The 52,081-nt window shown below is 71.7% G+C and carries 50 protein-coding genes and 1 riboswitch; of the genes, 24 read left to right on the forward strand and 26 right to left on the reverse strand.

Annotation, left to right across the window (positions count from 1 at the left end; translation table 11 throughout):
* The first annotated feature begins 332 nt into the window (after nt 1-332).
* On the forward strand, nt 333-1,277 hold the full coding sequence (locus ACFYWY_RS18665; RefSeq protein WP_389187341.1) for an SCO1860 family LAETG-anchored protein: 945 nt from the start codon (nt 333-335) through the stop codon (nt 1,275-1,277).
* A 103-nt stretch (nt 1,278-1,380) separates the two neighbouring features.
* Here the strand turns inward: ACFYWY_RS18665 and cobC are convergent, their stop codons facing one another.
* The 4 genes from cobC to cobM form a co-directional block, all read right to left on the reverse strand.
* Complete coding sequence (gene cobC, locus ACFYWY_RS18670; RefSeq protein ID WP_389187344.1) at nt 1,381-2,436, reverse strand: Rv2231c family pyridoxal phosphate-dependent protein CobC; 1,056 nt, start codon at nt 2,434-2,436, stop codon at nt 1,381-1,383.
* Nucleotides 2,420-3,358, reverse strand: coding sequence for a sirohydrochlorin chelatase (locus tag ACFYWY_RS18675; protein WP_389187347.1), 939 nt, complete (start codon nt 3,356-3,358; stop codon nt 2,420-2,422). The genes cobC and ACFYWY_RS18675 overlap by 17 nt, the downstream gene beginning before the upstream one ends.
* A 170-nt stretch (nt 3,359-3,528) precedes the next feature.
* Entirely contained in the window at nt 3,529-5,223 is a 1,695-nt protein-coding gene (gene cobJ, locus ACFYWY_RS18680) for a precorrin-3B C(17)-methyltransferase (RefSeq protein WP_389187350.1), read from the reverse strand.
* Entirely contained in the window at nt 5,220-6,068 is an 849-nt protein-coding gene (cobM, locus tag ACFYWY_RS18685) for a precorrin-4 C(11)-methyltransferase (protein WP_389187353.1), read from the reverse strand. The genes cobJ and cobM overlap by 4 nt, the downstream gene beginning before the upstream one ends.
* 109 nt (nt 6,069-6,177) lie before the next feature.
* Between cobM and ACFYWY_RS18690 the strand changes: the two genes are divergently transcribed.
* Complete coding sequence (locus ACFYWY_RS18690) at nt 6,178-6,900, forward strand: ZIP family metal transporter (protein WP_389187356.1); 723 nt, start codon at nt 6,178-6,180, stop codon at nt 6,898-6,900.
* Between the two features lie 5 nt (nt 6,901-6,905).
* On the opposite strand, the gene cobI is transcribed toward ACFYWY_RS18690, so the two are convergent.
* From cobI to ACFYWY_RS18735, 9 genes are all read right to left on the reverse strand, one after another.
* Nucleotides 6,906-7,652, reverse strand: coding sequence for a precorrin-2 C(20)-methyltransferase (gene cobI, locus ACFYWY_RS18695; protein ID WP_389187359.1), 747 nt, complete (start codon nt 7,650-7,652; stop codon nt 6,906-6,908).
* On the reverse strand, nt 7,649-9,163 hold the full coding sequence (locus tag ACFYWY_RS18700) for a cobyrinate a,c-diamide synthase (RefSeq protein ID WP_389187362.1): 1,515 nt from the start codon (nt 9,161-9,163) through the stop codon (nt 7,649-7,651). The genes cobI and ACFYWY_RS18700 overlap by 4 nt, the downstream gene beginning before the upstream one ends.
* Nucleotides 9,157-9,756 carry a cob(I)yrinic acid a,c-diamide adenosyltransferase gene (cobO, locus tag ACFYWY_RS18705; RefSeq protein WP_389187364.1) on the reverse strand — a complete coding sequence of 200 codons (600 nt, stop codon included), beginning with the start codon at nt 9,754-9,756 and terminating at the stop codon, nt 9,157-9,159. The genes ACFYWY_RS18700 and cobO overlap by 7 nt, the downstream gene beginning before the upstream one ends.
* Nucleotides 9,756-11,759, reverse strand: coding sequence for a putative cobaltochelatase (locus tag ACFYWY_RS18710; protein ID WP_389187367.1), 2,004 nt, complete (start codon nt 11,757-11,759; stop codon nt 9,756-9,758). The genes cobO and ACFYWY_RS18710 overlap by 1 nt, the downstream gene beginning before the upstream one ends.
* 112 nt (nt 11,760-11,871) lie before the next feature.
* The gene (gene cobN / locus ACFYWY_RS18715) at nt 11,872-15,531 is read right to left on the reverse strand and encodes a cobaltochelatase subunit CobN (RefSeq protein WP_389187370.1); all 3,660 of its coding nucleotides are present in this window, start codon (nt 15,529-15,531) and stop codon (nt 11,872-11,874) included.
* Nucleotides 15,528-17,045, reverse strand: coding sequence for a cobyric acid synthase (locus tag ACFYWY_RS18720; RefSeq protein ID WP_389187373.1), 1,518 nt, complete (start codon nt 17,043-17,045; stop codon nt 15,528-15,530). The genes cobN and ACFYWY_RS18720 overlap by 4 nt, the downstream gene beginning before the upstream one ends.
* Nucleotides 17,042-18,007 (reverse strand): cobalamin biosynthesis protein, encoded by a 966-nt coding sequence (locus ACFYWY_RS18725; RefSeq protein ID WP_389187376.1) that lies wholly within the window; start codon nt 18,005-18,007, stop codon nt 17,042-17,044. Before ACFYWY_RS18725 ends, ACFYWY_RS18720 begins: the two co-directional genes overlap by 4 nt.
* A gap of 111 nt (nt 18,008-18,118) precedes the next feature.
* Nucleotides 18,119-18,262, reverse strand: a riboswitch (cobalamin riboswitch).
* A gap of 133 nt (nt 18,263-18,395) precedes the next feature.
* Nucleotides 18,396-18,620, reverse strand: a complete 225-nt coding sequence (locus ACFYWY_RS18730; RefSeq protein ID WP_389187378.1) for a hypothetical protein — start codon at nt 18,618-18,620, stop codon at nt 18,396-18,398.
* Between the two features lie 12 nt (nt 18,621-18,632).
* A complete protein-coding gene (locus tag ACFYWY_RS18735) occupies nt 18,633-19,889 on the reverse strand; it encodes an anion permease (protein ID WP_389187381.1) in 1,257 nt (418 codons plus the stop codon).
* 263 nt (nt 19,890-20,152) lie between these two features.
* On the opposite strand from ACFYWY_RS18735, the gene ACFYWY_RS18740 reads away from it, so the two are divergent.
* The 3 genes from ACFYWY_RS18740 (at nt 20,153) to ACFYWY_RS18750 (ending at nt 23,507) form a co-directional block, all read left to right on the forward strand.
* Nucleotides 20,153-20,815: a class II aldolase/adducin family protein gene (locus tag ACFYWY_RS18740; protein WP_389187383.1), complete on the forward strand. Its 663-nt coding sequence runs from the start codon at nt 20,153-20,155 to the stop codon at nt 20,813-20,815.
* A gap of 60 nt (nt 20,816-20,875) precedes the next feature.
* Nucleotides 20,876-22,000: an alpha/beta hydrolase gene (locus ACFYWY_RS18745; RefSeq protein WP_389187386.1), complete on the forward strand. Its 1,125-nt coding sequence runs from the start codon at nt 20,876-20,878 to the stop codon at nt 21,998-22,000.
* A 121-nt stretch (nt 22,001-22,121) separates the two neighbouring features.
* A complete protein-coding gene (locus tag ACFYWY_RS18750; RefSeq protein ID WP_389187389.1) occupies nt 22,122-23,507 on the forward strand; it encodes a hypothetical protein in 1,386 nt (461 codons plus the stop codon).
* A gap of 92 nt (nt 23,508-23,599) precedes the next feature.
* On the opposite strand, the gene ACFYWY_RS18755 is transcribed toward ACFYWY_RS18750, so the two are convergent.
* Both ACFYWY_RS18755 and ACFYWY_RS18760 read right to left on the reverse strand, forming a co-directional pair.
* Nucleotides 23,600-24,004 carry a VOC family protein gene (locus tag ACFYWY_RS18755; protein WP_389187392.1) on the reverse strand — a complete coding sequence of 135 codons (405 nt, stop codon included), beginning with the start codon at nt 24,002-24,004 and terminating at the stop codon, nt 23,600-23,602.
* 69 nt (nt 24,005-24,073) lie between these two features.
* Complete coding sequence (locus ACFYWY_RS18760) at nt 24,074-24,964, reverse strand: neutral zinc metallopeptidase (protein ID WP_389187395.1); 891 nt, start codon at nt 24,962-24,964, stop codon at nt 24,074-24,076.
* A gap of 274 nt (nt 24,965-25,238) precedes the next feature.
* Between ACFYWY_RS18760 and abc-f the strand changes: the two genes are divergently transcribed.
* The 3 genes from abc-f to ACFYWY_RS18775 all read left to right on the forward strand — a co-directional run bounded on the left by abc-f (nt 25,239) and on the right by ACFYWY_RS18775 (nt 28,339).
* Complete coding sequence (gene abc-f / locus ACFYWY_RS18765) at nt 25,239-26,837, forward strand: ribosomal protection-like ABC-F family protein (RefSeq protein WP_389187398.1); 1,599 nt, start codon at nt 25,239-25,241, stop codon at nt 26,835-26,837.
* 361 nt (nt 26,838-27,198) lie between these two features.
* On the forward strand, nt 27,199-27,420 hold the full coding sequence (locus tag ACFYWY_RS18770; RefSeq protein WP_006123601.1) for a helix-turn-helix domain-containing protein: 222 nt from the start codon (nt 27,199-27,201) through the stop codon (nt 27,418-27,420).
* Nucleotides 27,421-27,547: 127 nt separating this feature from the next.
* Nucleotides 27,548-28,339 (forward strand): enoyl-CoA hydratase/isomerase family protein, encoded by a 792-nt coding sequence (locus ACFYWY_RS18775; protein ID WP_389187401.1) that lies wholly within the window; start codon nt 27,548-27,550, stop codon nt 28,337-28,339.
* Nucleotides 28,340-28,401: 62 nt separating this feature from the next.
* Here the strand turns inward: ACFYWY_RS18775 and ACFYWY_RS18780 are convergent, their stop codons facing one another.
* Nucleotides 28,402-29,085: a hypothetical protein gene (locus ACFYWY_RS18780; protein WP_389187404.1), complete on the reverse strand. Its 684-nt coding sequence runs from the start codon at nt 29,083-29,085 to the stop codon at nt 28,402-28,404.
* A 141-nt stretch (nt 29,086-29,226) separates the two neighbouring features.
* Between ACFYWY_RS18780 and ACFYWY_RS18785 the strand changes: the two genes are divergently transcribed.
* From ACFYWY_RS18785 to amaP, 5 genes are read left to right on the forward strand one after another with little or no spacing between them, the layout of a single operon-like run.
* Nucleotides 29,227-29,730, forward strand: coding sequence for an Asp23/Gls24 family envelope stress response protein (locus ACFYWY_RS18785; protein ID WP_389187406.1), 504 nt, complete (start codon nt 29,227-29,229; stop codon nt 29,728-29,730).
* Between the two features lie 11 nt (nt 29,731-29,741).
* Nucleotides 29,742-29,933, forward strand: coding sequence for a hypothetical protein (locus ACFYWY_RS18790; protein ID WP_389187409.1), 192 nt, complete (start codon nt 29,742-29,744; stop codon nt 29,931-29,933).
* A gap of 6 nt (nt 29,934-29,939) precedes the next feature.
* Nucleotides 29,940-30,311 (forward strand): Asp23/Gls24 family envelope stress response protein, encoded by a 372-nt coding sequence (locus ACFYWY_RS18795; RefSeq protein WP_389187412.1) that lies wholly within the window; start codon nt 29,940-29,942, stop codon nt 30,309-30,311.
* Complete coding sequence (locus ACFYWY_RS18800) at nt 30,308-30,949, forward strand: DUF6286 domain-containing protein (RefSeq protein ID WP_389187416.1); 642 nt, start codon at nt 30,308-30,310, stop codon at nt 30,947-30,949. The genes ACFYWY_RS18795 and ACFYWY_RS18800 overlap by 4 nt, the downstream gene beginning before the upstream one ends.
* 6 nt (nt 30,950-30,955) lie before the next feature.
* Nucleotides 30,956-31,534, forward strand: coding sequence for an alkaline shock response membrane anchor protein AmaP (amaP, locus tag ACFYWY_RS18805; protein ID WP_389187419.1), 579 nt, complete (start codon nt 30,956-30,958; stop codon nt 31,532-31,534).
* A gap of 100 nt (nt 31,535-31,634) precedes the next feature.
* On the opposite strand, the gene ACFYWY_RS18810 is transcribed toward amaP, so the two are convergent.
* From ACFYWY_RS18810 to ACFYWY_RS18835, 6 genes are all read right to left on the reverse strand, one after another.
* Nucleotides 31,635-32,390 carry an SDR family oxidoreductase gene (locus tag ACFYWY_RS18810; RefSeq protein WP_389187422.1) on the reverse strand — a complete coding sequence of 252 codons (756 nt, stop codon included), beginning with the start codon at nt 32,388-32,390 and terminating at the stop codon, nt 31,635-31,637.
* Nucleotides 32,391-32,394: 4 nt separating this feature from the next.
* Nucleotides 32,395-34,182 carry a glycoside hydrolase family 15 protein gene (locus ACFYWY_RS18815; protein WP_389187425.1) on the reverse strand — a complete coding sequence of 596 codons (1,788 nt, stop codon included), beginning with the start codon at nt 34,180-34,182 and terminating at the stop codon, nt 32,395-32,397.
* Between the two features lie 63 nt (nt 34,183-34,245).
* Nucleotides 34,246-35,034 carry an SURF1 family protein gene (locus tag ACFYWY_RS18820; RefSeq protein ID WP_389187428.1) on the reverse strand — a complete coding sequence of 263 codons (789 nt, stop codon included), beginning with the start codon at nt 35,032-35,034 and terminating at the stop codon, nt 34,246-34,248.
* Between the two features lie 63 nt (nt 35,035-35,097).
* On the reverse strand, nt 35,098-35,331 hold the full coding sequence (locus ACFYWY_RS18825; RefSeq protein ID WP_124002417.1) for a hypothetical protein: 234 nt from the start codon (nt 35,329-35,331) through the stop codon (nt 35,098-35,100).
* A gap of 64 nt (nt 35,332-35,395) precedes the next feature.
* Nucleotides 35,396-36,433, reverse strand: a complete 1,038-nt coding sequence (locus ACFYWY_RS18830) for a DEDDh family exonuclease (RefSeq protein ID WP_389187432.1) — start codon at nt 36,431-36,433, stop codon at nt 35,396-35,398.
* A 69-nt stretch (nt 36,434-36,502) separates the two neighbouring features.
* Nucleotides 36,503-37,120: a TetR/AcrR family transcriptional regulator gene (locus ACFYWY_RS18835; RefSeq protein ID WP_389187435.1), complete on the reverse strand. Its 618-nt coding sequence runs from the start codon at nt 37,118-37,120 to the stop codon at nt 36,503-36,505.
* A gap of 105 nt (nt 37,121-37,225) precedes the next feature.
* Here ACFYWY_RS18835 and ACFYWY_RS18840 point away from each other — a divergent pair, with 105 nt between their 5' ends.
* The 7 genes from ACFYWY_RS18840 (at nt 37,226) to ACFYWY_RS18870 (ending at nt 44,187) form a co-directional block, all read left to right on the forward strand.
* Nucleotides 37,226-38,053: an acetoacetate decarboxylase family protein gene (locus tag ACFYWY_RS18840; protein ID WP_389187437.1), complete on the forward strand. Its 828-nt coding sequence runs from the start codon at nt 37,226-37,228 to the stop codon at nt 38,051-38,053.
* On the forward strand, nt 38,053-38,937 hold the full coding sequence (locus tag ACFYWY_RS18845; RefSeq protein ID WP_389187440.1) for an SDR family NAD(P)-dependent oxidoreductase: 885 nt from the start codon (nt 38,053-38,055) through the stop codon (nt 38,935-38,937). The genes ACFYWY_RS18840 and ACFYWY_RS18845 overlap by 1 nt, the downstream gene beginning before the upstream one ends.
* 10 nt (nt 38,938-38,947) lie before the next feature.
* The gene (locus ACFYWY_RS18850) at nt 38,948-40,258 is read left to right on the forward strand and encodes an amidohydrolase family protein (RefSeq protein ID WP_389187443.1); all 1,311 of its coding nucleotides are present in this window, start codon (nt 38,948-38,950) and stop codon (nt 40,256-40,258) included.
* Nucleotides 40,258-41,481 (forward strand): amidohydrolase family protein, encoded by a 1,224-nt coding sequence (locus tag ACFYWY_RS18855; RefSeq protein WP_389187446.1) that lies wholly within the window; start codon nt 40,258-40,260, stop codon nt 41,479-41,481. Before ACFYWY_RS18850 ends, ACFYWY_RS18855 begins: the two co-directional genes overlap by 1 nt.
* A 24-nt stretch (nt 41,482-41,505) precedes the next feature.
* A complete protein-coding gene (locus ACFYWY_RS18860) occupies nt 41,506-42,228 on the forward strand; it encodes a VIT family protein (RefSeq protein WP_389187449.1) in 723 nt (240 codons plus the stop codon).
* A gap of 121 nt (nt 42,229-42,349) precedes the next feature.
* Nucleotides 42,350-43,219 carry a sterol desaturase family protein gene (locus ACFYWY_RS18865; protein WP_389187451.1) on the forward strand — a complete coding sequence of 290 codons (870 nt, stop codon included), beginning with the start codon at nt 42,350-42,352 and terminating at the stop codon, nt 43,217-43,219.
* A gap of 275 nt (nt 43,220-43,494) precedes the next feature.
* Nucleotides 43,495-44,187 (forward strand): lysoplasmalogenase, encoded by a 693-nt coding sequence (locus ACFYWY_RS18870; RefSeq protein ID WP_389187492.1) that lies wholly within the window; start codon nt 43,495-43,497, stop codon nt 44,185-44,187.
* 28 nt (nt 44,188-44,215) lie between these two features.
* Here the strand turns inward: ACFYWY_RS18870 and ACFYWY_RS18875 are convergent, their stop codons facing one another.
* Both ACFYWY_RS18875 and ACFYWY_RS18880 read right to left on the reverse strand, forming a co-directional pair.
* Complete coding sequence (locus tag ACFYWY_RS18875) at nt 44,216-45,664, reverse strand: CoA transferase (protein WP_389187454.1); 1,449 nt, start codon at nt 45,662-45,664, stop codon at nt 44,216-44,218.
* Between the two features lie 80 nt (nt 45,665-45,744).
* Nucleotides 45,745-47,280: a S8 family serine peptidase gene (locus ACFYWY_RS18880; protein ID WP_389187457.1), complete on the reverse strand. Its 1,536-nt coding sequence runs from the start codon at nt 47,278-47,280 to the stop codon at nt 45,745-45,747.
* A 285-nt stretch (nt 47,281-47,565) separates the two neighbouring features.
* Here ACFYWY_RS18880 and ACFYWY_RS18885 point away from each other — a divergent pair, with 285 nt between their 5' ends.
* From ACFYWY_RS18885 to moaA, 3 genes are all read left to right on the forward strand, one after another.
* Nucleotides 47,566-47,931: a DUF485 domain-containing protein gene (locus tag ACFYWY_RS18885; protein WP_215098413.1), complete on the forward strand. Its 366-nt coding sequence runs from the start codon at nt 47,566-47,568 to the stop codon at nt 47,929-47,931.
* Nucleotides 47,928-49,568: a cation acetate symporter gene (locus ACFYWY_RS18890; protein ID WP_389187461.1), complete on the forward strand. Its 1,641-nt coding sequence runs from the start codon at nt 47,928-47,930 to the stop codon at nt 49,566-49,568. Before ACFYWY_RS18885 ends, ACFYWY_RS18890 begins: the two co-directional genes overlap by 4 nt.
* A gap of 152 nt (nt 49,569-49,720) precedes the next feature.
* On the forward strand, nt 49,721-50,710 hold the full coding sequence (gene moaA / locus ACFYWY_RS18895; protein WP_389187464.1) for a GTP 3',8-cyclase MoaA: 990 nt from the start codon (nt 49,721-49,723) through the stop codon (nt 50,708-50,710).
* Here the strand turns inward: moaA and ACFYWY_RS18900 are convergent.
* A complete protein-coding gene (locus ACFYWY_RS18900) occupies nt 50,693-50,914 on the reverse strand; it encodes a hypothetical protein (RefSeq protein WP_389187467.1) in 222 nt (73 codons plus the stop codon). The two genes, moaA and ACFYWY_RS18900, sit on opposite strands and share 18 nt — an antisense overlap.
* A 180-nt stretch (nt 50,915-51,094) precedes the next feature.
* A complete protein-coding gene (locus tag ACFYWY_RS18905; RefSeq protein WP_389187495.1) occupies nt 51,095-51,484 on the reverse strand; it encodes a DUF3099 domain-containing protein in 390 nt (129 codons plus the stop codon).
* A 217-nt stretch (nt 51,485-51,701) separates the two neighbouring features.
* Between ACFYWY_RS18905 and ACFYWY_RS18910 the strand changes: the two genes are divergently transcribed.
* A complete protein-coding gene (locus ACFYWY_RS18910) occupies nt 51,702-51,977 on the forward strand; it encodes a GlsB/YeaQ/YmgE family stress response membrane protein (RefSeq protein WP_389187470.1) in 276 nt (91 codons plus the stop codon).
* The last annotated feature ends 104 nt before the right edge of the window (nt 51,978-52,081 follow it).

Here is a 52,081-nt window from a genome sequence, read left to right on the forward strand (position 1 = left end):
CGCGCGCGGGCGGGCCCGCGGCGGGTGCTCCTGTACGGCAGGGGGCTCGGCTGACGGTCACCGCCGCCGGGGCGCCCGCCCCCCCCCCCCGCCCCCCCCCCGGGGGGCCCCCCCGCCCCACCACCCTGTCGCCGTGACACGCGCGGCCCAGGGGAACATCCGTACCTCGAGAATCGAATATGGGCACGGAAACCGCACTTTGGGGTGAACTCGCGCCAGGTGTCCGTCAGTTCACTCTCAGTGCGGAAGGATTCCGGTGTCTTGGTCGCCGCCGCCCACGCGTCCCCGTGGTGCGGCCGCGACGCCGTGTCTCTTGTGGGGGTTCCACCACCTTGAACAGCAACACCTTCCGCATGCCCGCCGCCCGCCGCTGCGCTGCCGTCACGGCTGCCGCCGCGCTGGTCGCCGGCCCCGTGGCTCTCGCCGCCCCGGCGCACGCCACCGGGGGCGGCGAGGGTCGGGCGAGTGCGGTCGTCCTCCGTACCGGTCTCGACGTCTCCTTGCTCAGCAAGACCGTCGACGTCCCGCTCAAGGCCACGCTCAACGAGGTGCAGGCCCCGGCGAGTGCCGAGAAGACCGCGCTGACCGTGCAGTTGGACGGGGTCGACCAGGGCAAGCCCTTCCAGGTGCTGCGCGCGGACGTGGCCACCGCGAAGGCGACCGTCGACAAGCGCAGGGCCGAGGGGTACACCAACCTCGTGCGCGCCCGGGTGCATGTGCCAGGGCTGCCGCTGCTCTCCCTGATCGAGGTCGAGAAGGTCACGTCGAAGGCCGTCTGCGAGGCGGGCGAGCAGCCGGTCGCCGAGTCGAATCTGCTCGGCCATGTGACCGTGCTCGGCAAGAAGGTCACGCTTTCCACCGCGGGCACCACCCGGGTCGAAGTGCCCGGCGTCGGCGAGGTGACGCTCGATCTGTCGAAGACGCACACCACGTCCCGGACGGCCGCCGCCACCGCGCTGGAGCTCAAGGTCTCGGTCAACCCTCTCAAGCTGAACGTCGCAGAGGTGACCGGAGTGGTCACCCTCGCCGAGGCGAAGTGCGAGGCGCCCGAGGCCGCCGCCACCGCCAGGCAGCAGCCGTCCACCACGCAGGAGCCGTCCGCCGGGCCGGGCGACGGCGTGCAGGCCCAGTCCGGTGAGAATCCCGCTCCCGCCGAGGAGAACCTCGCGGAGACCGGCGGCAGCGCCACCACGACGTACATCGCGGGCGGGGCGGCGATGCTGCTCGCGCTCGGGGGAGGCGCGCTGCTGCTGGTCCGCCTCCGCGCCCGGGACTGACCCGGGGCTGCGCCCCGGACCCCGCGTCGGGGCTCGGCCCCGGACCCCGGTCCTCGAACGCCGGACGGGCTGCTATGTCGGCCTGTCCGGCGTTCGACTGGCGCTAGTCGCCCACCATCATCAGCGCCTGGTCGAGCGCCTGCAGAAAGCGGTTGGTCGTCACCCGGTCGCGTACTGCCAGCCGCAGCCAGCCGGGACCGAGACCCGGGAACGTGTCGCCTCTGCGGGCCGCGAAGCCCAGACGGCGCAGCCGCTCCCGCACCTCGGCGCCGCGCCTCACGTGTACGAGAACGAACGCGGCCTCGGCCGCCGCAACCACCCGTACCTCCTCGAACTCCGCAAGACCCGCCAGCAGATGGGCCCGCTCCGTCGCCATCAGACGGGCCCCCTGCTCGGCCTCCTTGAGCGCGGCGGGCTGCATGCACGCCTCGGCCGCGGCCAGCGCGGGCGTCGACACCGGCCACAGCGGCTGGGCCCGCTCCAGTGCCTCGACGGTCTCCGGCTCGGCCAGCACATAGCCGATACGCAGGCCGGCCAGACCCCAGGTCTTGGTCAGGCTGCGTAGCACCACCAGGCCCGGCACATCGGTCCGGCCCGCCAGCGCCTCGGGCTCGTCCGGCACCGCGTCCATGAAAGCCTCGTCCACCACCAGCAGCCGCCCCGGGCGGGCCAGTCCGGCGATGTCGGCTGCCGGATGCAGTACGGACGTGGGGTTGGTCGGATTGCCGATCATCACCAGGTCCGCCGCGTCGGGTACGGCAGCCGGATCGAGCCGGAAGCCGTTCTGCTCCCGCAGCAGCAGCCGCGTCACCTCGTGCCCCGCGTCCCGTAGCGCCGCCTCCGGCTCGGTGAACTGCGGGTGCACCACCAGCGGGTGACGTATCGTCAGCGCGCGGGCGAGCAGCACGAACGCCTCCGCGGCCCCCGCCGTCAGCAGTACCCGCTCCACCGGCAGACCGTGCCGCTGCGCGACCGCCGCCCTCGCCGCCCGCCCGTCCGGATACGCGGCAAGGCCGGTCAGCGAGCCGGCTATGCGCTCCCGGAGCCAGGCCGGGGGAGTCCCGGTGCGGACATTGACCGCGAGGTCGGTGAGATCGGCGTCGCGCACCTCCGCGTCACCGTGGTGCCGCAGGTCGTGTGCGTCAGTGTGAGTGCGCATGGCTGCCGTGGTGGTGATGGGCGCTTCCGTGCCCGTGATCGTGGTGCTGCCCGTCGTCGTCCGGGTGGAAGTGCGGCTGCTGCGGAAGGCCCACCTTGTCCTCGAAGCCCGGCAGCGCGATCCGGTACACGCAGGTGTCGCAGTTCATCCGGATGTCGCCGGCGACGGCCTCGCGGTAGCGCTCCATCACCAGGTCGAGCAACTCCTCGGTCGGGCCGATCACATCGGCGGAAACGACCTCCACCTCGGGGTGCGCCTCAGACCAGCCCTGCGTCTGCTGAAGCACCCGGTCCGGCAGGATCCCGGTGAACAGGAAGTACGGCAGTACCACGATCCGGCGCGCCCCCAGCTTGACGCACCGGTCCAGTCCGCTCGGCACATCGGGGGCGGCGAGCGACACGAACGCCGTCTCCACGCCCGCGTAACCGCGCCCCTCCCACAGCAGCCTGGCCGCCTTGTGCACCTCGGCGTTGGCGTCCGGGTCGGTCGAACCGCGGCCCACCAGCAGCACGGTCACATCGGCCCGGTCCGCGGGCGTACGGGAGACGGAGCCCAGCGCTTCGTCGAGCCGTCGCTCCAGGACGCGCAGCAGCGCGGGATGCGGGCCGAGAGGACGGCCGTAGGTGTACGAGATCCCCGGGTGCCGCTCCCGTTCGCGCGCCAGCGCGGCCGGGATGTCGCCCTTGGCGTGCCCGGCGGACACCAGCATCAGCGGCACCGCGGCGAAGCGCTGCACGCCGCGCTCCACCAGCTCGGCGACGGCTTCGCCGAGGGGCGGCGGGGACAGTTCGATGAAGCCGCCCCCGACGGGGAGTTCGGGATGGCGCCGCCCCAGCTCCCGTACGAAGTCCCGGAAGGCCTCGGCCCCGGCTTCGTCACGGGTGCCGTGGCCGGCGATGAGCAGTGCGGGCGGGGTGGTCACGCGTTCTCCTTGAGGTGGGGGTGGTGCGGTTGAGCTTGCGGCGGGGATGCGGCGGGGCTGGGGGTGCTGCGCGGTGCGGCGGGGCTAGTGGTGCTGCGCGGTGCGTGGCTGGGGGTACGGCGTCGGTGCGGGACGCGGCGAGGTGCGCCCGCGTGGCCGGCGGGGCGGCGTCATGACTGCCACCGGTAGCCGCGCGGGGTCACCATGCGGCCCGCGATCTCGCGCGTGGCCGTGTTGCCGACCGTCACGACCGTCATCATGTCCACCGTCGCCGGATCCAGTCCGGCGAGTGTCGTCAGGCGGCTGGATTCGTCCGGCCGGGACGCGTTGCGTACGACGCCCACCGGCGTCCGCCGCTCCCGGTGTTCGGCGAGGATCGACAGCGCCTTCGGGAGCTGCCAGTCGCGGCCCCGGCTGCGCGGGTTGTAGAAGGTCACGATGATGTCCGCCTCCGCGGCGGCCCGCACCCGGCGCTCGATGACCTCCCACGGCGTGTGCAGATCGGACAGGCTGATCGAGACATGGTCGTGCCCGAGCGGCGCGCCCAGGATCGCGGCGGCGGCCAGCGCCGCGGTCACGCCCGGAACTCCCACCACGTCGATGTCGTCGGACGCCTCTGCGAGCGCGGGGGAGGCCATCGCGTACACGCCCGCGTCACCGCTGCCGATCAGCGCGACCGCATGTCCGGCGCGGGCCTCGGCGACAGCCGTACGGGCCCGCTCCTCCTCCGCGCCGAGGCCGGACTCGATGACCCGGGTGCCGGGCCTGAGCAGGTCGCGGATCTGGTCGACGTACTGATCGAGCCCGACCAGTACGGACGCGCGCCGCAGCTCCTCCGTCGCGCGAGGGGTGACCAGATCGCGGGCCCCGGGCCCGAGGCCGACCACGGCCAGCCGGCCGCGCGGCGCCTTGCGCACGACCGCGCAGGTCGCCATCGCGGCCCGCCCCTCGGGGCTCGACTTCCGCTTGGGGACCAGGAGTTCACCCCCGCCCGCGAGCGCGGAGGCCTCGGCGACGGACGGCGTGCCCACCGCGGCGAGCGGCGCGCCCGACGGGTTCGGCACGGCGATCTCGGCGAGCCGCTCGGCGGCATGCGTCACCAGGGGCACGCCGAGCCGCTGAGCGGCCCCGACGATGCCCGGCTCGTCCGCCTTCGCGTCCACGGTCGCCAGCTCCGCGACGCATCGCACCGACAACCCCGCCTCGCGCAGCGCCGCCTCGACCAGCGAGAGGATCTCGTCGACGGGAGCGCCCTTGGACGCACCGACCCCGACGACCAGCGACGGCGGCCGCAACACGGCGTCGTGCGGGCCGGTTTCGACGACCCGGTCCGTGACACGCAGAGCGGCGGCAGCGCCCTCGTTCCCCGCCGCCACATTCCCCGGCAGCGGCGGCAGCGGCCACACCGCGTCCGCCCGCAGCGCCACCGGGTCGCCGTCGAGCACCGCCCGCGTCACGGCCGCGACCGCGCCCTCGACCGGCCAGCCCAGCGTGTCCAGGCCCGGGATCCCGGCCGCGTCCGTCGCCGTCGTGACGACCGGCTCCGCGCCGAGAACGTCACCCACCGCCGCCGCGAGGGCATTCGCGCCGCCGCCGTGGCCGCCCAGCAGGGACACCGCGTACCGGTGCCCCTCGTCCACACACACCACGCCCGGGTCCGCGGACTTGCCCGCCAGCAGCGGGGCGACGATCCGTACGACCGCACCCGTCGCCAGGAAGCAGACCAGCTGCTCGCACTCCGCGAAGGCCCGCTCGACGCTCTCGCGCACCGGCCCTTCGTACACCTTCGTGCGGCCGGGCCACGCCGCCGCCAGCCGGTCACGGGCGGCCGCGCCCGCCGCCGTCGCTGAGATCAGGCCGATCACTTCTGCGTCGCTCCTTCGATTGCTCCTTCGTTCGCGCCCTGTGCGCGCAGCGCCTTGCGGGCGGCCGGGTCGGCCTTCCGGAAGCCGTGGAAGTGCCCTGGGTGGTAGAGGTGTGAACGCGTCCCGGAAGCCGCCAGCGCCGGCCCCACCAGGAACAGCGTGTGCTTCCAGAGCTTGTGCTCCTTGACGGTCTCCTCCAGAGTGCCGATCGTGCAGCGCAGGATCAGCTCCTCCGGCCAGGTCGCCTGGTACGCCACGACCACCGGCGTACTCGTCGGATAGCCGCCCTCCAGCAGCTCCTGCGTCAACTGGCCCGAGCGGGCCGCGGACAGGAACAGAGCCATCGTCGTGCCGTGCCGCGCGAACTCCCGCACCTCCTCGCCCGGCGGCATCGGCGTCTTGCCGCCGCCGAGCCGGGTCAGGATCACGGACTGCGCGACCTCCGGGATCGTCAGCTCGCGCTGCGCGATCGCCGCGACCGCCGAGAACGACGAGACGCCCGGCACGATCTCCACGGCCAGTCCCAACTCCACGCACCGGTCGAGCTGTTCCTGGGTGCCGCCCCACAGGGCGGGGTCGCCGGAGTGAATACGGGCCACCTTCAGGTCCTCGTCGTGTGCCCGCTCGTACACCGCGACGACGTCCTCGAGCGACATCGCCGCCGAGTCGAGGATCTCGGCGCCCTCGCGTGCGTGGTCGAGGACGTCCGCCTGCACCAGGCTCGCCGCCCAGATGACGATGTCGGCGTCGGCGATCGCCCGCGCGGCCCGGAACGTCAGCAGATCGGCGGCGCCCGGGCCGGCGCCGACGAAGGTCACCTTGCCGTGGGTGGCGGCATCGGCCATCAGCAGTGGTCCTCTCGGATGGTTCGTGGCTTACGTGTCGTTCGTGTCATTCGGGTGGATCTCGATCTTCGTTGTGCCGCGAGGCCGGTCAATCCGCTAGCAAAGGCGCATGGCGGTGTTCGTCGCGCTCGGCGCGTTCCTGATGACGCTGTTCGGCGGCTGGACGGCTGCGCGCGTCACTGACCGCCGCCACCTCGTGCTGGGCCTGGCCGGCGGGCTGATGCTCGGTGTGGTCGGCCTCGACCTGCTGCCCGAGGCACTTCGGGCGGCGGGCGACGAGGTGTTCGGAGTGCCGCAGGCACTGCTGCTGTTCGTCGGCGGATTCCTCGCCGCGCACATGGCCGAACGGCTGCTGGCCGTCAGGCGGGCCGCACACGGCGCGCACGAGAAGTCCGTTCCGCAGGTGGGTCTGACGGCGGCCGCGGCGATGGTCGGCCACAGCCTGATGGACGGCATCGCGATCGGCGCGGCCTTCCAGGTGGGCGCGGGCATGGGCGCGACCGTGGCGCTCGCCGTCATCGCCCACGACTTCGCCGACGGCTTCAACACGTACACGATCACCAGCCTGTACGGGAACTCCCGCGACAGGGCGATCGCGATGCTCGTCGCCGACGCGCTCGCTCCCGTCGTCGGCGCGGCGTCCACTCTGCTGTTCACACTGCCGGCCGGACTCCTCGGCGGCTATCTCGGGTTCTTCGGCGGCGCCCTGCTCTATCTCGCCGCGGCCGAGATCCTCCCCGAGGCGCATCATTCCCACCCCGCCCGCTCCACCCTGCTCTGCACGGCCGGGGGAGTGGGCTTCATCTGGCTGGTGGTGGGCCTCGCCGAGTGAGGAGCTCACAGCTTGCCCCCGCGGCCGCCGCCGCGCGGCGCGGGCGCGATCAGCGTCGACAGATACGGCAACGGGCCCTCGGCCAGCTCCGCCGCCGGCCGGATCGACTCCTCGGGCAGCCCGAGCGCCGACCCCCACACCGCGCCCTCGGTACGCCCCGTCTCCCGCAGCGCGGTCGCCACCTCCGCCGCGAGCCGCCCGAACTTGTAGGCGACGACCGTCCCGGGCCCCTCCAGAGCGTCCTTGAGCACGGCGGCCCCGGCGGTCACCGGCACCAGCGTCAGCGGCTCGGTGCCCTCGGTGAGGACCGCGCCGCTGCGGGCCGCGAGATCCTGCATCGCGGTGATGCCGGGCACGGTCTCGACGACGACGTCCGGCACGAGTCCCCCGATGGTCTCGGCGAGATAGGTGAACGTGGAATACACGTTGGGGTCGCCGATGGTCGCAAAGGCGACGGTGCCGCGGTCGCGCAGCAGCGCGGCGACGGACTCGCCGGCGGCGTCCCAGGCGGCCTCGCGCCGGGCGCGGTCGGTGCGCTCGTTGAGCGCGAAGACGACCCGTACGACCTTCTCGGCGCCGACGTAGTGCAGGACGGTCGCCTCGGCTCGTCCCGGCTCGCCGCCGTCTTCTCCGTCCGACGCGGCCATCACGGGCACGACGACGACATCGGCCTCCTGAAGGGCCCGTACGCCCTTCACGGTCACCAACTCCGGGTCACCGGGCCCCACTCCGACCCCGATCAACCTGCTCATCGCGTACACCTCTCAACGAATCGGCGGGCCGTGCCGGGCTCGGAAGCCCAATGCGTATGCAGATAGCTCGCATGCACGCCCTGCTGGACGAACCCCTCGACGCGGCGCTCGGGCCGGTGCATCCCCCAGGCGGGGGTGGCTCCCGCGGCCGGCTCGACGACGGTCCGGTGGAACTCGTGCCCGCGCATCCGTGCCCCGGCCGCGGCGAGCGCGCTGTCGCTCACCGCGACGGCCTCGCGGTAGCCGAGCGTCAGCCGGTCCGCCATCCGCGCCTCGGCGTCCAGCACCCCGCACATCGGCTGCCCGTCCAGCGACCGCGCGAGATAGAGCAGCCCGGCGCACTCGGCGGCGACGGGCGCGCCGGAGTGCGCCAGCTCGGCGACGGCCTTGCGCAGCGGCTCGTTGGCGGACAGCTCGGGGGCGTACACCTCGGGGAATCCGCCGCCGATGACCAGTCCCGTCGTCCCGTCGGGCAGTTGCTCGTCCCGGAGGGGGTCGAAGGTGACGACGTCGGCGCCGGCGGCGGCGAGGAGTTCGGCGTGCTCGGTGTACGAGAACGTGAACGCGGGCCCGCCGGCGACGGCGACGAGGGGCCGCTGCGCGGGGCTTGTTCCCCACCCTGCCCCTTCCCGAACCGGGGCTCCGCCCCGGACCCCGCTCCTCAAACGCCGGAGGGGCTGAACTTCAGCCCGTCCGGCGTTTGAGGACACGCGCGAAGCGCGTTCGGGGGTCTGGGGGCTTGCCCCCAGTTCGGGAAGGGGCGGGGTGGGGACTGGCTCGCCGCAGGCGGCCTCCGCGTCCCACGCCGCCCCATCCAGCCGCGGAGCCGACCGAGCCAACCCCAGCAACCCCTCCAAGTCACAGCCCCGCCGAACCTGTTCGGCCATCGCCGCCACCGCGTCCACCGCGTCCCCCCGCCGCTCGGCGACCGGCACCAGGCCCAGATGGCGCGACGGTGTCGAGACCGCGGGAGCACGCCGCAGCACCCCCAGCACCGGCACGCCGCCCTCCTCCAGCGCCTCCCGCAGCAGTTCCTCGTGCCGGTCCGACCCGACCTTGTTCAGGATCACGCCCCCGATCCGCACCTGCGGATCCCACGACGCGAACCCGTGCACCAGCGCCGCCACCGACCGCGACTGCGACGACGCGTCCACCACCAGCACGACCGGCGCCCGCAGCAGCTTCGCCACCTGTGCCGTGGACGCCAGTTCACCCGCCCCCGCCGCGCCGTCGTACAGCCCCATCACGCCCTCGACCACCGCCAGGTCGCACCCCGCCGCGCCGTGCGCGAACAGCGGTGCCATCAGCTCCGTACCGCACAGATACGCGTCCAGGTTCCGCCCCGGGCGGCCCGTCGCGAGACAGTGGTAGCCCGGGTCGATGTAGTCCGGGCCGACCTTGTGCGGGGACACGGAAAGTCCCGCCGCGACGAAGGCCGCCATCAGGCCCGTCGCGACGGTGGTCTTGCCGCTGCCGGACGACGGCGCGGCGATGACGAGACGTGCTACCACTCGATGCCCCGCTGCCCCTTCTGACCGGCGTCCATCGGGTGCTTCACCTTCGACATGTCGGTCACCAGATCGGCGAAGTCGACAAGCTCCGCCGGAGCGTTGCGGCCGGTGATGACCACATGCTGGGTGCCGGGCCGGCTGCGCAGTACGTCGATCACCTCGGCGGTGTCCACCCACCCCCAGTGCATGGGATACGCGAACTCGTCCAGCACATACAGCTGGTACGTCTGGGCCGCCAGGTCGCGCTTGACCTGCTCCCAGCCCTCGCGCGCCGCGTCCTCGTTGCTGAGCTGCCTGTCGCGCTGGACCCACGACCAGCCCTCGCCCATCTTGTGCCAGGCGACCGGGCCGCCCTCGCCGGAGGCGCCGAGGACCTTCAGTGCGTTTTCCTCGCCGACCTTCCACTTCGCGGACTTCACGAACTGGAACACCCCGATCGGCCACCCCTGGTTCCAGGCGCGCAGCGCGAGCCCGAAGGCGGCCGTCGACTTCCCTTTGCCGATGCCCGTATGCACGACGACGAGCGGGCGGTTACGGCGCTGACGCGTGGTGAGTCCGTCGTCCGGCACGACGGCCGGCTGTCCCTGTGGCATCAGGCTGCCCTCCTAGATCCTTGTACGTCGCGGACGAGCCCGGCGATGGAATCGGCCCGCAGCTCGTCGAGTGTGACGGCCGCGCCGCCGAGATCGCCCGCGAGCGTGCCGGCGAGACCGAGGCGAACCGGCCCGGACTCGCAGTCCACGACGATCGCGGCCGTGCCCTCCGCGGCGTGCAGCCGCGCGGCCCGCGCCGCCAGCGCGACCGGATCGACCCCGCCCGTCGCGCGGCCGTCCGTCACCACGACCAGCAGCGGCCGGCGGGACGGATCGCGCAGCCGCTCCACGCGCAGTACGTCGTGCGCCCGCAGCAGTCCGGCCGCCAGGGGCGTACGGCCACCGGTCGGCAGCGTCTCCAGACGCGCGGCGGCCGCGTCCACCGACGACGTCGGCGGCAGCGCCAACTCCGCGTCCTTCCCCCGGAAGGTGATCAGGCCGACCTTGTCGCGCCGCTGGTAGGCGTCGAGCAGCAGCGAAAGCACCGCGCCCTTGACCGCGCCCATCCGCTGCCTGGCCGCCATCGACCCCGACGCGTCGACGACGAACAGCACGAGGTTCCCCTCGCGCCCCTCCCGGGTCGCCTGCCGCAGATCGTCACGCCGCACCACCAGGCCCCGGCCGCTGCGCCCGCGTGCTCGTTGATGCGGGGCCGCGGCCTGCACGGTCGCCGCCAAGTGCAGCTTGGTGAGCGCCCCTCGGGGCCGCCGCGCCCCCGTCGTACGCCCGTGTTCGGTCCGCGCACGGGACCTGCGCCCCGTCGCGCCCTCCCCGAGGCCGGGCACGCTCAGCACTTTCGTACGGAACGGCTCCGCGGCCCGTACGGGCTGCTGCTCACCGCCGCCCGCGCCCTGCGGCTCCCCGCCCTCGGCCTCCTGCGGCTGCGCGGGCGTGTCGCCCTGGCCCGCATCGCCCTGCGGCGGCACGTCGGGCCCGTCCTGCGGCGGGCGGCCACCGCCACCCGGACCGTCGGGATCCGGATCGTCCTCCTCGTCGCTGAACTCCTCCAGCGTGTCGTCGAGTTTGTCCTCGTCCAGACCGGGCGCGTCGAAGGGATTGCGCCGCCGCCGGTGGGGGAGCGCCAGCAGAGCGGCCTGCCGAACATCCTCGGCCAGTACGTCCGTACGCCCCGCCCACGCGGCCAGCGCCGTCGCGGTCCGCGCCATCACGATGTCGGCGCGCATACCGTCCACCTCGAAGGCCGCGCAGGTCGCGGCGATCTGCCGCAACGCGCCGTCGCCGAGCCGTACTTCGGGCAGCAGGGCGCGCGCGGCGGTGATCCGCGACCGCAGGGCCGTCTCATCGTCCGCCCACCGGGCGGCGAACCCGGCCGGATCGTCGTCGTACGCGAGCCTGCGCCGTACGACCTCCACCCGCTGATCGGGCTCGCGCGACGCCGCCACCTCGACGGTGAGCCCGAAGCGGTCCAGCAACTGCGGCCGCAGCTCGCCCTCTTCGGGGTTCATGGTCCCCACGAGCAGAAAACGGGCGGCATGCCGTACGGAGACGCCTTCACGCTCGACGTACGAGGCGCCCATGGCGGCCGCGTCCAGCAGTAGGTCCACCAGGTGGTCGTGCAGCAGGTTGACCTCGTCGACGTAGAGAATCCCGCGGTGCGCGTCCGCGAGCAGCCCCGGCTCGAAGGCTTTGACGCCCTCGGCCAGCGCCCGCTCGATGTCGAGGGCCCCGACGAGCCGGTCCTCGGACGCCCCGACGGGCAGCTCGACCATCCGCGCGGCCCGCGCCACACCGCCACCGGCCTCGTGCGGACCGTCGGGGCACGCCGGGTCGGGCGCCGCGGGGTCGCAGGAGAACCGGCACCCGGAGACGACCGGCACCTCCGGCAGGAGGGCGGAAAGGGCCCGTACGGCGGTCGACTTGGCGGTGCCCTTCTCGCCCCGTACGAGCACACCGCCCACGGCGGGCGAGACGGCGTTCAGCAGCAGCCCGAGCCGCAGGTCGTCCATGCCGACGATCGCGGTGAAGGGGTATGGGGTGCTCATTCGGCCTCCTCGATCGTGATAACCAGCCCTGCCGGCGTTTGAGGCGTGGGGGTCCCCCCACGCCCGCAGGGCGTAGCAGGAGAGTCTGGGGCGGAGCCCCAGTCGAAGACCTTCACGCGTCCCCCTCCAGATCGCCCTCGAGCTCCAGGTACGTCTGCCGAAGCCGCTCCAGCGTCTCCCCGTCCGGCTCCGCCCACAGCCCGCGCTCTGCCGCTTCCAGCAGCCGCTCCGTGATCCCGCGCAGCGCCCAGGGGTTGGACTTCTGCATGAACTCCCGGTTCTCCGGGTCGAAGACGTACTCCGCCGACAACTTCTCGTACATCCAGTCGTCGACGACGCCCGCAGTCGCGTCGTACCCGAACAGGTAGTCCACCGTCGCGGCCATCTCGAACGCGCCCTTGTACCCGTGCCGCCGCATCGCCGCCATCCACCGCGGATTGACCACCCGCGCCCGGAACACCCGGTGCGTCTCCTCGCCCAGGGTGCGCGTCTTCACCTGGTCCGGCACCGCCGAGTCACCCACATACGCCTCGGGCGACTCACCCGTCAGATGCCGCACCATGGCGACCATCCCGCCGTGGTACTGGAAGTAGTCGTCCGCGTCGACCAGATCGTGCTCGCGCGTGTCGACGTTCTTCGCGGCGACCGCGATCCGCCGGAACGCCGTCTCCATGTCCCCGCGCGCCGCCCGCCCTTCGAGCCCGCGGCCGTACGCATAGCCGCCCCACACCGCATACACCTCGGCGAGGTCGGCGTCCGAGCGCCAGTTCCGCGCGTCGATCAGCGGCAGCAGCCCCGCACCGTACGCCCCCGGCTTCGAGCCGAAGATCCGCGCCGTGGCCCGCCGCCGGTCCCCGTGCTCGGCCGTGTCCTCGTCCGCGTGCGCCCGTACGTAGTTGGCCTCGGCCGGTTCGTCCAGCTCCGCGACCGCCCGCACCGCGTCGTCGATGAGCCCCACCACATGCGGGAAGGCGTCCCGGAAGAAGCCCGAGATCCGCACCGTCACATCGATGCGCGGCCGTCCCAGCTCCTGCGCGGGCACGATCTCGAAGCCCGTCACCCGCCGCGACGCGTCGTCCCAGACCGGCCGGCAGCCCAGCAGCGCCAGGATCTCGGCGATGTCGTCGCCCTGGGTGCGCATCGCCGAGGTGCCCCAGACGGTCAGCCCCACCGACTTCGGGTACGCGCCGGTGTCCTGCAGATACCGCGCGACCAGCGAGTCGGCGAGCGCCTGGCCGACCTCCCACGACAGCCGGGACGGGATCGCCTTCGGGTCGACGGAGTAGAAGTTGCGTCCGGTCGGCAGGACGTTGACCAGCCCGCGGGTCGGCGATCCGGAAGGGCCGGCGGGCACATAGCCGCCGTCCAGCGCCCGCAGGATGTTGCCGATCTCGTCGGTCGTCCGGGCGAGCCGCGGCACGACCTCCTCGCAGGCGAAGCCCAGCACGGCGACCGCTTCCGGAAGTTCGACGCCGAGCACATCCCGTGCCAGCCCGGCCGCTGCCGAGACGTCCCAGCCGCGCTCCTCCATGCCCTCCGCGAGTCGCCGGCACAGCTGCTCCAGCAGATCGATGGCGTCTGCGCCCGTCCGCGCCGGCCCCTCGACCAGCTCCGTGAGCTCCACCGGCACCTTCACCGGCGCGCCGGGCTCGCCCAGCAGCTCCTTCTCCACCAGCCCGAAGTGCTCGGCGAGGCAAGCCCGCAGACCCGGCAGGGCATTGGCCTGACCGCCCCACACCTGGGACGCGCGCAGCACCGCCAGTACGAGATTGACCCGGGCCTCCGCCTCCGGCCCGCCGCCCAGGATGTGCAGACCATCCCTGATCTGTACGTCCTTGATCTCGCAGAGATAGCCGTCGATGTGCATGACGAACTCGTCGAAGTCGCCGTCGTCCGGCTGCTCGTCGACATGCAGGTCGTGGTGGAGCTCGGCGGCCTTCACGAGCGTCCAGATCTGCGCCCGTACGGTCGGGGCCTTGGTCGGATCGAGATCGCTGACGAGCGCGTACTCGTCGAGCAGCTGCTCCAGCTTTGCCAGATCGCCGTAGGTGTCCGCGCGCGCCATCGGCGGCACCAGATGGTCCACCACAGTGGCGTGACCGCGGCGCTTGGCCTGGGTGCCCTCGCCGGGGTCGTTGACGATGAACGGATAGACGAGCGGCAGTTCGCCGAGCACCGCGTCCGGACCGCAGCCCGCCGACAGGCCGAGGCCCTTGCCGGGCAGCCACTCCATCGTGCCGTGCTTGCCCATGTGGACGACCGCGTCGGCGCCGAAGGAATGGTCGAGCCACCGGTACGCCGCCAGGTAGTGGTGCGAGGGCGGCATGTCGGGGTCGTGGTAGATCGCGATCGGGTTCTCGCCGAAGCCGCGCGGCGGCTGGATCATCACGACGACATTCCCGAACTGGAGGGAGGCGAGGACGATCTCGTCGCCGTCGACGTAGAGCGAGCCCGGCGGCTCACCCCAGTGCTCCAGCATGCTGTCGCGCAGCTCCGGGTCCAGCTTGTCGAACCAGGCGCGGTAGTCGGCGAGCGGCACCCGCGCGGGGGCTGCCGCCAGCTGGTCCTCGGTCAGCCACTCCACATCGTGGCCGCCGGCGTTGATGAGCCGGTGAATCAGCTCGTCGCCGTCGTCCGGGTGCCCTTCGACGGCGTATCCGGCGTCACGCAGGGCGTCCAGGACCCGCACCGCGGAGGCGGGCGTGTCGAGACCGACCGCGTTGCCCACCCGCGAGTGCTTCGTCGGATAGGCGGTGAAGACGAGCGCGAGCTTCTTCTCCGCATTCGGCTTGTGCTTCAACTTCGCGTGGCGTACGGCGATTCCGGCGACGCGCCCGGCCCGCTCGGGGTCGGCGACGTACACCGGCACATCGTCGGGGCCCTGCTCCTTGAACGAGAACGGGACCGTGATCAGCCGCCCGTCGAACTCGGGGATCGCCACCTGCATCGCCGCGTCCATCGGGGACAGCGCCGCGTCCGAAGCCTCCCAGACGGCCCGCGACGAGGTCAGGCAGAGCCCCTGGAGGACGGGCACGTTCAGCTCGGCGAGCGCCCCGATGTCCCAGGCCTCGTCGTCCCCGCCGGCGCTCGCGTCACTGGCGCGCGTGCCGCCTGCGGCCAGTACGGTGGCGACCAGGGCGTCGGCCTTGCCGAGCAGCTCGTACAGTTCCGGGTCGGCGCCGCGCAGTGAACCGCAGTAGACGGGAAGGGCGTTGGCCCCCCGCGCCTCGATCCGGTCGCAGAGGGTGTCGACGAAGGCGGTGTTCCCGGAGAGCTGGTGTGCCCGGTAGAAGAGCACGCCGACACTCGGCCGCCCCTCGATGTACTCGCGCGTGCCGTGCACGCCCCACTCGGGCATCTTCCGCGGCTCGGCGAAGCCCTGGCCCGTCAGCAGAACGGTGTCGGAGAGGAACCTGGCCAGCTCCACCAGGTTGCCGGGGCCGCCCTCGACCAGATAGCGCAGCGCCTCGGCCACCACACCGGCGGGCACCGACGACTCGGCCATCAACTCCGCGTCGGGGACGGCCTCGCCGCCCAGCAGCACGGTCGGGATCCCGGACGCGCGCAGCGCGGCGAGTCCGTCCTCCCAGGCCCGCTTGCCGCCGAGCAGCCGCACGACCGCGACGGACGCGCCCGCGACGAGTGCGGGCAGCTCCTCCGTCACATCGATACGGGTCGGGTTGCCGATCCGGTACGGCGCGCCGGAGGCCCGGGCCGCCAGCAGATCCGTGTCGGCGGTGGACAGCAACAGCACGGTGGTCTCGGTGCTCATGGCGCTCCAGGTGCGATGAAGGGAAGTCCTGAGGGTGCGCCCGACTCGATGAGCCGTAGCAGCGCACCGGTGTCCGTGTGCTCTTCGATCAGATCGCCGAGGCGGTCGAGCTGTTCCTCGCGCAGCGCGCCGAAGCTGGTGTCCGGCGCGGGGACGAAGCGGCGGCCCGCCGTCCGGGCGACCTCGCGCAGGAAGGCACGGCGGAAGCCGTCGCTCTCCAGCGAGCCGTGCCAGTGGGTGCCCCAGACCGCCCCGACCCGGCAGCCGTCCAAGAAGGCCTCGCCACCGAGGACTTCGGCGACGCCGTGGTGGATCTCGTAGCCCTCCACCGGCTCGCCGAGCGCCTCGCCGACCGGGCGGGCAAGGGTCTTGCCGACCGCGAACCGGACGCGTACGGGCAGCAGTCCGAGCCCCTTGACGGCTCCGGCCCGCGACTCGACCTCGTCCTCGATGTGCTCGGCGAACATCTGGAAGCCGCCGCAGATGCCCAGTACCGGCCGGCCCTCGGCGGCCCGCCGCTTCAGCGCGTCCGCCAGCCCCCGCTCGCGCAGCCACTCCAGGGCGCGCACAGTCCCACGCGTGCCCGGCACGATCACCAGGTCGGCGTCGACGAGTTCATCGGCCCGGTCCACGAATCGCACCACGACGCCCGGTTCGGCCGCCAGCGCGTCCACGTCGGTGAAGTTGGACATCAGCGGCACGGCGCAGACCGCGACGCGCAGCACGTCCTCGCCGACGGGCGGCGCGACCACCGACTCCCGTACCGCGCCGCGCAGAGAGACGCGCAGCCCGTCCTCCTCGTCGATGCCGAGGCCGTGCGCGAAGGGCAGCACTCCGTACGTGCGCCGTCCGGTCAGCCCGTGCAGCATCTCCAGGCCCGGCTCGAGCAACGACACGTCGCCCCGGAACTTATTGACCAAGTACCCCGCCACCAGCGCCTGGTCCTCCGCGTCGAGCAGCGCCGTCGTACCGAAGAAGGAGGCGAAGACCCCGCCGCGGTCGATGTCCCCGACGACCAGCACCGGGAGCCGGGCGGCCCGCGCGATGCCCATGTTCACGATGTCCGTACGCCGCAGATTGATCTCGGCCGGACTGCCCGCCCCCTCGCAGATCACGGCCTCATACGTGCCCCGCAGTTCCTCCAGGCACTCCACGACGGTGGAGAGCAGCGCCTCCTGGCGACCTCCGTGGTAGCCGCGGGCGCTCAGTTCACCCACCGGCCTGCCCATCAGCACGACCTGGCTCGAGCGGTCGCTGCCCGGCTTGAGCAGCACGGGGTTCATCAGGGCGCTCGGCTCAACGCGCGCGGCCTGAGCCTGCATGGCCTGCGCCCGCCCGATCTCCGCGCCCTCGCGCGTGACGAACGAATTGAGCGACATGTTCTGCCCCTTGAAGGGCGCGACCTTCACCCCCTGCCGTACGAGCCACCGGCAGATGCCGGCCGTGACGACGCTCTTGCCCGCGTCGGAGGTGGTTCCGGCGACCAGCAGCCCCCCGGCCTTCCGTCTGCTCATCCCCGCCCCTTTCCGGCGCGCCGCGCGCGCAGCGCGTGCCCCGCCACGTGGCCCGCGGCGCAGGCCGCCAGTGTCAGCCAGCCGACGCGGCGCGAGAGCCGCACGGCACGTTCGATGTCGCCGAACTGCACAGGGCGGCCCGTGCCGTTGAGTACGGGACGGTGCTCGACGCGTCCGCCGTACGAGAGGGTTCCGCCCAGCCGTACGCCGAGCGCCCCGGCGAACGCCGCCTCCACCGGGCCCGCGTTCGGACTCGGATGCTTCTTCGCGTCGTCCCGCCATGCCCGTACCGCTCCGCGCGGGTTCTGCCCGGCGAGCACCGCCAGACCCGCGGTGAGCCGGGCGCCCGGCCAGCCGGCCACATCGTCGAGGCGGGCCGAAGCCCAGCCGAACCGCCGGTATCTGGAGGATTTGTGGCCGACCATCGCGTCCAGCGTGTTGACCGCCCGGAAACCCACCAGACCCGGCACACCCGCGAGCGCTCCCCAGACCAGCGCGCCCACCACCGCGTCCGAGGTGTTCTCGGCGACGGATTCCACCACGGCGCGGGCGATCTGCTGCTCGTCCAGGCTCTGCGGGTCGCGCCCGCACAGATGCGGCAGCCGCTCCCGGGCCACCTCCACGTCCCCGGCGGCGAGCGCGCCGCCGACGGCCCGCGCCTCGCGGCCCAGTGATGTGCCGCCGACGACGGCCCAGGTGGCGGCGGCGGTCAGCACGACGGACGCGGCGGAGCGGTCCCGGACCCCGCGGGCGAGGAGCGCGGCGGCAGCCGCGGCGCCCCCGGCGCACACGGCGGTGTGCAGCGCGCCCCAGCCGCGGTGGTCGCGCCACAGAACGCGCTCGACGGCGCCCGCCGCCCGTCCGAACGCGGCGACCGGATGCCCTCGGCGAGGGTCGCCGAGCAGCAGGTCGCCGACCAGGCCGGCAGTGGCGCCGTAGGCGAAAGTGACGTCGGCACGCATGGGTTCAGGCCGACGTTTCGCCTGGAAGGGCCCTCGTACTCACAGCGGGAAGTGAACCTGAACCGCAGCCGCGCATGGCGATATGTCCTCACTCAGGGTGTCCGCGCCCTGGTTCGACGTGACCGGCGGTGAGAGTTCCTGGCTTCCGGGGGATTGCTCCCCCGGTGACAGTGGCGGGACCGCGCCGGATTCGCACCGGCTTCCTCTTCTGCCGCCGTAGATGGCTTCGGCAGTCCACCACGTGCGAGAACGCCCGTCAACTCGCCTTTGACCTGCGGTGGGACAGTGTGCCGAGCCCCACATCGGCGGCACAGGGCGGCACACGAAAGGGCCGGGCCGGGTCACCCGAAGGGGTGCCCGGCCCGGCCTTGTGCTGAGTGAGCCGCCGTCAGACGACGATCAGATAGATCCCGTACGTCACGGCCGCCGCGCAGAGCGCGAAGCAGGCGTACGCGCCCGTGCGCGCCAGGGCCGCGGAGCCGCCGCCCCCTCCGGCCGCCGACTCCTGCTTGGTCAGGCCCACGATGCCCAGGGTGAACAGACCCACCAGGGCGACGGTGGCGACGAGGCTCACGCCGAAGACGGAGCTGAGTGCTGCCCAGTCGATGTTCATGCTGATCTGTCCTTATACCGTGGCCGGCTGCGTCGCCGGCTCCTCGGAGTCGGCCGCGTGGGGCTGAGCCGGGATGGTCGTCTTGCGGTCCTGCGTGGGCGTGCCGGCCGGCGGCGGGCTGACGGCCGCGATGGCGGCGGTCACCACACCGGCGGGCTCGGCGTCGCCGGCCACGTCGTTGACATTGGTGTGGTCGACCACCTGGCGGCGGGAGACGAACCAGATCGCGACGCAGGCGCCGATCAGGAAGGCGGCGACGGCCGCGACACCCCAGTCGCCCTGCTTGGTCACGAACTCCGAGCCCGCGGCCACCAGACCGGCGGCCGGCAGGGTCAGGCCCCAGGCGACGAACATCCGGGTGGCGGTGGACCAGCGGACCACGCCGCCCTTGCGGCCGAGACCCGCGCCCATCACGGCGCCGGAGCAGGAGTGCGTGGTCGACAGCGAGAAGCCGAGGTTGGAGGAGGCGAGGATGACGCTGGCCGCGCTGGTCTGGGCGGCGAAGCCCTGCTGCGGCTGGAGGTCGGTCAGGCCCTTGCCCATGGTGCGGATGATGCGCCAGCCGCCGAGGTAGGTGCCCAGCGCGATCGCGAGACCGGCGGCGAGGATGACCCACATCGGAGGGTTGGAGCCGGGGGAGAGCACACCGCCGGCGACGAGCGCCAGGGTGATGATGCCCATGGTCTTCTGCGCGTCGTTGGTGCCGTGGGCCAGGGAGACCAGGCCGGCCGAGGTGATCTGGCCGGCGCGGTAGCCCTTCGCGGTGGCCTTCTCGTCGGCGTTCCTGCCGATCCTGTACGTCAGCCGGGAGGCCAGGAAGGCCGCGATGCCGGCGACCAGCGGGGCGGCGATCGCGGGGATCAGCACCTTGGTGACGACGGTGCCGCCGTTGACTCCGCCGATGCCGACAGAGGCGATGGTGGCGCCGATCAGTCCGCCCATGAGGGCGTGCGAAGAGCTGGACGGCAGACCGATCAGCCAGGTCATGAGATTCCACAGGATGGCGCCGACGAGCGCCGCGAAGATCACCTCTGGTGTGATGCCGTCCTCGGTGACGATGCCGCTGGAGATCGTCTTTGCGACTTCCACGGACAGGAACGCGCCGACGAGGTTGAGCACGGCGGACATGGCCACCGCCGTCTTGGGTTTCAGAGCGCCGGTCGAGATGGTCGTCGCCATCGCGTTGGCGGTGTCGTGGAAACCGTTCGTGAAATCGAACACGAGCGCTGTCACGATCACAATCGCGAGCAGCAAGGTGATGTGTTCCATTTACCCAGGCAATCGTTCGACGTCAGTGGCCCGGCGAACGTAGTTAACCTGGATGAACGGAAGATGAACTGAGACGGGCGCTGCGGTGTCCTCAAGTGAGGCCCCGTCAGTCCGCTTGCTGTGTGGCGCGGTGCCGCCCGGCGGTGGCACGGGGGGCGTCCGGCATCGACGCCGCACCGAAGCGAAAACGGCTCTTTATGCCGCTTTGCGTGATCTCCGTCACCCGCCCTGCGGCGCCCGTCGCCGCCTGACAGGATCGCCGCATGACCGATCAGGTGCGGCAGGACGCGATCGAGCAGGCCTGGGAAGACCTCGTGGCCACGGCTCGCAGGACAGCGGCGGAAGGCCTGGTGGTGGGCACATCGGGCAATGTCTCCGCACGGGTCGGCCCACTCGTCCTGGTCACCCCGAGCGCAGTCCCCTATGACCGGCTCACGCCCGAGGACGCCGTCGCGGTCGATCTCGACGGCAACCAGCTCCTCGGAGAGCTCGCCCCCACCAGCGAGCTGCCGCTGCACCTGGAGGTCTACCGCAACACCCAGGCCGGCGCCGTGGTCCACACCCACGCCGTGCACGCCACCGCGGTCTCCACCCTCGTCCCCGAGCTCCCGCCCATCCACTACATGGCCGCGGCCATGGGCGGCACCGTCCGTGTCGCGCGGTACGCCCTGTACGGAACGGACGAGCTGGCCGCGAACATGCTCCACGCCCTGCGCGGACGCACCGCCTGCCTCCTGCAGAACCACGGCACCGTCGCCTACGGCGAGACCCTTGACCAGGCCTACGACCGCACCGCCCAGCTGGAGTGGATGTGCCGCCTCTGGCTGACCGCGGCGTCACTGCCCGGACACACGCCCAGCCTGCTCTCCGGCTCCCAGCTGCAAGAGGCCGCGGAGAAGCTCCAGGGGTACGGCCGGCGCGGCTGAGCCCCCCCCGGTGGCCGCCGTCCACTGGCAGCGAGGCGTGCTGATGCCGACACTGGAACGGTGCGCCCGGCTACAGCGACGGCAGCTGCCGTCACCACCGTGATAGGTGTCGGCGCGGCCGCGATCGCGGCCGGCCGGTACGCGAGCGATGCCGCGCTCAAAGCGCAGCCGGGGCGGCCGCTGCCCGGCGAGCCCCGGCCCACAGTGCACGCCACGGCCGACGACCAGGTGACCCTGACCCGCAGCGTCGCCACACAGCGCCCCGGCACGTACGCACTCCAAAGCCAGGACGTCCACGCGGTCGTCGGCCCCGTACTCGACGGGGTGTCGCACCCCGTCGACACCGTCGTACGCCGCCTGGAGCGGGTCAGCCGCGGCAGTCTGCAGCCCGGCAGCCGGGTGTGGCTCACCCCGCAGGTGCACAGCGGCGACCCGTCGAGCGCGCTCGGTCTCGCGCACCGTGATGTCGGCATCCCCGGCGAACTCGGCACGCTGCCCGCGTGGTTCGTGCCGGGCCCGCGGGAGACGTGGGTGATCACCGTGCACGGCCTGGGCGCCACCCGGGAACACCCGCTGAACCTCATGCCGTTCCTGCACGCCCAGCGGTTCCCCGTTCTCGACCTCGCCTACCGAGGGGATCAGGGCGCCCCCGAGCCCCCCGACGGGCTCGGCCACCTCGGCGACTCCGAGTGGCGCGACCTGGACGCTGCCATCCGCTTCGCGGTGCGCCACGGCGCCGAGCACATCGTCCTGCACGGCTGGTCCACCGGCGCGTCGATGGCCCTGCACGCCGCCGCCAACTCCGGGCTGCGCGAGCGGATCAGCGGGCTGGTCCTGGACTCCCCGGTACTGGACTGGAAGACAACCGTGCGCAATCTGGCCGCCCGCCGGACCCCTGCGGTCCTGCTGCCGCTCGCCGTCAGGGCGGCGCAGGGCAGGACCGGACTGCACGGCGACCGGCTGCTCAGCGCCTCGGACCCGAAGTCCCTGCGCGTGCCGACGCTGATCTTCCACGGCCCGGACGACACGCTCGCCCCCTGGCAGCGGTCGCGCGAACTGGCCTCCCGCCGCCCCGAACTGGTCAGCCTGCACACGGTCCCGCAGGCCCCGCACGCCGCCATGTGGAACGCCGACCCGGCACGCTACGAAGAAGCCCTCCGCCGCTTCCTCACCCCCCTGATGTAACCCTGACGCGGTCCTGATGTAGCCCTGACGCGGTCCGGCGAGCCCTGGCGGGACGGCCGCTCAGCACGGCCGACCAGGTTCCGTTTGGGCTTTCGGGCCGTCAGCGGGAAGACTGCTCCCCGTGACGTCCCGAAAGCCTGATGAGCAATTGGCGCGCAACTCCAGACTCCGTCTTGTCCGCCCGCAATCGCTGGCCACCGCCCGGCGGGCTGTGACGACCCGGCGAACCCGGCCGGCCCCCCGGCCTCCCGAGGGCACTCCGGCCCCCTCGGAACTGGCCCGCCAGGCGAGGGCGGTCCTCGCCGACGCCGTACGGATCGCCCGCTGGGCGGCCGTCGAGAGGGACCCCAGCACCACACAGCTCACCGAGCGCTCCCAGCAACGGGCTGCCGCCGCACTGGAGTTGACCCCGCTCCAGGTACGCACGGGCTGGGACCGTGCCCGCCTCGCCGGCCTGGTCGAGCTGCACGGCGACACCGCACGCCCCGGCTGGCGGCTGCGCGCCTGGGACCGCGACGACATGGCCGTACTGCGCGGCTGGGTCGCCCTCTTCGACGCCTGGTCGCTGGTCCACCCCGCCCCCGACGACGTCGCCCCCACCGCGGTCGCCGAGGTCGTCGAGGCCGTGCCCCAGGTGCTCTCCCTGCTTCAGCTCTCGGCCGGGCCCGTGGTCGTGCCGCTCCTGCTGGACCTGTTGCAGCAGCGCGTCGCGGAACTGCGCGAGGAGCGCTGCGAAGTGCCCTACGGCCCGCAGCCCGACCTGCCGGAGGCCGGGCAGGACATCCCTGTCTCCGCGCTTCTCGACTGGGCCCTTCAGGGGCTGTCCGCCGTCGGCGCCCTGACTCTCGACAAGGGCCGGTCCGCCACCCTCACCCCACTCGGCAACTGGGCGGTCTGGGTCAAGCTCGAGCAGATCTGCGTCGCCGCCCAGAGCCCCGCGGGCAACATCGAGCAGTCCGCCGAGGACATGCTGCGCGGCTGCGCCCGCCTCACCCCGGGCCCGGCCCGCGCCGAGTACCGCGCCTGGCTCGCCGCCCGTACCGTCTCCAGCGCCGTCACCGAGCTCCTCGCCGTCGCCCGCGGCGAGGACGCCCTGCTGCGCGGGCTCGCCTTCGAGGCGCTGCGCGTGGTCGGCGCCCCCGCGGAGGCCGAGGTCCGCGCCGCCGCCGACGAGCCCTCGCTGCGCCCCTATGTCCTGCTCTGGCTCGCCGAGTACGAAGGCGCGGACCCCGAGGACGCCGCCGACGTCCTCACCCGCGAGGAGGCGACCTGGCTCTGGGTGGACACCGCGGCGGCCGTCGCCGACCACGGCGAGCCCCAGCTGCTGCTGCGCCATCTCGACTCCGCGGTGCAGGGCACGGTCCCGGCGCTGCTCGAAGAGGTCCGTGCCGGGGGCCACCCCCGCACCGTCCAGGTCCTGGTCGCCCTGGCGGCCGCGCACCCGGACCCGGCTCTGGCCAAGGCCGTACGCCGGGCGGCATTCCAGGTGCACACCGGAGACGCCTAGTCCCGTAGAAACCAAGCCCGTTGGGGGTCCCCCCGGGACGGAGTCCGGGGGAGATCGAGGACAACGGGGACAGCGATCGGGTGCGAGGGAGGCTAAGACTCCTCCGCCCCCGGTGTGTACGTGCCGAAGCTCCACACATTGCCCTCGATGTCACGCACCATGTAGTCCCGCGCCCCATAGTCCTGGTCGGTCGGCGGCATCACGATGTCCGCCCCGCGCTCCACCGCCCTGCTGTGGTGTGCGTCGACATCGTCGACATGGACGAACACCCCCACCGGACCGGCGTTCTTCATCAGCTTGTCGAACTCGCTGCCGGTGCCCTTGCTGCCCAGCATCACCATGCCGTTGCCAAAGGTCAGCTCGGCGTGCACGACCGCGCCCGCCTCGTCCTCGTACACCGCGTGCTCGGTGAAACCGAAGGCCTCGGTGAGCTGTTTGATCGCAGCCTTCGCGTCCGCGTACAGCAGCGTCGGACAGATGCTCACAGACTCCGACATCTCGATCACTCCTTCATGCTCGACGGTGGAATGTGATCTGCATCTCAGTCTCGCAGCCGCCACTGACACTCAGCGGAAGGTGTCGCACTGGGCCATGTCGCCCGTACGGAAGCCGTTGTGGAACCACTGCCGGCGCTGCGCGGCCGAGCCGTGCGTCCAGGCCTCCGGGGTGATGCGCCCCTGGAACTTCTCCTGGATCCGGCCGTCGCCGACCGCAGCCGCCGCGTCCAGGCCGTCCTCGATGTCCTGCCGTGTCAGCGTGGTCAGCAGCGGACGCCCGGTTCTCTCGTCCGGCGTGGTCGTCGCATGGCGCGCCCACACCCCCGCGTAGCAGTCCGCCTGCAGTTCCACCCGCACCGCGTTGCTGTCCGCGCCCCGCTGCCCGTCCTGCGCCCGCCGCAATGTGCCCATCAGATCCTGCACATGATGGCCGTACTCATGAGCCACCACATACGCCTCGGCGAACGGCCCGCTGTCCGCCCCGAACTCGGTCCGCAGGTCGGCGAAGAAGCCGAGATCCAGATAGACCTGTCCGTCCCCGGGGCAGTAGAACGGCCCGACGGCAGCGGTCGCCGCCCCGCGTGCCGTACTCACCCGGCCCGTGAACATGACCGTCCGCGCGTCCGAGTAGCGCCCCTCGCGGCGTGGGAACTCGGCCCGCCAGTAGTCCTGCACGCTGCTGACCACCGCGACCGTCCGGCAGTCCTCCCGGGTGTCGGCGTCCGAACCCCTCCTGCAGGCCTCGTTCACCTGCGCCTGGGACGAGGCTGTCGCAGCCGGGTCGGAGTCGTCCGACGACAGTCCCAGCTGCTCGGGCCGCACCCCGAAGAACAGCCCCAGGATCAGCGCGATCAGGCCGACGATGCCGGCGCCGACGGTGGCCCTGCCGCCCGGGATGCGGCTGCCGCGCACATCCCGGACCTCGGAAGTGCCCAGGTCGGCGTCGTCGTCGAACTGCATGGGACACCGCCTCGGCTTCTCGGCAGCGGCAGCCCGCCGCCCTGCGCCGAGTATCGATCACTCCGCTGCGTGTTGCCCTTTTTGTCACGAATGGTGGCGCTACGGGCCTCCCTTACGCCGGGGCCGAGCACGAGGGCGGCCGCGAAAGCCGGCGCAATACCACTTGCACGGCCCCGCTAGACTGGCCGGTATGGCAATTCTCCTTGCGCATTAGACGGCGTCGAAGCTCCCACGTCCGTCCCTTCCGCCGTCCATACCGCCCTGGAGTCTTTCCGTGATCACCACTTCCGGCGTCGAGCTGCGCGCCGGCGCTCGCGTCCTCATCGAGTCCGCTTCCTTCCGTATCGCCAAAGGCGACCGCATCGGGCTGGTAGGCCGCAACGGAGCGGGCAAGACCACCCTCACCAAATGCCTCGCGGGTGAAGGCATCCCCGCCGCCGGCACCATCACCCGCTCCGGCGAGGTCGGCTACCTCCCGCAGGACCCGCGCACCGGCGACCTCGACACCCTCGCCCGCGACCGGATCCTCTCTGCCCGAGACCTCGACTCCGTACTGAAGAAGATGCGCGAGAACGAGGACCGGATGGCGAACGGCCAGGGCGCCACCCGCGAGAAGGCGATGAAGAAGTACGAGCGCCTGGAGACGGAGTTCCTCACCAAGGGCGGTTACGCCGCCGAGGCCGAGGCCTCCACCATCGCCGCCGCGCTCGGCCTGCCCGACCGGGTCCTCGGCCAGCCGCTGCATACACTCTCCGGCGGTCAGCGCCGCCGCGTCGAGCTCGCCCGCATCCTCTTCTCGGACGCCGACACCCTGCTCCTCGACGAGCCGACCAACCACCTCGACGCCGACTCGGTCGTCTGGCTGCGCGACTACCTCAGGACCTACCGCGGCGGCTTCATCGTCATCTCCCACGACGTCGACCTGGTCGAGACGGTCGTCAACAAGGTCTTCTACCTCGACGCCAACCGCTCCACGATCGACATCTACAACATGGGCTGGAAGCTCTACCAGCAGCAGCGCGAGGCCGACGAGAAGCGCCGCAAGCGCGAGCGGCAGAACGCCGAGAAGAAGGCCGCCTCGCTGAACATGCAGGCCGACAAGATGCGGGCCAAGGCCACCAAGACCGTGGCCGCGCAGAACATGGCCAAGCGGGCCGAGCGGCTGCTCGCCGGACTCGAGGATGTCCGTGCCTCCGACAAGGTCGCCAAGCTGCGCTTCCCGGAGCCCGCGCCCTGCGGCAAGACCCCGCTGACCGCGGAGGGCCTGTCCAAGTCGTACGGCTCACTCGAGATCTTCACCGATGTGGATCTCGCCATCGACAAGGGCTCCCGGGTCGTCATCCTCGGCCTGAACGGAGCGGGCAAGACGACCCTGCTGCGGCTGCTCGCGGGAGTGGAGAAGCCCGACACCGGGGCGGTCACCCCTGGTCACGGCCTCAAGCTCGGTTACTACGCCCAGGAGCACGAGACCCTCGACCCGGACCGCACGGTCCTGGAGAACATGCGCTCCTGCGCGCCCGACCTCGATCTCGTCCAGGTACGCAAGACGCTCGGCTCTTTCCTGTTCTCCGGCGACGACGTCGACAAGCCGGCCGGAGTCCTCTCCGGCGGTGAGAAGACCCGCCTTGCGCTGGCCACGCTGGTCGTCTCGTCCGCGAACGTCCTGCTTCTCGACGAGCCCACCAACAACCTCGACCCGGCCAGCCGCGAGGAGATCCTCGGCGCGCTGCGCACCTACAAGGGCGCGGTCATCCTTGTCACGCACGACGAGGGAGCGGTCGAGGCGCTCGAGCCGGAGCGCATCATCCTGCTGCCCGACGGGGTCGAGGACCTGTGGGGCGCGGACTACGCGGACCTGGTGGCGCTGGCCTGACCCCGCTCGTTCCGGGCTTTCCGGTCCGGTCCGGCGCTGATCCACTCCGTATGGATCATTCGGCCTACGCGTGATCCATCATCTGAGTGAGTGCGTCTCGTACCACGGCGTGGCGCCGAGCGGATCCTCTCCGTCCGGTGTCGCGCCGCGGCTGTCTCCCCGGCGCGTCGCTGACCTGCTGCTTCTGGCGGGAACCCGCTCGGACGTGCGCTCACGAGTGCCCGGAATGAGGGATTCCGGTCGTGGTGGCCGCCTACTGAACGGAAAAGCTTGTCGCACGGACCTTGCCGAATGGGTGGCCAGGAAGCCCGCTAGGGGTGATCATGAGAGTCCAGAGCGCACTTCCCATGAGGAGGCACGGGTGGCCGAGACTCTGAAGAAGGGCAGCCGGGTTACCGGCGCCGCGCGCGACAAGCTCGCGGCAGACCTGAAGAAGAAGTACGACTCCGGTGCGAGCATCCGGGCGTTGGCCGAAGAGACCGGCCGCTCCTACGGATTCGTACACCGGATGCTCAGCGAGTCCGGAGTCACGCTGCGGGGACGCGGCGGAGCGACGCGAGGCAAGAAGGCCGCTTCGGCCTGACGGCCGGGCTCCTTCGGTCCACCGGTTTTCATGGTGGCCACCCGGTCGGTCGCATGGTCGGCCGGGTGGTTACTGTGCAGTCACTTATCTTCGTCTGCACTGACTGCACCCGAACCGGAGGCGCCCCATGACTTCGCTCGACTCTGTGCTCGACAAGGACGGCGTACGGCTCACCGTCGAGGACGCGGTTGCCACGGTAACCCTGACCAACCCGGACAAGCGCAACGCCCAATCTCCCGCTCTGTGGCGGGCGTTGGCGCAGGCGGGTCGGTCACTGCCGGGCAACGTGCGGGTCGTGGTGCTGCGCGGCGAGGGCAAGTCCTTCTCCGCGGGTCTCGACCGGCAGGCGTTCACGCCCGAGGGCTTCGACGGCGAGCCGTCCTTCCTCGACCTCGCACGGGGCTCCGACGCGGAGCTCGACGCGGTCATCGCCGAGTACCAGGAAGCGTTCACCTGGTGGCGCCGTAGTGACATCGTCACGATCGCGGCCGTCCAGGGGCATGCGATCGGTGCCGGATTCCAGCTCGCCCTCGCCTGCGACCTCCGGGTCGTCGCGCAGGACGTGCAGTTCGCCATGCGCGAGACCAGCCTCGGACTCGTCCCCGACCTCACCGGCACCTACCCGCTGGTGTCGCTCGTCGGCTACGCCCGCGCGCTGGAGATCTGCGCGACGGGCCGCTTCGTGCACGCCGAGGAGGCCGAGCGCACCGGCCTCGCCAACCTCGTCGTGCCCGCGGACGAACTCGAAAGTACGGTACGGGACTTGGCGGGGGCGCTGCTCGCGGCGCCGCGGGACGCGGTCATCGAGACGAAGGCGCTGCTGCAGGGTGTGAGCGGGCGTTCGTACGAGGAGCAGCGCACCGCGGAGCGGGCGGCCCAGGCGCGCCGGCTGCGCGACCTCGCGGGCATCGGGGACTGATCCCTGCCCTCTGTCCCGCGCTCCCCGCCTGCTCTTCCCGCTCCCTCGCCCCCGTTTCCTCTTCAGACCGAGACGGAGCTGACCAGTACCGCCACCGGGCGGCCGTCCGCGAGCGCCGTCGTCACCGCCTCGCGGACCGCCCGCACCACCTCCAGCGGACGGTGGCCGCGTGCCGTCGCCACCTCGACGCGTACATGGTCGGGCGCGAGATGCACCGCCGTGCCCAGGGTGGCCGTCAGATGCGCGACCCCCGGCACCCGGGACGCCGCCGTGCCCGCCTGATCCGTCGGGGCGGCGGCCCGTACCTCGGTCGGGGGAGCGGGGGCCGGGGTTTCCGGAAGGGCGTCCAGCACGTCCGTCGCCCGTAGATCCACCTCCGCGACCCCCAGATCCAGCCGCTCCGCCGCGGCCGTGAACAGCACCGTTCGCAGCGCGGACGCGATGGCGGGCAGCGGCTCCCGCGCCACGGCCGCGAAATCCGCCTCGATCCGCAGCGGCCCCGGCGGCAGCGCGCTCGGCGGGGCAGGCACGGCGGGAGCAGCCGCTGCGCCGGGCTCCACCAGCGCAAGCCTGATACGGCCGGGAACAACCCCCGGCACATCGGCCGCCGCCCGCCGCAGCACCGCCTCGGCCGCCCGTTCCGCCAGCCAGGCCCCGTCCGCCGCTCCGCCCAGCGGAAGCAGCCTGCCGAGCCCCAGCCGTCGCCTTACCGCATCAGCAGTGGTCACTACTCCAGACTGCCGCATCTCTGGCGCGAAAGCGGGCAAGCGCACTTAATGTGGGCAGCGGAGTCCCCATCCCCCGGAAAGGGAGCCCCCCACCCCCGGAAAGGGAGCCCCCCACCCCCGGAAAGGGAGTCCCCCACCGCCCGGAAAGGACGTACGGCCATGACCGATCCCGCTCAGCGAAACCGTCCCGAGAACCCGGTCGGCGAGCCGTCCGGCTCCGGCGAGCCGCCCAGGAGGACCTCAGTGACCAAGCGCGGGGGTGGCGACCCCGCGTCCCGTGGCCGTACCACCATCGCCGACGGCGTGGTCGAGAAGATCGCCGGGCTCGCCGCCCGCGATGTGCTCGGCGTCCACACGATGGGCAGCGGCCTCTCCCGCACCTTCGGCGCGGTCCGCGACCGGGTGCCCGGCGGCGGTGGCGGCAGGTCCAGTGCCACCCGCGGGGTGAAGGCCGAGGTCGGCGAGGTGCAGACGGCCCTCGACCTGGAGATCGTCGTCGACTACGGCGTCTCCATCATCGACGTCGCCGGCGCCGTCCGCGAGAACGTCATCTCCGCGGTGGAACGCATGACAGGACTCGAAGTCGTCGAGGTCAATATCGCGGTCAGCGACGTGAAGCTGCCCGATGAGGAAGAGGAAGAGCCGGAGCCGCGTCTCCAGTAGAGGAGCCCACGATGAACATGGCGGTTGCCGGCCTGTTGGCCGGCATGGCGCTCGGCTTCGCCGGATACTTCGGTGGATTCGGTGCATTTTTGCTGGTCGCCGCATTGGGGGCGGTCGGCTTTGTGGCGGGCCGGATCCTCGACGGCGACATCGAACCAGGCGACTTCTTCCGCAGTCGCGATCGCGGCGACCGGCGGCGGTGACACGCCGTGGCCGCTGCGGGTGCCCCCGCCGGAGGCAGCGAGAGCGTCGCGGCAGGCGAGCGCGGGGCCACCGCGATCGCCGACCGGGTGGTGGCGAAGATCGCCGCGCGGGCGGCGCGGGAGGCGCTCGACGGCGTGCCGGAGGGCGGCGCGCCGCCCCGTGCCACGGTCACGGTGCACCATGACGCCGCCCGGGTGCGGGTCAGCCTGGAGCTCGACTACCCCTCCGACATCGGCCGGCAGTGCGGTGCCGTGCGTCACCGAGTCACCGAGCGGGTAGAGGCGTTGGCGGGGATGCATGTGCCCGAGGTGGCCGTGCATGTCGAACGGCTGCACTCCGTGCACTCACGCGGGGCGGTACAGGGGAGGATCCGATGAGCGAGCCCGTACGGCCCGTACTCGATCTGGACCAGTCGGCGTCGGCCGCGGCATACGAGCGGTCTGCGGCCCCGAACGACGGCGACGGCGGCAAGGCCGGGCGCTTCTGGTCCGCGCGCCGGGTGTCGGCCGGGCTGCTGGCCCTGGTGGTGCTCGGCGGCGCGGGGCTGCTGCTGTACGACATCGCGGCGGTGCGGGCCGACCGCCCCGCTATGCACTGGCGCCGCGTTTTCGCGGCCGACCTGGCCACTTGGCGGTTGGACGAGTTGTGGGTAATGGCGGCCGCGGTGGCCGCGATGCTCGTCGGCGTCTGCCTGATCGTCATCGCCGTCACACCCGGACTGCGGAAGCTGCTGCCGATGCGCCGCGACATCGCGTCCGTACGAGCGGGACTCGACCGGGAGACCGCAGCGCTCGTGCTGCGCGACCGGGCGATGGAGGTCTCCGGAGTGCAGTCCGCGAACGTACGGATGCGGCGTACGAAGGTCTCGGTGCGGGCGCTGTCACACTTCCGCGAACTCGACGACGTGCGCGCGGACCTGGACGCGGCGCTGGGCGCGGGCATCAGGGAACTCGGCCTCGCCAGGCCGCCCGCCCTGACCGTGCACGTCCGCCGGCCGCCGGCGAAGAAGGGGTGAGGCCGGATGCTTCGAGTGATCAATCGCGTACTGCTCGGCCTCGCCGGGCTGGCGCTGCTGTGCGTCGGCGGTGCGGTGCTCGCCGCGGGCGCGGGGTGGCCGGTGCCGTCCTGGTGGCCGTGGTACGGGCCGAACGATGTGCTGCTGAGCGAGGCGGACCGCGACCGCTGGCGCGACGAGGGCTGGTGGTGGCCGGCGGTCATCGCGGGGCTCGCGGTGGTGGTGCTCCTGGCGCTGTGGTGGCTGCTCGCCCAACTCCGGCGCTCCCGCCTGGCGGAGGTGCTCGTCGACAGCGGCGACGGCGAGGGCGCGCTGCTGCGGGGCCGCGCGTTGGAAGGCGTGCTGGAGGGCGAGGCGGAATCCCTGGACGGCGTGTCCCGCGCGCATGTGACGCTGACGGGCCGCCGGAGCGCGCCCGAGGCACGGGTGGGCCTGCTCCTTGAACCGTACGCGTCGCCGGGTGAGACGCTGACGCGTCTTACGGAGGAGGCGGTGGGTCACGCGCGGGACTCGGCGGGGCTGGCGGTGCTGCCCGCGGAGGTCCGCCTGCGGGCGGCGAAGCACCGGGCGCAGAGGGTGAGTTGAGCGGGCGCGGGCGCACTGCCCACCGGGCCGCGCCCGGCGGGTGAGAGGCCGGCGACGAGAGGTCGGCGCGCCGCGAAAACCCGCACCCCGCCCCCGGGCCTCAGAAGCCGTGTCGTGCGCCGCCGTCCACCGGGAGCATCACGCCCGTCAGGTACGACGCCGCCGGCGACAGCAGGAACGCCGCCACGTTGCCGAACTCCCCCGGCCTGCCGTAGCGCCGCAGCGGGATGCGGGACTCGTTCGCCGCGCGGGCCGCGTCCGCGTCCCCGGAGAGCGCGTCGAGTTCGCGGACGCGGTCCGTGTCGATGCGGGCGGGGAGCAGACCCACGACCCGGATGCCCTGCGGGCCCAGCTCGTCCGAGAGGGACTTCGCGAAGCCGGCCAGGCCCGGCCGCAAGCCGTTGGAGATCGTCAGGCCGGGGATCGGCTCATGGACAGACCCGGACAGGACGAAGCCGATGACACCGCCCTCGCCGAGCGCCGCGGCCGCAGTGCGGGCCAGCCGTACCGCGCCCAGGAACACCGTCTCGAACGCCGTCAGCCACTGCTCGTCCGTGTTGTCCGCGGCGAACCCCGGGGGCGGTCCGCCCACGCTGATCAGAATGCCGTCGAAGCGGCCGAAGTGCGCACGCGCCGCGGCGACAAGGCGCTCCGGCCCCGCCGGGTCGCCGTTGTCCGAGGCGATGCCCATCGCGTTCGGGCCGAGTTCGGCGGCGGCGTCCGCGACGGACTTCGCGTCGCGGCCGGTGATGACGACCTTCGCGCCGTCCGCCACCAGCGCCTGCGCACCCGCATTGCCCAGTCCCCGCGACGCACCCGTCACGATATAGACGCGGTCCTTCAGTCCAAGATCCATGGCCCTATCCTGCCGTCTCCTCCCGGCCCAGCGCGAGGGCCGAGTTCGTCAGCGCGATATGGCTGAACGCCTGCGGGAAGTTCCCGAGCTGACAACCGGCCACCGGGTCGTACTCCTCGGCGAGCAGCCCGACGTCGTTGCGCAGGAGGAGCAGCCGCTCGAAGAGCTCCCGCGCCTCCTTCACCCGCCCCGTCATCCGCAGCGCGTCCACCAGCCAGAACGAGCAGGCCAGAAACGCTCCTTCACCTCCGGGCAGGCCGTCGATCCTCCTGCCATGGGTGCTGTACCGGCGTACGAGAGCGCCGTTGGCCCCCAACTCGTCCCGTACCGCGTCCACCGTCCCGATCACCCGCGGATCGTCCGGCGGCAGAAATCCGACCCGCGGAATGAGCAGGGCCGCCGCGTCGAGTTCGGCGGAGCCGTAGAACTGCGTGAACGTGTTCCGCCGCGGGTCGTACCCCTTCTCGCAGACCTCCTGGTGCACCTCGTCCCGCATCGTCCGCCACCGGTCCGCGTCGCCGCGTATGGAGTCAGTCGCCTCCAGGGTGCGCACGGCACGGTCCGCCGCCACCCACGCCATCACCTTGGAGTGCACGAAGTGGCGACGGGGCCCACGCACTTCCCACAGCCCCTCGTCCGGCTCGCGCCAATTGGACTCCAGGAAGCCGAGCAGGCTGAGCTGCAGATTCCAGGCGTGCTTCTCCGAGGCCAGACCGGCCTCCCGCCCCATATAGAGGGTGTCGATGACCTCTCCGTACACATCGAGCTGCAACTGCTCCACGGCCCGATTGCCGATGCGGACCGGCCCGGAGCCCGCATAGCCGCTCAGCCACGGCAGCTCGGTCTCTGGCAGCCGGCGCTCGCCCGCCAGCCCGTACATGATCTGCAGGTCCGCCGGGTCCCCTGCCACCGCGCGCAGCAGCCAGTTACGCCAGGCCTCCGCCTCTTCCAGATAGCCGGCTGTCAGCAGTGCGCCGAGCGTGAGAGTGGAGTCGCGCAGCCAGCAGTAGCGGTAGTCCCAGTTGCGTACGCCGCCGAGCTCTTCCGGCAGGGAGGTGGTGGGCGCGGCGACGATCCCGCCGGTCGGGGCGTAGGTGAGCGCCTTGAGGGTGATCAGCGAGCGGATGATCGCCTCGTGGTACGGGCCCTCGCTCACACACTTCGAGGACCACCCGGCCCAGTCCTCCAGGCTGCTCTCCAGCGCCTCGTAGGGGTCGATGAGTTCCGGCCGCGGTATGTGCGAGGGATACCAGGTCAGGACGAACGCGATCTTCTCGCCCGCGCCGACCGTGAACGCCGAGCGGGTGCTGAACTGCTGACCCCACGTCTTGACGTTCGGCTCGCTGCGCAGCCATACGGAATCGGGGCCGGCGATCGCCACCCGGTGGCCGTCCGCGCGCCGCATCCACGGCACGACGGAGCCGTAGTCGAAGCGAATCCGCAGGACGGCGTCCATCTCGACGGTGCCGCTGACGCCTTCCACGATGCGCATGACATCGGGGGTCGTGTCGCGCTGCGGCATGAAGTCGATGACCTTGACCGTGCCGGTGCGTGTTTCCCACACCGACTCAAGGACGAGCGAGTCGCCTATGTAACGGCGGCTGGTGCAAAGGCCGGTGCCCTTCGGGGCGATCCGCCAGTGGCCGTTTTCCTCGTCGCCGACCAGCGCGGCGAAGCAGGCCGCCGAGTCGAAGCGGGGCAGGCACAGCCAGTCGATGGAGCCGTCCCTGCCGACCAGCGCGGCGGACTGCAGATCACCGATGAGGGCGTAGTCCTCGATGCGTAGCGTCACGCATTGGCGTGTTCCCGCCCAGCGCGGGGGTTAAGCGGCCGGGGCCCGTGCCACGGGCGGCTGCTAGACCGTCACGGGGGCGGACTCCGGGGCTTCCTGTTCAGCCGCGGCCTCGCGGTCGCGCTTCTCACGCCGTACGAGAATCACCCAGCCGACGGGTACGGCTGCCGTGAACAGCCACCACTGGACTGCGTACGCCATGTGCGCGCCGATGGAGTCGTGGTCGGGGTCCGGGATCAGTTCGGGGCTGCTGCCTGCGGGCTCGGGCGCCGTCTGCTCCAGATAGCCGCCGAGCACGGTCCGGCCCAGCGCCTTGGCCTGCTGCCCGCTGCTGATCAGCATGACCTGGCGGGGCGGCAGACCGGCCAGGTCCTTGATGCCGCTGGCCTTTGTCGTCTCATCGGCCTTGAGCCGGCCGGTGACGGTCACGGTGCCCTTGGGCACGGGCGGCACGGACGGGAAGGCTCGCTGGTCGGCGTCGGCCGGGATCCAGCCGCGGTTGATCAGGACCGCCCGGCCGTCGGCCAGGATCAGCGGGGTCAGTACATGGAAGCCGACCCGGTCGTCGGCGGAGGTGCGGCGGCGTACGACGACTTCGTGCGCGGAGTCGTAGGTGCCGGTGGCGGTGGCCTGCCGCCAGTAGTCGGCGCGCGGGATCGTGTGCCCGGGGGAGGTGAGCCCGGTCACGGGGACGGGCTTCGCCTCGAGGTTCTCGGCGATCAGGGTGTTCTGCGCGACCCGGTGCTGGTGCCGGTGGAACTGCCAGAAGCCCAGCTCGATCATCGTGGGGATGAGCACGAGACCGATGAGGGTGAGGATCACCCACTGGCGGGACAACAGGAAGCGGTACACGGTTTCGACCGTACCTGCTGCGGCCTGCGGCCCGGACGCGGGGTCCACGTCCGGGTTGCCCGGTCACACCTTGTCGACGATGCCCGCCCTCCCCTCCGCGCGGGCGCAGTGCCCGCCGCAGTACCAGTGGCCCTCGACCTCGACGCCCTGGCCGATGATCTGGACCCGGCAGTGCTCACAGATGGGCGCCATGCGGTGAATGGCGCAGGAGAAGCAGTCGAAGACGTGCACCGCGCCCTGCGCGTGCACCTCGAAGGACATCCCGTAGTCGTTTCCGCATACCTCGCAACGTGCCATGCGCCACAGGGTGGGACGCGAGGCCGCCGCTGGGCGAGCGGGCAGCGGGCGAGTCGCGCCGGGTTCACTCCGATGCGGGTGCGGGTGCGGGTGCGGGTGCGGGTGCGCGTGCGGGCGCCGGTGCCGGTGCGGATGCCGGGGCCACGTCACGCAACAGCTGTGTGAAGGCAGCCTCGTCGACGACCGGCGTGCCGTACGACTTCGCTCTGACGGTCTTCGAGGTCGACGCCTCCGGATCGTTGGTCACCAGCAGACTGGTCAGCCGGGACACGCTGGTCGCGACATGCAGCCCCGCCTCGATCGCCCGGTCCTCCAGCAGCTCCCGGTCGACGGAGGTGTCGCCGGAGAACGCCACCCGCATCCCCTGCGTCAGCGGCCCGCCCACCTCGTACCGCCCGGGGTTGGGGTAGGGGCAGGCCGGGCGCTTGCGCGAGGGCCGCCAGGTGCTCTGTCCGTACGACGCCTGATAGCCGATCCGCGGGGTCGCGGGGGAGTCCGACCACTCGGTGAGCGGACGGCACTCGAGCAGCGGCAGCCGCACCCCGTCGCGGGCCGCGCTGTGCAGACTCGGCCGGAACGCCTCGGCCAGCACCCGCGCGTCGTCCAGCGCGTGGTGCGCCCGCTGCTGCACGACCCCGAAGTGCGCGGCGAGCGACTCCAGCTTGTGGTTGGGCAGCGGCAGCCGCAGCTCCTTGGAGAGCGCGATGGTGCACAGCCGCTGCCGGGTGGGCGCGGTGCGCTGCGCCCGCGCATACTCCCGGGCGATCATCGACCAGTCGAACATGGCGTTGTGCGCGACGAGGACCCGGCCGTCCAGCCGCTCGGAGAACTCACCGGCGATCTCGCCGAACAGCGGCGCGCCCTCCAGCACATCGCTCGTCAGGCCATGGATCCACACCGGACCCGGATCCCGCTCGGGGTTGACGAGGGTGTACCAGTGGTCCTCTACATCGCCCAGGGCGTCCAGGCGGTACACGGCAGCAGAGATTATCCGGTCGTCGCGGGCGAGTCCGGTGGTCTCCACGTCGACGACCGCGTACCCCTGGGGATACGCGGCCGGCCACGCCGTTGCTGCGGTTGTACGGTCGTCGAGCATGGTCACAGAGAATACGGGCCCACACTGACAGCGCCGGACCGGTCCGGTCCTCGCGCGGCCCCGCGGAGCCCGGCGTCACCGCTCCAGCAGCGCGCTCACCAACGCCCGTACGGATGAGGTGAAAAGCCTCTCCGGATCCGCCGGCCGGGCCAGCGCCCGTGCCAGGGCCGGGTCCTGTTCCGCGGCTCTCGTGTCCCACAGCTCGCCCTTGCCGGGCGACTGGACCGGCGAGCGTTCGCTGTTGCGCTCGACGAGTACGAAGCCGACGACCTGGAACTGCACCGCCCGCACCGCCTCCGCGGCGCGCGCCCCGCGCAGGCCCGCGGCGTGCACCTCGTGGACGAGCGCCTGTTGCGCAGGCAGGAACATCCGTTCCGTGAGCCCCCGTTCATGGACCATCGCGATCAGGTGGGGCCGTTCGCGCAGCTCGCGGCGGAGCCTGCGGGCGACCGAGACGACACGCTGGGCGGGCGTGCGGCCGACGGGCCGGATCGCGCCCATCTCCTGGACCGTGCGCTCGACCAGTGCGTCCAGCAGCGACTCGCGATTGCCGACATGCCAGTAGATCGACGTGACCGCCGTGCCGAGCTCGGCGGCGAGCTTACGCATCGTCAGGGCCTGCGGGCCGTGCTGCTTGACGAGGGCGGCCGCCGCGTCGAGGACCTCGTCGCGGGTCAGCGCGGTGCGTGGCATGGTGCCCCCAATTCTCGGGCGTGCAGGGCTCTTTACCCTTCATCGGCGGCGGTGTAACTGTGTTACAGACCCCCGGAAAGGACCATCCCACGAAGGGCGGCAGACATGGCACGCGTACGGTACGGCGCGCGCACAGAGGCGGAGATCGCCGCGGCCCGCGCATCCAGTTCCAGGCTCCCCGACATCTGGTCCACCGGAGTGGTGGCGGTGTGGGAGAGCGACCCGGACGCGGTGGCGGCCGTACTGCCGCCGCCGCTGAAGCCCACCGAGCGGCCTCTCGTACGGGCGAACATCAGCAAGGTCGACCTGCCCGGCTATCCTCCCCCGCAGCCTTCGGCGCGGGAGGTACCCCCAGGCGCCGGGTCGGTGGCGGTCGCCGCGCTGCACGACGGTCGCGAGGGCTGGTATCCGCTCGTCATGCCGATGACCCATGAGCGCGCGCTGATCGGCGGACGTGAGGTGTTCGGCGAGCCGAAGAAGCTGGGCGAGGTCACGGTCGAGCGCGACGGCCTGGTCGTACGGGCCGTGCTCGCCCGGCACGGCATCGCCTTCGTCGAGGTGCGGGGCGCGGTGGACGGACCGCTTCCGCTCCCCGAGCCCGCCGAAAAGCTCGACTTCTACTTCAAGTTCCTGCCCGCGGTCGACGGCCGGGGCTTCGACGCCGACCCCGTACTCGTCCACTGCACCCGCAACGAGAAGGTCCGCAGGCTGGAGAAGCTCACCGGCGATGTGGTGCTGCGCGAGTCGGTGTACGACCCCGTCGCGGACCTCCCCGTACGCCGCGTCGTCGAGCTCACCATCGGCGAGAAGACCACCGACCAGAAGGGCCGGGTCGCCGAACGCGCGAGCGCACAGGCGCTGCTGCCCTACATCCACCAGCGCTACGACGACCCGCAGCAGATCCTCGACGGCCCCCCGGCGGGAAGTGCCTGATGGAGCTGACAGCAGGGCAGGTCGCCGTCGTCACCGGCGCGGCGAGCGGCATCGGGCTCGCCATGGCACGCCGCTTCTGCGCCGAAGGGCTGAAGGTCGTCCTCGCGGACGTCGAGGAGGCGGCGCTGCACAAGGCCGCGGACGAACTCGCAAAGGACGGCGCGCAGGTGCTTGCCCGCACCGTCGACGTCGGCGAGCGGGAATCCGTACGCGCCCTTGCGGACGCCGCCTACGAGACCTTCGGCGCCGTCCATGTGCTGTGCAACAACGCGGGCGTCGGCTCCGGCGCCGAGGGCCGGATGTGGGAGCACGAGCCGAACGACTGGAAGTGGGCCTTCGCCGTCAATGTCTGGGGCGTCTTCCACGGCATCCAGGCCTTCGTGCCGCGCATGATCGCGAGCGGTGAGCCCGGCCATGTCGTCAACACCTCATCGGGCGACGGCGGGATCGCGCCGCTGCCCACCGCCTCCGTGTACGCCGTCACCAAGGCGGCCGTCGTGACGATGACCGAATCGCTGTACGCGCACCTCAGGGCCGAGCACGCGCGCGTGGGCGCCTCCGTGCTCTTCCCCGGACCGCACATGCTGCGCACCGGACTGTGGGAGTCGCACCGCAACAGGCCGGAGCGGTACGCCAAGGAGCGGCCGCGCAGAAGCCCGTACCGCAGCCTCGGCCAGTGGGAGTCGGCGATGAAGGACGCCGGGCACGAGGTGACGTTCACGCCGGTCGAGGAGGTCGCCGCGTTCGTCGTGGACGGGATCCGCGCGGACCGCTTCTGGATGCTCCCCGCGAGCGAGCACAGCGACCGGCAGATCCGCGCCAGGTCGCAGTCGATGCTCGACCGGGCCGACCCGTCGTATCTCGAGAGCTTCATCCTGGACTGAGGGGCGTGCGATGACCGACCCGAACGACCGCTGCCTGACCACCGACCCGCACGAGCCGTACCTGATCATCTCCTCCGACTGCCACGCCGGGCTGCCGACCGAGCGGTACCGGCCCTATCTGGACTCCCGGTTCCACCGGGACTTCGACGCGTTCCTCGCGGGACGCGACCGCCGCCGCGAGGAGATGACCCGCCTCGGAGTACGCAACGAGGCCTTCGCGAGCAAATGGTTCAGCGACAACGAGGAAGGGCTGAAAGGCGGTTGGGACAGCGCCCAGCGGCGCAAGGAGCTCGACGGCGACGGAGTGGCGGCCGAAGTCGTCTTCCCGGACGCGGACGCCGTCGACAGCCGGACCGCCGCGCCGTTCGGTGTGGGACTCGGACTCTCCGGCGACCAGGACCCCGATCTCGGCATGGCGGGCGCGCAGGCGCACAACCGCTGGCTCGCGGAATTCGTCTCCGCCAGTCCCGAACGGCACTGCGGGGTCGCCCTGCTGCCCGTCACCGGCGAGGTGGAGCGGGTCGTCGCCGAGATCCACCGGGCCAGGGAGTCCGGCCTCGGGGCGCTGATGATCCCTTCGATGTGGGTGGACAAGGCGCCGTACCACGACCGGCGTTACGACCCCGTCTGGGCGGCCGCGGCCGAGACCGGCATGCCCATGGTCACCCACTCCGGCGCCGCCCCGCGCCATGAGTACGGCGACCACCTCGGCATCTATGTCTCCGAGGTCACCTGGTGGCCGTCCCGCCCGCTGTGGTTCCTGCTCTGGTCCGGCGTCTTCGAGCGCCACCCCGGCCTGAAGTTCGGCGTCGCCGAATCGGGCTGCTGGTGGCTGCCGAACCTTCTCTGGTTCATGGACCGGCTCTACCTCGGCGCGCACGGCGGCAAGAAACTGTCGCCGTTCGCCGAGCTGAAGCGGCCGCCGAGCGACTATCTCGACCGGCAGATCTTCATCTGCGCCACCAACACCAAGCGGCGCGAACTCGCGCAGCGCTACGAGATCGGCGTCGACAACATCCTCTGGGGCAGCGACTTCCCGCATCCAGAGGGCACCTGGCCGAAGACGAGGGAGTGGCTGAGGAACACCTTCCACGACATCCCGATCGCCGAGACCCGCCGGATGCTGGGGCTGGCCGCGGCGGAGGTCTTCGGCTTCGACACCGGAAAGCTGGCCCCGATCGCCCGCCGCATCGGCCCCACCCCGGCCGAACTGGGCCAGTCGGAGGACCAGCCGGCGGTCGAGGCGTCCTGGGCGAGGTCCCGGGAGGTGGGCCGGCACTGGCTGACCGACCACGACTTCCCGGTGATGGGAGTCGGCTGATGGACCGCTACACAGTCATCTCCGCCGACTGTCACGCCGGGGCCGATCTCCTCGACTACAAGCCGTACCTGGAGAAGAGCCACCACGACGACTTCGACGCCTGGGCGGACGCGTACGTCAATCCGTACGAGGACCTGCTCGCCGACACCGCCGACCGCAACTGGAACTCGGACCGCAGGCTGGCCGAGCTGGAGGCCGACGGCATCGTCGCCGAGGTCGTCTTCCCCAACACCATCCCGCCCTTCTTCCCCAGCGCCTCGCTGATGGCCCCGGCGCCTTCGCGGGAGGAGTACGAGCAGCGCTGGGCGGGGCTGCGCGCCCACAACCGCTGGCTCGCCGACTTCTGCGCGGCGGCGCCCGGACGGCGGGCGGGCGTCGCGCAGATCCTGCTGGGCGACGTCGAGGAGGCCGTCCGCGAGATCCGCCGCTCCAAGGACGCGGGACTCACCGGCGGGATCCTGCTGCCCGGTACGCCACCGGGCTCGGGGCTGCCGGAGCTGTACTCGCAGACGTACGACCCGATCTGGGCGGTCTGCGACGAGCTCGGCGTACCGGTCAACCACCACGGCGGTTCGGCGTCGCCGCCGCTCGGCGAAGAGCCGGCCGCCCGCGCGGTGTTCATGGTGGAGACCACCTGGTTCTCGCACCGGGCCCTGTGGCATCTGATCTTCGGCGGGGCCTTCCGCCGCCACCCGGGACTGAAACTGGTCCTCACCGAGCAGGGCTCGGGCTGGATCCCGGGCGTGCTCGACATGCTGGACTACTACCACGGGCGGCTGGTCGCGGCGGCGAGTCGCGCCGCGACCGCCGAGTCCAAGTTCGGTGCCGGGCTTGCCGATTCGATGGGCCGGGGCCTAAGCCGGGTCTGGCGTGAGAACTGCTTCGTCGGCGCGAGCTTCATGCGCCCGCACGAGGTGCCGCTGCGCCACCGGATCGGTCTGGACAAGATCATGTGGGGCAGCGACTATCCGCACGACGAAGGCACCGCCCCCTACTCCCGCGAAGGCCTCCGCATCGCCTACGCGGGTCTGCCGACGGACGAGGTCGCGGCGATGGCCGGCGGCAACGCCGCCCGTGTCTACGGCTTCGACCTCGGGCTCCTCGACCCGATCGCGGCCGAGGTTGGCCCGACGGTCGAGGAGATCGCCGAGCCGCTGACCGAGATCCCGACGGACGCGACGAGCCCCGCGTTCGCCCGGGGCGGGTCGGTGCGGGTGTGGTGAACCCCGGGGTGAGAACCTCCCCGGGTGACTGAAGCACCCCGGGACGCACCCCACGACGAACCGCACGGCGGGGCCCTCGGCGCGCGCCTCAACTGGCTCCGCGCCGCGGTCCTCGGCGCCAACGACGGCATCGTCTCCACCGCGGGCCTCGTCGTCGGCGTCGCGGGCGCCACCGGCTCGCGCGCGACTTTGCTCACGGCGGGCCTCGCCGGACTGCTGGCCGGGTCGATGTCCATGGCGGCCGGTGAATACGTCTCCGTATCCACCCAGCGCGACTCCGAGAAGGCGGCACTGGCAGTGGAGCGGCGTGAGCTGCGCGAACAGCCCGAGGAGGAGCTCCAGGAGCTGACCGACCTGCTGGTGGACCGCGGCCTGACGCAGGAGGTGGCCCGCGAGGCCGCCGCCCAGCTCACCGAACGCGACGCCCTGCGCGCCCACGCGCGCGTGGAGCTCGGCATCGAACCGGACCAGTTGGCCAACCCGTGGCACGCGGCGGGGGCGAGCTTCCTGGCGTTCACGCTGGGCGCGCTGCTCCCGCTGCTGGCGATGGTCCTGCCGCCCTCGTCCCTGCGCCTGCCGGTCACGGTCCTCTCGGTGCTCGCGGCCCTGTCCCTGACAGGCTGGTGGAGCGCGCGCCTGGGTGCGGCGGCGGCAGGTCCGGCGGTGCTTCGTAACGTCGGCGGGGGAGCGCTGGCGATGGCGGTGACGTACGGCGCGGGGTCGCTGCTCGGCGCGGTGGGGGTCTGAGGGCCGGGCTGTCTGACGGCGGACTTGGCAGAAGTCACCAAAAGCAGCTGACAAGTCGTCTCGCATACTTGTGGGTAACAACGTCTAGCCGTGGTCCGGCCCCCGCCTCTACGGTGCTCGCATGCCGAACCTGCCCGATGTCGTGCTCTGGTCGATACCAGCCTTTGTCCTGCTCACCGTCCTGGAGGTGGTGAGCTACCGGATCCATCCGGACGAGGACGCCGCCGGCTACGAGACCAAGGACGCCGCCACCAGTATCGGGATGGGGCTCGGCAGTCTCGTCTTCGACCTCCTGTGGAAGATCCCCATCGTCGCGATCTACACCGCGGTCTACGAGCTCACCCCCGCCCGCGTACCCGTCCTGTGGTGGACCATCCTGCTGATGCTGCTCGCGCAGGACTTCTTCTACTACTGGTCCCACCGCGGCCACCACGTCATCCGGATCCTGTGGGCCTGCCATGTCGTGCATCACTCCAGCCGGAAGTTCAATCTCTCCACCGCGCTGCGCCAGCCCTGGACGACCCTGACCGTCTGGCCGTTCTATGTGCCGCTCATCGCCTGCGGCGTGCATCCGGCCGCGCTCGCGTTCTGCTCGTCCGCCAACCTCGTGTACCAGTTCTGGGTGCACACCGAGCGGATCGACAAGCTGCCGCGGCCCTTCGAGTACGTACTGAACACGCCCTCCCACCACCGGGTGCACCATGCGTCCCAAGGCGGCTATCTGGACCGGAACTTCGGCGGCATCCTGATCGTGTGGGACCGGCTCTTCGGGTCCTTCGCGCCGGAGACGGAGCGGCCCGTCTTCGGGCTCACCAAGAACATCGATACGTACAACCCGCTGCGGGTGGCCACGCACGAGTACGCGGCGATCGCCCGGGACGTACGGGCGGCCCGCACCTGGCGGGAGCGGGCCGGGCGGGTCTTCCGCGGGCCGGGCTGGCAACCGGCCGCCCCGGCGGCGGCCGCTGCCGAGCCGGAGCGGGTCGCGTGAGCGGGGGCAGGGGGCAGGGACGCGCCGAGCGCAGCGGCTCCGTGTCCGCCGGTCAGCCGGCGGCGGGACAGCCGGGCGTCGTGCTGGGTGCCGACGCCGACGCGGGGTCGCCCTCGGGTGCGGATGTCCCGGCGGGCTCGGCCTCGGGGGCGGGTGCCGCAGCGGGTTCTGTCTCGCGGGCCGACGCCGACCCGGGGTCCGCCTCGCGGACGGATGCCGAGGCCCCGGCGGGGTCGGCCTCGGGTGCGGGTGTCCCGGCGGGTCCGACCTCGGGCGTGGATGTCCCGGCGGGTGCTGTCTCGCGGGCCGACGCCGACCCGGGGTCCGGCTCGCGGGAGCGGCTCGGCCGAGTACTCCTTGTCGCATTCTTCCTCGCCGTCGGCTGCGACCTCGCCTCGCTCGCCCTTGGGCTCGACGCCGGGCACACCGCCGCCAAGCCCCTGCTCATGCCGCTGCTCACGGCGTACGCCGCCACCCGCGGCGCACCCCGCCTGCTCCTCGCCGCGCTCCTCTTCGGCTGGGGCGGCGATGTCTTCCTGCTCTCCGGCGCGGACTGGGCCTTCCTCGTAGGGATGGGGTCATTCGCCGCCGGACACGTCTGCTATCTGCTGCTGTTCCGGGGTACGCGCACCTCACCCCTCCTCGCGGGCTTCTACGGCATCGCTCTCGTCGGCGCCGTCACGCTCCTGTGGCCCGACCTCCCCGCCGATCTGCGCATCCCGGTCGCCGGGTACTCCCTGCTGCTCACCGCCATGGCCTGCCGGGCGAGCGGCCTCGGCCTCGTCGCGGGCGCGGGCGGGGCGCTGTTCCTGCTCTCCGACATGCTCATCGCCACCGGTGTCGCCGAGTGGCCGCAGCTGCCCGTACCCGACTTCTGGATCATGCTCACTTACTGCGCGGCGCAGCTGCTGCTGGCCGCGGGCGTGCTCGCCCGGAGCACACAGGCGTTCGGCGAGAGCCGAGGCTGACGCGGCGCAGCAGCGTACGCGACCGTATTCAGCGCCACTCGGGCGCGTCCGTGCCCCAAATGCCGGGCGGAAGCGCCCAGTTGGCCGGACCGCCCGCGAAGGAGACCGGTGGCAGTGCGTGCCGCAGCCGCCCCATCGGGCTGTCCGTCTCCGTGAGCCAGGGGGCGGGGTCGTACGCCGCCGCTTCCTCGCGCTTACCTCTCTCGAGGCCGTTCACCAGCCAGGCCGCCGTCTGGGAGAGGGCGAGCCGCACCAGCCTGGCCCCGCCCTCGTCGTGCTGGTCGGTGAGGGCGCGCAGGACTCCGGCCGCCAGCAGATACCCGGTGCCGTGGTCGAGGGCCTGGGCCGGCAGCGCGCCGGGCTGCCCCTGATCGCCCTCGATCGCGGAGATGCCCGTGGCCACCTGCACCAGGCTGTCGAAGCCACGCCGTTCGCGCCAGGGCCCGTATCGCCCCCAGGCGGAGAGCTGGGCGACGACCAGCCCGGGCCGGCGGACGGCCAGCGCCTCGGGCGTCAGCCCCGGGAAGCGGTCCAGGGCGCCCGGCCGGTAGCCCAGCACCACCACATCGGCGCTCTCCAGCAGCTCCTCGAAGATCCGCCGGTCGCCGCCCCGGCAGCCGCCCCGGTCGTCCTGGTCGTCCCGGTCGTCCCCGTCGCCCCGGGCGCTGAGATCCAGCTGCGTCGAGCGCTTCCCCATCCCTGTGTCGTTGTGCGCCTCCTGGCTCTCCGGCAGTTGGGGAGCGTCGATCCGCAGCACATCCGCGCCGAGCAGCGCGAGCGTGCGGGTGGCGATCGGCCCGGCGAGCACGCGGGTGAGGTCGAGGACCCGCAGCCCGGCGGCGGGCAGAGTTGCGTCCCCGGTCAACGCCGGTAGCCGGCGCGGTGGTTGCTCGCCGAAGTCGTAGAGCGGCGCGCGTGTCAGCAGCGGCGCGGCGGCGGCCAACGCCCCCTGCTCGTGTGCCGCCCACTCCTCGGGCGTACGGGCGGCGACCGCGAGGCCGCCCGCCGCATACACCGTCTCCTCGACCTCCGCGGCCCGTCGCCGGCCGATCACGGCCGCGACGGCCTCCACGCCGGCGTCCGCCGGCAGCCCGAGGGCGGCCAGCAATCTGGCCCGGTGGTGCGGGTAGTTGGCGTGCGTACGGACCCACCCGTCGGCCGCCCGCCAGAAACGGGACAGGGGAGCGAAGGTCGTCGCCGCCTCGCCGTCGACCCGCACCAGCCGGTCGCTGAGGAACGCCGCCGTCACCGCTCCGTCGTCCACGCGGACGGAGGGGACGGGGCCGCCGGTGCGGCGGGCGGCGAGTTCGGCCGCGGCCAGTGCGCAGACCGCCACGGTGGAGCGTGCCAGCTCCATGACGGGCAGTTCGGCGGGCAGTCCGCCCGTGCCTTCGTACCGGACGCGGCCGAGGAGGGCGGGATCGCCGCCGAGCGCCGCCCAGGCCTGCGCCGTACCACTCAGTGATGCGTGAACCATGCAGCCACTATGGCACTCGGTGCCACACAGAAGGGGGCCGGACGCGGAACCCCGCGCCCGGCCCCCCGGGTCAAGCACTTCTACCGGCGAACCGCGTCCAGCGCGTCCGCGACGCCCGTCCCGTAGAAGCCGTTTTCGCGCTTGCCGCCCTCGCACACCGCGTCGACCGTGCCGTCGCCGTTGATGTCGTACGGGTTGGTGCACTCGGTGTCGTCGGCCTGCGCGTACAGCAGCGCCTTCACGCCCGACGCCGAAGCGTGCGGGTGCGTCGACTTGATCAGCGCGACGACGCCCGCGACATGCGGCGAGGCCATGGACGTACCGGCCTTGTAGCCGTACCCGCCGCCAGGCAGCGTGGACAGGATCCGGCCGTCGACGGCCGGCGCGTCCGGCTTCTGGAAGAGGGTCGAGTCGCCGCCCGGGGCGGAGACGTCGACCACGCCGAGGCCGTAGTTGGAGTACGACGACTTCAGGTTCTTCGCGCCCAGAGCGGAGACGGTGACGACACCGGGGATCTGGGTCGGAATGTCCAGGCACTCACGCGGGTTGATGACCCGCTCGACCGGAGTGGTGTCGTTCGGGCTCGTCGTGTCGGTGAGCTCGTCGGCGGCGAGGTCCATCCGGGAGTTGCCGGCCGCGGCGACGTTCACCGCGCCCTTGCGCTCCGCGTACCGGAGGGCCCGGGCATGTGCCTCGACCAGAGCCGCCTGGTCGGCGTCGTTCTTGCAGTTGAACAGCCACGGGTCGGTGTAGTAGCTGTTGTTGGTCACATCGACGCCGTGCTCGGCCGCCCAGACGAAGCCGCAGACGACCGCCTCGGTGTAGAAGAAGCCGTCGGGCTGCGACACCTTGATGCCGGAGACCTTCACGCCTGGCGCGACGCCGGTGACGCCGATGCCGTTCTTCGCCGCGGCTATCGTGCCCGCGACGTGCGTACCGTGGTCGCTCTCGCCCGGGCCCGGACGCCAGGCGCCGTCAGCGGTGTTGGGCGCGCCGCCTACGCAGCTGACCGACGCGGCGCGGTCGAAGTTCGGCGCGAGGTCCGGGTGCGTGTCGTCGACACCCGTGTCGATGACCGCGACCGTGACCTTCTTGCTGCCCAGCGTCTTCTCGTGGGCCTTGTCCGCCTTGATGGCGGGCAGGTCCCACTGCAGGGGCTCGAGCGGGTCCTGGTCCGCGTCCGCCTGGGCGGCCGCGGTCTTGGCCTCGGCGGCGGTGAGCGGACGCTCCGAATCGATCGCCGTGTCGCCCGCGGCGGTCAGCGGGGCAGTGCGAGTGACACCGGCCGACTGGACGCCCCTGACCGTACGGATCGTCTTGGCGAAGTCGGGGTTCTGCGAGTGGACGACGATGACGCCTATCTGGTCGTAGGCGATCACCACCGAGCCGCCGGCCTTGGCTATTGCCTTCTTGACCGATTTGGCGGTGCCGTGCCCGCCCTTGACGTTCACGACGTACGACAGCTTCGGGCCGTCGGTAACCACCGCGGCGGGTATCTCCTCCGCCGCCGGAGCTGCCGAGGCGGCTCCCGCGGGCAGGAAGCCGAGCGAGGCCGTGAGCGCCAGACCGGCGGGCAGGGCGAGCGCGCGCCGCCGTCTGGATCCCAGATGAGCCATGGGTTCTCCACATCATCCGTGACAACCGCCCAGACGCACGATGCGAATGGGCGGGTACATGACGAGCGAAGCTATCGCCGATCATGGGCCGCCTTCAATGAGTTGGTGAAGAAATCGGCAGAAAGTCCGGAGAAAGTCCGTCGCTCTCCGGAAGAAAAAGGCCGATGTTGAACCGGTTCGGTCCGCTCTCCGTGCCGTTGTCAGGGGGTGGAGCAACATCAAACCGCCCCTGACTGTGAGGTCCCCTTGTCCTTCCCCACCGCACCCGCGTCGCGAGGAGATTCCGTGGCTACCGATGCACTGCCGCCCCCCGGCGGTACGGACACCAGCCCCGCTCAGCCCACGACAGAGTCGTTCGTCGAGGTGCAGGAGAGTGCGGAATTCGGCGAACTGCGCCGCACATACCGCTCCTTCGCCTTCCCCCTGACCGTCGCCTTCATCGCCTGGTACCTGCTCTACGTGCTGCTGTCCAACTACGCCGGCGGCTTTATGGGCACCAAGCTCTTCGGCAACATCAACGTCGCCCTCGTCTTCGGTCTCGCCCAGTTCGCCACCACCTTCCTCATCGCCTGGCTCTATTCGCGCCATGCCGCAGCGAAGCTCGACCCGAAGGCCGCGGCAATCAAGTCCCGTATGGAGGCCGACGCATGAGCGCCGCGTACGCCGCTTACCCCACCGTCCAGCTGGCCGCCGACGGAGCGAGCGAGCACCGGCCGCTGATCATCACGCTCTTCGCGTGCTTCGTCGTCGCGACCCTGTTCATCACCGTGTGGGCAGGGCGCCAGACGAAGAACGCCGCCGACTTCTACGCGGGCGGGCGCCAGTTCACCGGCTTCCAGAACGGCCTCGCGGTCTCCGGCGACTACATGTCCGCCGCGTCCTTCCTCGGCATCGCCGGCGCCATCGCCCTGTTCGGCTACGACGGCTTCCTCTACTCGATCGGCTTCCTGGTCGCCTGGCTGGTCGCGCTGCTGCTGGTGGCCGAACCGCTGCGCAACTCCGGCCGCTACACGATGGGCGACGTCCTCGCCTACCGCATGCGCCAGCGCCCGGTCCGAACGGCCGCCGGAACCTCCACCATTGTCGTCTCGATCTTCTATCTGCTGGCGCAGATGGCCGGCGCGGGCGTGCTGGTCTCCCTGCTGCTCGGCATCACCAGCGACGCCGGCAAGGTCGCGATCGTCGCCCTGGTCGGCGTACTGATGATCGTGTACGTCACCATCGGCGGCATGAAGGGCACCACCTGGGTGCAGATGGTCAAGGCCGTCCTGCTCATCGCGGGCACCTTGCTCATCACCTTCCTGATCCTGCTGAAGTTCAACTTCAACCTCTCCGACCTGCTCGGCACGGCGGCCTCGAACAGTGGCAAGGGATCGGCATTCCTGGAGCCGGGCCTCAAGTACGGCGCCACCAGCACCTCGAAGCTGGACTTCATCTCGCTCGGTATCGCCCTGGTGCTCGGCACCGCGGGTCTGCCGCACATCCTGATCCGCTTCTACACCGTGCCCACCGCCAAGGCCGCCCGTAAGTCCGTCAACTGGGCGATCGGCATCATCGGCGCGTTCTACCTGATGACGATCGTGCTCGGCTTCGGCGCCGCGGCGCTGCTCAAGCCCGGCGACATCATCGCCTCCAACAAGGCGGGCAACACGGCCGCGCCGCTGGCGGCCCTGGAGATCGGCGGCGGCTCGGGATCCACCGGAGGCGCCATCCTGCTCGCGGTGATCTCCGCGGTCGCCTTCGCCACCATCCTCGCGGTGGTCGCGGGCCTGACCCTGGCCTCCTCGTCCTCCTTCGCGCACGACATCTACGCAAACGTCATCCGCAGGGGCAAGGCCACCGAGAAGGAAGAGGTCCGCGCGGCCCGCTGGGCGACGGTCGCCATCGGCGTCGTCTCGATCGGGCTCGGCGCGATGGCCCGCGATCTGAACGTCGCCGGCCTCGTCGCGCTGGCCTTCGCGGTCGCCGCGTCCGCGAACCTGCCGACGATCCTCTACAGCCTGTTCTGGAAGAGGTTCACCACGCAGGGCGCGCTGTGGTCCATCTACGGCGGTCTGACCTCTGCCGTGGTGCTGGTGCTGTTCTCGCCGGTCGTCTCCGGCAAACCCACTTCGATGTTCAAGGAGGCGGACTTCTACTGGTTCCCACTGGAGAACCCGGGCATCGTCTCGATCCCGCTGGGCTTCCTGCTCGGCTGGCTCGGCTCTCTCCTGTCCAAGGAGGAGCCCGACAAGGGCAAGTACGCGGAGCTCGAGGTCAAGTCCCTCACCGGTACCGGAGCCCACTGAGCAGGACCCATGCACGAGTCGGGGGGAGGCCGCGTCGTAGGGTCCTACGACGCGGCCTCGTCGTACATCGTGACAATCGAGCCCCACCGGTGTCAGTGCTCTGGCGTAGGCTCGAAGCCATCAGATCCGCGAATTGGGGGAGGGGGCCCACAGTGCTCATCGACACTTATGGCCGTGTGGCCACTGACCTGCGTGTTTCACTCACGGACCGGTGCAATCTGCGGTGTACGTACTGTATGCCGGAAGAAGGTCTGCAGTGGCTCGCCAAGCCGGATCTGCTCAGTGACGACGAGATCGTCCGGCTGATTCGCATCGCCGTCACCGACCTCGGCATAACCGAGGTCCGCTTCACCGGCGGGGAGCCGCTGCTGCGGCCCGGCCTGGTCGGGATCGTCGAGCGCTGCGCCGCTCTGCAGCCCCGCCCCAATATGTCGCTGACGACCAACGGCATCGGGCTCAAGCGCACGGCCGCCGCCCTCAAGGACGCCGGCCTGGACCGGGTCAATGTCTCGCTGGACACCCTGCGGCCCGACGTCTTCAAGACCCTCACCCGCCGCGACCGCCACCACGACGTGCTGGACGGCCTGGAGGCGGCCCGCGCCGCGGGCCTCGCCCCGGTCAAGGTCAATACGGTCCTGATGCCCGGCCTCAATGACGACGAGGCCCCCGACCTGCTCGCCTGGGCTGTGGAGAACGACTACGAGCTGCGTTTCATCGAGCAGATGCCGCTCGACGCGCAGCACGGCTGGAAGCGCGACGGCATGATCACCGCGGGTGACATCCTGCAATCGCTGCGTACGCGCTTCACGCTCACCGCCGAGGGCGAGGAGGAGCGCGGCTCCGCGCCCGCCGAGCGCTGGGTCGTGGACGGCGGACCGCACCGGGTCGGGGTCATCGCCTCCGTCACCCGCCCCTTCTGCCAGGCCTGCGACCGCACCAGGCTCACCGCCGACGGTCAGGTGCGCACGTGCCTGTTCGCCCGCGAGGAGACGGACCTGCGCGCTGCGCTGCGCTCGGAGGCTCCCGACGAGGAGATCGCCCGCATTTGGAAGCTGGCGATGTGGGGCAAGAAGGCGGGCTCGGGCCTCGACGACCCGGAGTTCCTGCAGCCCGACCGTCCGATGTCAGCGATCGGCGGCTGAGGACTCCCACTCCGGGAGCGTCACGACATCCTTCAAGAAGCCACGCACACCCAGGAATTGGGAGAGATGCTCACGGTGCTCCTCACAGGCGAGCCAGGTCTTGCGGCGCTCGGGAGTGTGCAGCTTCGGGTTGTTCCACGCGAGCACCCAGACGGCGTCGGCACGGCAGCCCTTGGCGGAGCAGATCGGTGTTTCGTCACTCACTGATGTTCATCCCAAACAAGGCGACGCCGAGCAGCCACGGGGGGAGCTGCCCGGCGTCGGTCCGTCGCTCCGACGGGGGATGCGGAGCGCGCTTCGAAGTATGTCACGGGGAACGGGGTGCAGTGCACTGGAACTTCACGATTGATCTGAGCTTTTATTGAGCTTTGCGGCGCCTTGGAATCAGCCCTGTTCCGGTCTTTGACGGTCGCGCTCGAAGCCGTCGGCTTTCGCCTTGGATTCCGCCTCGGGTTCCTCCGCGGCGGGGGGCGTGGTGACCGGCGCGATCGCCGGCCGGGACGGAGTGGGAACGAACGTCGAGGGCAGCGAAGGGGGGTTCTCGCGGCCCGCGTTGGCGATCACCACGGCGATGTACGGGAGCACCCCACCGAGCACCAGCGCCACGATCGCCACGTGCCGTTCCACATTCCACAGGACTGCGGCGAGGATCACCGCCAGGGTCCGCACCGACATCGAGATCACATAGCGACGCTGCCGGCCGCGCACATCGTCGGCGAGCCCCTGCCGGGCTCCCGTGATCCGGAAGACCTCCGTATCGCCATGCTTCCGCATCACGTTCCACCACCTGGTTTCCGCGTCGGACGCTCCCCGGTCCTGACGTGTTCCACCGTACGCCGCGACTCCGACGCCTACGAGAGCGGGGCATGGCCCCGCTGCGTGTCCCCGGCTGCGCCGTAGCGCGTACGGCGTCGCCCGACATGCGCTGTATGGCCGATCGGTCGAGACTGGCGGCATCACTGCTCACAGAGAGCCGTACGAGGAGGCAGCCATGGGCTGGTTGTGGGCGATCATCGTGGGATTCGTGCTGGGCCTGCTCGCAAAGGCGATCCTGCCGGGCAAGCAGCACATGCCCCTCTGGCTGACCACCATCCTGGGCATCTGCGGTGCCGTGCTCGGCAACTGGCTTGCGATGGGCTTCGGGATCGCCGAGACCAGTGGCGTCGACTGGGGCCGCCATCTGCTTCAGATCGCGGCGGCCGTTGTGCTCGTCTTCCTGGGAGAGATGGCGTACAACGCCGCGCGGCGCAACCGACAGAGAGCCTGATCCAGGAACCGGCGGGGGGGGGGGGGGGGGGGGGGGGGGGGGGGGGGGGGGGGGGGGGGGGGGGGGGGGGGGGGGGGGGGGGGGGGGGGGGGGGGGGGGGGGGG

Source organism: Streptomyces sp. NPDC002870 (assembly GCF_042888505.1).
In the GTDB taxonomy this organism is placed as follows: domain Bacteria; phylum Actinomycetota; class Actinomycetes; order Streptomycetales; family Streptomycetaceae; genus Streptomyces.

What these genes read in the sequence shown, in the direction of transcription:
- ACFYWY_RS18880 (WP_389187457.1), bottom strand. Translation starts at nt 47,280, where the DNA reads ATGGCTCATCTGGGATCCAGACGGCGGCGCGCGCTCGCCCTGCCCGCC.
- ACFYWY_RS18875 (WP_389187454.1), bottom strand. Translation starts at nt 45,664, where the DNA reads ATGGTTCACGCATCACTGAGTGGTACGGCGCAGGCCTGGGCGGCGCTC.
- ACFYWY_RS18730 (WP_389187378.1), bottom strand. Translation starts at nt 18,620, where the DNA reads ATGAACATCGACTGGGCAGCACTCAGCTCCGTCTTCGGCGTGAGCCTC.
- ACFYWY_RS18775 (WP_389187401.1), top strand. Translation starts at nt 27,548, where the DNA reads ATGACTTCGCTCGACTCTGTGCTCGACAAGGACGGCGTACGGCTCACC.
- ACFYWY_RS18855 (WP_389187446.1), top strand. Translation starts at nt 40,258, where the DNA reads ATGGACCGCTACACAGTCATCTCCGCCGACTGTCACGCCGGGGCCGAT.
- ACFYWY_RS18740 (WP_389187383.1), top strand. Translation starts at nt 20,153, where the DNA reads ATGACCGATCAGGTGCGGCAGGACGCGATCGAGCAGGCCTGGGAAGAC.
- ACFYWY_RS18790 (WP_389187409.1), top strand. Translation starts at nt 29,742, where the DNA reads ATGAACATGGCGGTTGCCGGCCTGTTGGCCGGCATGGCGCTCGGCTTC.
- ACFYWY_RS18845 (WP_389187440.1), top strand. Translation starts at nt 38,053, where the DNA reads ATGGAGCTGACAGCAGGGCAGGTCGCCGTCGTCACCGGCGCGGCGAGC.
- ACFYWY_RS18850 (WP_389187443.1), top strand. Translation starts at nt 38,948, where the DNA reads ATGACCGACCCGAACGACCGCTGCCTGACCACCGACCCGCACGAGCCG.
- ACFYWY_RS18780 (WP_389187404.1), bottom strand. Translation starts at nt 29,085, where the DNA reads ATGCGGCAGTCTGGAGTAGTGACCACTGCTGATGCGGTAAGGCGACGG.
- ACFYWY_RS18825 (WP_124002417.1), bottom strand. Translation starts at nt 35,331, where the DNA reads ATGGCACGTTGCGAGGTATGCGGAAACGACTACGGGATGTCCTTCGAG.
- ACFYWY_RS18905 (WP_389187495.1), bottom strand. Translation starts at nt 51,484, where the DNA reads ATGCGGAAGCATGGCGATACGGAGGTCTTCCGGATCACGGGAGCCCGG.
- ACFYWY_RS18800 (WP_389187416.1), top strand. Translation starts at nt 30,308, where the DNA reads ATGAGCGAGCCCGTACGGCCCGTACTCGATCTGGACCAGTCGGCGTCG.
- cobN (WP_389187370.1), bottom strand. Translation starts at nt 15,531, where the DNA reads ATGAGCACCGAGACCACCGTGCTGTTGCTGTCCACCGCCGACACGGAT.
- ACFYWY_RS18910 (WP_389187470.1), top strand. Translation starts at nt 51,702, where the DNA reads ATGGGCTGGTTGTGGGCGATCATCGTGGGATTCGTGCTGGGCCTGCTC.
- amaP (WP_389187419.1), top strand. Translation starts at nt 30,956, where the DNA reads ATGCTTCGAGTGATCAATCGCGTACTGCTCGGCCTCGCCGGGCTGGCG.
- ACFYWY_RS18710 (WP_389187367.1), bottom strand. Translation starts at nt 11,759, where the DNA reads ATGAGCACCCCATACCCCTTCACCGCGATCGTCGGCATGGACGACCTG.
- ACFYWY_RS18865 (WP_389187451.1), top strand. Translation starts at nt 42,350, where the DNA reads ATGCCGAACCTGCCCGATGTCGTGCTCTGGTCGATACCAGCCTTTGTC.
- ACFYWY_RS18725 (WP_389187376.1), bottom strand. Translation starts at nt 18,007, where the DNA reads ATGCGTGCCGACGTCACTTTCGCCTACGGCGCCACTGCCGGCCTGGTC.
- ACFYWY_RS18840 (WP_389187437.1), top strand. Translation starts at nt 37,226, where the DNA reads ATGGCACGCGTACGGTACGGCGCGCGCACAGAGGCGGAGATCGCCGCG.
- cobO (WP_389187364.1), bottom strand. Translation starts at nt 9,756, where the DNA reads ATGCCACAGGGACAGCCGGCCGTCGTGCCGGACGACGGACTCACCACG.
- ACFYWY_RS18735 (WP_389187381.1), bottom strand. Translation starts at nt 19,889, where the DNA reads ATGGAACACATCACCTTGCTGCTCGCGATTGTGATCGTGACAGCGCTC.
- ACFYWY_RS18835 (WP_389187435.1), bottom strand. Translation starts at nt 37,120, where the DNA reads ATGCCACGCACCGCGCTGACCCGCGACGAGGTCCTCGACGCGGCGGCC.
- cobI (WP_389187359.1), bottom strand. Translation starts at nt 7,652, where the DNA reads ATGAGCAGGTTGATCGGGGTCGGAGTGGGGCCCGGTGACCCGGAGTTG.
- ACFYWY_RS18720 (WP_389187373.1), bottom strand. Translation starts at nt 17,045, where the DNA reads ATGAGCAGACGGAAGGCCGGGGGGCTGCTGGTCGCCGGAACCACCTCC.
- ACFYWY_RS18785 (WP_389187406.1), top strand. Translation starts at nt 29,227, where the DNA reads ATGACCGATCCCGCTCAGCGAAACCGTCCCGAGAACCCGGTCGGCGAG.
- ACFYWY_RS18755 (WP_389187392.1), bottom strand. Translation starts at nt 24,004, where the DNA reads ATGTCGGAGTCTGTGAGCATCTGTCCGACGCTGCTGTACGCGGACGCG.
- ACFYWY_RS18810 (WP_389187422.1), bottom strand. Translation starts at nt 32,390, where the DNA reads ATGGATCTTGGACTGAAGGACCGCGTCTATATCGTGACGGGTGCGTCG.
- ACFYWY_RS18890 (WP_389187461.1), top strand. Translation starts at nt 47,928, where the DNA reads ATGAGCGCCGCGTACGCCGCTTACCCCACCGTCCAGCTGGCCGCCGAC.
- cobM (WP_389187353.1), bottom strand. Translation starts at nt 6,068, where the DNA reads ATGGCCGATGCCGCCACCCACGGCAAGGTGACCTTCGTCGGCGCCGGC.
- ACFYWY_RS18760 (WP_389187395.1), bottom strand. Translation starts at nt 24,964, where the DNA reads ATGCAGTTCGACGACGACGCCGACCTGGGCACTTCCGAGGTCCGGGAT.
- ACFYWY_RS18690 (WP_389187356.1), top strand. Translation starts at nt 6,178, where the DNA reads ATGGCGGTGTTCGTCGCGCTCGGCGCGTTCCTGATGACGCTGTTCGGC.
- cobC (WP_389187344.1), bottom strand. Translation starts at nt 2,436, where the DNA reads ATGCGCACTCACACTGACGCACACGACCTGCGGCACCACGGTGACGCG.